General features: G+C 42.7%; 55 protein-coding genes, 3 pseudogenes and 1 riboswitch. Of the genes and pseudogenes, 23 read left to right on the top strand and 35 right to left on the bottom strand.

Annotated features, from left to right (window positions below; translation table 11 throughout):
• Positions 1–115 precede the first annotated feature (115 nt).
• The 3 genes from HWQ37_RS08540 to HWQ37_RS08530 all read right to left on the bottom strand — a co-directional run bounded on the left by HWQ37_RS08540 (position 116) and on the right by HWQ37_RS08530 (position 6230).
• Positions 116–922: a P63C domain-containing protein gene (locus HWQ37_RS08540; protein WP_292745823.1), complete on the bottom strand. Its 807-nt coding sequence runs from the start codon at positions 920–922 to the stop codon at positions 116–118.
• Positions 923–1216: 294 nt separating this feature from the next.
• Positions 1217–5485: a strawberry notch family protein gene (locus HWQ37_RS08535; protein WP_292745821.1), complete on the bottom strand. Its 4269-nt coding sequence runs from the start codon at positions 5483–5485 to the stop codon at positions 1217–1219.
• Between the two features lie 208 nt (positions 5486–5693).
• Entirely contained in the window at positions 5694–6230 is a 537-nt protein-coding gene (locus tag HWQ37_RS08530; RefSeq protein ID WP_292745819.1) for a hypothetical protein, read from the bottom strand.
• Between the two features lie 88 nt (positions 6231–6318).
• Here HWQ37_RS08530 and HWQ37_RS08525 point away from each other — a divergent pair, with 88 nt between their 5' ends.
• A complete protein-coding gene (locus tag HWQ37_RS08525; protein WP_194144364.1) occupies positions 6319–6570 on the top strand; it encodes a hypothetical protein in 252 nt (83 codons plus the stop codon).
• Positions 6571–6610: 40 nt separating this feature from the next.
• On the opposite strand, the gene HWQ37_RS08520 is transcribed toward HWQ37_RS08525, so the two are convergent.
• Positions 6611–6829: a hypothetical protein gene (locus HWQ37_RS08520; protein ID WP_292745816.1), complete on the bottom strand. Its 219-nt coding sequence runs from the start codon at positions 6827–6829 to the stop codon at positions 6611–6613.
• A gap of 109 nt (positions 6830–6938) precedes the next feature.
• On the opposite strand from HWQ37_RS08520, the gene tumA reads away from it, so the two are divergent.
• The 11 genes and pseudogenes from tumA to HWQ37_RS08465 form a co-directional block, all read left to right on the top strand.
• The gene (tumA, locus tag HWQ37_RS08515) at positions 6939–7169 is read left to right on the top strand and encodes an antitoxin TumA (RefSeq protein ID WP_292745814.1); all 231 of its coding nucleotides are present in this window, start codon (positions 6939–6941) and stop codon (positions 7167–7169) included.
• Complete coding sequence (gene tumE / locus HWQ37_RS08510; protein ID WP_194145053.1) at positions 7159–7542, top strand: toxin TumE; 384 nt, start codon at positions 7159–7161, stop codon at positions 7540–7542. Before tumA ends, tumE begins: the two co-directional genes overlap by 11 nt.
• Before the next feature lie 219 nt (positions 7543–7761).
• Complete coding sequence (locus HWQ37_RS08505; RefSeq protein ID WP_292745810.1) at positions 7762–8967, top strand: AIPR family protein; 1206 nt, start codon at positions 7762–7764, stop codon at positions 8965–8967.
• 165 nt (positions 8968–9132) lie between these two features.
• Positions 9133–9573: a cyanase gene (cynS, locus tag HWQ37_RS08500; RefSeq protein WP_292745808.1), complete on the top strand. Its 441-nt coding sequence runs from the start codon at positions 9133–9135 to the stop codon at positions 9571–9573.
• A 419-nt stretch (positions 9574–9992) separates the two neighbouring features.
• A riboswitch (cobalamin riboswitch) is annotated at positions 9993–10135 on the top strand.
• Positions 10136–10417: 282 nt separating this feature from the next.
• Positions 10418–10606, top strand: a complete 189-nt coding sequence (locus HWQ37_RS08495; RefSeq protein ID WP_292745806.1) for a hypothetical protein — start codon at positions 10418–10420, stop codon at positions 10604–10606.
• Between the two features lie 88 nt (positions 10607–10694).
• Complete coding sequence (locus HWQ37_RS08490; RefSeq protein WP_292745804.1) at positions 10695–11696, top strand: methyltransferase domain-containing protein; 1002 nt, start codon at positions 10695–10697, stop codon at positions 11694–11696.
• A 129-nt stretch (positions 11697–11825) separates the two neighbouring features.
• Positions 11826–12035 (top strand): annotated as a pseudogene (locus tag HWQ37_RS08485) (GTP-binding protein); the annotation flags it as partial.
• Positions 12019–12459 (top strand): hypothetical protein, encoded by a 441-nt coding sequence (locus HWQ37_RS08480; RefSeq protein ID WP_292745802.1) that lies wholly within the window; start codon positions 12019–12021, stop codon positions 12457–12459. The pseudogene HWQ37_RS08485 and the gene HWQ37_RS08480, both read left to right, overlap by 17 nt.
• Before the next feature lie 18 nt (positions 12460–12477).
• A complete protein-coding gene (locus HWQ37_RS08475; protein WP_292745800.1) occupies positions 12478–12669 on the top strand; it encodes a hypothetical protein in 192 nt (63 codons plus the stop codon).
• Between the two features lie 16 nt (positions 12670–12685).
• The gene (locus HWQ37_RS08470) at positions 12686–13807 is read left to right on the top strand and encodes a fatty acid desaturase (protein ID WP_292745798.1); all 1122 of its coding nucleotides are present in this window, start codon (positions 12686–12688) and stop codon (positions 13805–13807) included.
• Between the two features lie 4 nt (positions 13808–13811).
• Positions 13812–14156 (top strand): annotated as a pseudogene (locus tag HWQ37_RS08465) (serine hydrolase); the annotation flags it as partial.
• Here the strand turns inward: HWQ37_RS08465 and HWQ37_RS08460 are convergent.
• From HWQ37_RS08460 to HWQ37_RS08420, 9 genes are all read right to left on the bottom strand, one after another.
• A complete protein-coding gene (locus HWQ37_RS08460) occupies positions 14038–14487 on the bottom strand; it encodes a hypothetical protein (RefSeq protein ID WP_292745838.1) in 450 nt (149 codons plus the stop codon). The pseudogene HWQ37_RS08465 and the gene HWQ37_RS08460 overlap by 119 nt on opposite strands.
• A 63-nt stretch (positions 14488–14550) precedes the next feature.
• A complete protein-coding gene (locus tag HWQ37_RS08455; RefSeq protein WP_292745796.1) occupies positions 14551–14886 on the bottom strand; it encodes a hypothetical protein in 336 nt (111 codons plus the stop codon).
• A gap of 171 nt (positions 14887–15057) precedes the next feature.
• Positions 15058–16974, bottom strand: a complete 1917-nt coding sequence (locus tag HWQ37_RS08450; RefSeq protein WP_292745793.1) for a hypothetical protein — start codon at positions 16972–16974, stop codon at positions 15058–15060.
• 65 nt (positions 16975–17039) lie between these two features.
• Entirely contained in the window at positions 17040–17747 is a 708-nt protein-coding gene (locus tag HWQ37_RS08445) for a hypothetical protein (RefSeq protein ID WP_292745792.1), read from the bottom strand.
• 2 nt (positions 17748–17749) lie between these two features.
• Positions 17750–18157: a hypothetical protein gene (locus tag HWQ37_RS08440; RefSeq protein ID WP_292745790.1), complete on the bottom strand. Its 408-nt coding sequence runs from the start codon at positions 18155–18157 to the stop codon at positions 17750–17752.
• 440 nt (positions 18158–18597) lie between these two features.
• Positions 18598–18870, bottom strand: coding sequence for a hypothetical protein (locus tag HWQ37_RS08435; RefSeq protein WP_292698728.1), 273 nt, complete (start codon positions 18868–18870; stop codon positions 18598–18600).
• A 14-nt stretch (positions 18871–18884) separates the two neighbouring features.
• Positions 18885–19463 carry a hypothetical protein gene (locus tag HWQ37_RS08430; RefSeq protein WP_292745788.1) on the bottom strand — a complete coding sequence of 193 codons (579 nt, stop codon included), beginning with the start codon at positions 19461–19463 and terminating at the stop codon, positions 18885–18887.
• Positions 19464–19766, bottom strand: coding sequence for a hypothetical protein (locus HWQ37_RS08425; protein ID WP_292745786.1), 303 nt, complete (start codon positions 19764–19766; stop codon positions 19464–19466).
• A gap of 177 nt (positions 19767–19943) precedes the next feature.
• On the bottom strand, positions 19944–20201 hold the full coding sequence (locus tag HWQ37_RS08420; protein ID WP_292745784.1) for a hypothetical protein: 258 nt from the start codon (positions 20199–20201) through the stop codon (positions 19944–19946).
• Between the two features lie 82 nt (positions 20202–20283).
• Here HWQ37_RS08420 and HWQ37_RS08415 point away from each other — a divergent pair, with 82 nt between their 5' ends.
• From HWQ37_RS08415 to HWQ37_RS08400, 4 genes are read left to right on the top strand one after another with little or no spacing between them, the layout of a single operon-like run.
• Positions 20284–20553: a hypothetical protein gene (locus tag HWQ37_RS08415; RefSeq protein ID WP_194144853.1), complete on the top strand. Its 270-nt coding sequence runs from the start codon at positions 20284–20286 to the stop codon at positions 20551–20553.
• 39 nt (positions 20554–20592) lie between these two features.
• The gene (locus tag HWQ37_RS08410; RefSeq protein ID WP_292745781.1) at positions 20593–21147 is read left to right on the top strand and encodes a GNAT family N-acetyltransferase; all 555 of its coding nucleotides are present in this window, start codon (positions 20593–20595) and stop codon (positions 21145–21147) included.
• Positions 21148–21161: 14 nt separating this feature from the next.
• Entirely contained in the window at positions 21162–21635 is a 474-nt protein-coding gene (locus HWQ37_RS08405) for a hypothetical protein (RefSeq protein ID WP_292745780.1), read from the top strand.
• Positions 21636–21652: 17 nt separating this feature from the next.
• A complete protein-coding gene (locus HWQ37_RS08400; RefSeq protein WP_292745778.1) occupies positions 21653–22027 on the top strand; it encodes a hypothetical protein in 375 nt (124 codons plus the stop codon).
• Between the two features lie 3 nt (positions 22028–22030).
• Here HWQ37_RS08400 and HWQ37_RS08395 read toward each other — a convergent pair whose 3' ends face one another.
• The 11 genes from HWQ37_RS08395 to HWQ37_RS08345 all read right to left on the bottom strand — a co-directional run bounded on the left by HWQ37_RS08395 (position 22031) and on the right by HWQ37_RS08345 (position 26660).
• Positions 22031–22306, bottom strand: a complete 276-nt coding sequence (locus HWQ37_RS08395) for a hypothetical protein (RefSeq protein ID WP_292745776.1) — start codon at positions 22304–22306, stop codon at positions 22031–22033.
• Positions 22303–22668 carry a hypothetical protein gene (locus tag HWQ37_RS08390; protein WP_292745774.1) on the bottom strand — a complete coding sequence of 122 codons (366 nt, stop codon included), beginning with the start codon at positions 22666–22668 and terminating at the stop codon, positions 22303–22305. The genes HWQ37_RS08395 and HWQ37_RS08390 overlap by 4 nt, the downstream gene beginning before the upstream one ends.
• Positions 22669–22705: 37 nt before the next feature.
• A complete protein-coding gene (locus HWQ37_RS08385; RefSeq protein WP_292745772.1) occupies positions 22706–23050 on the bottom strand; it encodes a hypothetical protein in 345 nt (114 codons plus the stop codon).
• Positions 23051–23255: 205 nt separating this feature from the next.
• Positions 23256–23450 (bottom strand): hypothetical protein, encoded by a 195-nt coding sequence (locus HWQ37_RS08380; RefSeq protein WP_292745770.1) that lies wholly within the window; start codon positions 23448–23450, stop codon positions 23256–23258.
• A gap of 32 nt (positions 23451–23482) precedes the next feature.
• Positions 23483–23800 (bottom strand): hypothetical protein, encoded by a 318-nt coding sequence (locus tag HWQ37_RS08375; RefSeq protein WP_292745768.1) that lies wholly within the window; start codon positions 23798–23800, stop codon positions 23483–23485.
• Positions 23801–23839: 39 nt separating this feature from the next.
• Positions 23840–24601 carry an ERF family protein gene (locus tag HWQ37_RS08370; protein WP_292745766.1) on the bottom strand — a complete coding sequence of 254 codons (762 nt, stop codon included), beginning with the start codon at positions 24599–24601 and terminating at the stop codon, positions 23840–23842.
• Positions 24602–24619: 18 nt separating this feature from the next.
• A complete protein-coding gene (locus HWQ37_RS08365; protein ID WP_292745764.1) occupies positions 24620–24880 on the bottom strand; it encodes a hypothetical protein in 261 nt (86 codons plus the stop codon).
• A gap of 29 nt (positions 24881–24909) precedes the next feature.
• A complete protein-coding gene (locus HWQ37_RS08360; protein WP_292745762.1) occupies positions 24910–25128 on the bottom strand; it encodes a hypothetical protein in 219 nt (72 codons plus the stop codon).
• A 6-nt stretch (positions 25129–25134) separates the two neighbouring features.
• Complete coding sequence (locus tag HWQ37_RS08355; protein ID WP_292745760.1) at positions 25135–25350, bottom strand: hypothetical protein; 216 nt, start codon at positions 25348–25350, stop codon at positions 25135–25137.
• A gap of 98 nt (positions 25351–25448) precedes the next feature.
• Complete coding sequence (locus HWQ37_RS08350; RefSeq protein ID WP_292745758.1) at positions 25449–25868, bottom strand: hypothetical protein; 420 nt, start codon at positions 25866–25868, stop codon at positions 25449–25451.
• Between the two features lie 96 nt (positions 25869–25964).
• A complete protein-coding gene (locus tag HWQ37_RS08345) occupies positions 25965–26660 on the bottom strand; it encodes a hypothetical protein (protein WP_292745756.1) in 696 nt (231 codons plus the stop codon).
• Positions 26661–27172: 512 nt separating this feature from the next.
• On the opposite strand from HWQ37_RS08345, the gene HWQ37_RS08340 reads away from it, so the two are divergent.
• The 3 genes and pseudogenes from HWQ37_RS08340 to HWQ37_RS08330 all read left to right on the top strand — a co-directional run bounded on the left by HWQ37_RS08340 (position 27173) and on the right by HWQ37_RS08330 (position 30012).
• Positions 27173–27499, top strand: a complete 327-nt coding sequence (locus HWQ37_RS08340) for a helix-turn-helix domain-containing protein (protein WP_179064054.1) — start codon at positions 27173–27175, stop codon at positions 27497–27499.
• A 221-nt stretch (positions 27500–27720) separates the two neighbouring features.
• Positions 27721–28716: pseudogene (locus tag HWQ37_RS08335) on the top strand (hypothetical protein); the annotation flags it as partial.
• Between the two features lie 105 nt (positions 28717–28821).
• Entirely contained in the window at positions 28822–30012 is a 1191-nt protein-coding gene (locus tag HWQ37_RS08330) for a hypothetical protein (RefSeq protein ID WP_292745750.1), read from the top strand.
• Positions 30013–30067: 55 nt separating this feature from the next.
• Here HWQ37_RS08330 and HWQ37_RS08320 read toward each other — a convergent pair whose 3' ends face one another.
• The 8 genes from HWQ37_RS08320 to HWQ37_RS08285 all read right to left on the bottom strand — a co-directional run bounded on the left by HWQ37_RS08320 (position 30068) and on the right by HWQ37_RS08285 (position 35023).
• On the bottom strand, positions 30068–30937 hold the full coding sequence (locus tag HWQ37_RS08320; RefSeq protein ID WP_465249679.1) for a hypothetical protein: 870 nt from the start codon (positions 30935–30937) through the stop codon (positions 30068–30070).
• A 101-nt stretch (positions 30938–31038) separates the two neighbouring features.
• Positions 31039–32127, bottom strand: a complete 1089-nt coding sequence (locus HWQ37_RS08315; protein WP_292745749.1) for an RNA-guided endonuclease InsQ/TnpB family protein — start codon at positions 32125–32127, stop codon at positions 31039–31041.
• A 46-nt stretch (positions 32128–32173) separates the two neighbouring features.
• The gene (locus HWQ37_RS08310; RefSeq protein ID WP_292745747.1) at positions 32174–32563 is read right to left on the bottom strand and encodes a MerR family transcriptional regulator; all 390 of its coding nucleotides are present in this window, start codon (positions 32561–32563) and stop codon (positions 32174–32176) included.
• A gap of 90 nt (positions 32564–32653) precedes the next feature.
• The gene (locus HWQ37_RS08305) at positions 32654–33412 is read right to left on the bottom strand and encodes a hypothetical protein (protein WP_292745745.1); all 759 of its coding nucleotides are present in this window, start codon (positions 33410–33412) and stop codon (positions 32654–32656) included.
• A 44-nt stretch (positions 33413–33456) separates the two neighbouring features.
• Positions 33457–33672, bottom strand: a complete 216-nt coding sequence (locus tag HWQ37_RS08300) for a hypothetical protein (protein ID WP_292745743.1) — start codon at positions 33670–33672, stop codon at positions 33457–33459.
• Positions 33665–33991 (bottom strand): hypothetical protein, encoded by a 327-nt coding sequence (locus tag HWQ37_RS08295; protein WP_292745741.1) that lies wholly within the window; start codon positions 33989–33991, stop codon positions 33665–33667. The genes HWQ37_RS08300 and HWQ37_RS08295 overlap by 8 nt, the downstream gene beginning before the upstream one ends.
• A gap of 21 nt (positions 33992–34012) precedes the next feature.
• The gene (locus HWQ37_RS08290) at positions 34013–34345 is read right to left on the bottom strand and encodes a hypothetical protein (protein ID WP_292745739.1); all 333 of its coding nucleotides are present in this window, start codon (positions 34343–34345) and stop codon (positions 34013–34015) included.
• 78 nt (positions 34346–34423) lie between these two features.
• On the bottom strand, positions 34424–35023 hold the full coding sequence (locus HWQ37_RS08285) for a hypothetical protein (RefSeq protein ID WP_292745737.1): 600 nt from the start codon (positions 35021–35023) through the stop codon (positions 34424–34426).
• A gap of 252 nt (positions 35024–35275) precedes the next feature.
• Between HWQ37_RS08285 and HWQ37_RS08280 the strand changes: the two genes are divergently transcribed.
• The 4 genes from HWQ37_RS08280 to HWQ37_RS08265 all read left to right on the top strand — a co-directional run bounded on the left by HWQ37_RS08280 (position 35276) and on the right by HWQ37_RS08265 (position 39235).
• Positions 35276–35527 (top strand): hypothetical protein, encoded by a 252-nt coding sequence (locus tag HWQ37_RS08280; protein WP_193912988.1) that lies wholly within the window; start codon positions 35276–35278, stop codon positions 35525–35527.
• A 369-nt stretch (positions 35528–35896) separates the two neighbouring features.
• Positions 35897–36076 (top strand): hypothetical protein, encoded by a 180-nt coding sequence (locus HWQ37_RS08275; RefSeq protein ID WP_292745735.1) that lies wholly within the window; start codon positions 35897–35899, stop codon positions 36074–36076.
• Positions 36077–36123: 47 nt separating this feature from the next.
• Complete coding sequence (locus tag HWQ37_RS08270) at positions 36124–37728, top strand: hypothetical protein (RefSeq protein ID WP_292745733.1); 1605 nt, start codon at positions 36124–36126, stop codon at positions 37726–37728.
• 85 nt (positions 37729–37813) lie between these two features.
• On the top strand, positions 37814–39235 hold the full coding sequence (locus HWQ37_RS08265) for a hypothetical protein (protein WP_292745731.1): 1422 nt from the start codon (positions 37814–37816) through the stop codon (positions 39233–39235).
• A gap of 513 nt (positions 39236–39748) precedes the next feature.
• Here HWQ37_RS08265 and HWQ37_RS08260 read toward each other — a convergent pair.
• From HWQ37_RS08260 to HWQ37_RS08250, 3 genes are all read right to left on the bottom strand, one after another.
• Entirely contained in the window at positions 39749–40471 is a 723-nt protein-coding gene (locus tag HWQ37_RS08260; RefSeq protein WP_292745729.1) for a hypothetical protein, read from the bottom strand.
• Between the two features lie 73 nt (positions 40472–40544).
• Entirely contained in the window at positions 40545–41030 is a 486-nt protein-coding gene (locus HWQ37_RS08255; protein WP_292745727.1) for a hypothetical protein, read from the bottom strand.
• Positions 41031–41036: 6 nt separating this feature from the next.
• Positions 41037–57401 (bottom strand): putative Ig domain-containing protein, encoded by a 16365-nt coding sequence (locus HWQ37_RS08250; protein ID WP_292745725.1) that lies wholly within the window; start codon positions 57399–57401, stop codon positions 41037–41039.
• Positions 57402–57671: the final 270 nt, after the last annotated feature.

The following is a 57671-nucleotide window of genomic DNA, read 5'->3' as shown; positions in this document are numbered from 1 at the left end:
AGCAGAAGTAGCGATAGTAGCCTCTGAATACACCTGGATACAGATGCTTTAATCGCATCATCACGGAACTTGATCGCGGTAAACCGTTGTCAGCTTACCGCGCAACTTACGTCAATTATTCCACATTCCAACCATCAAACAGATTAGGCTGATCAATTCCGTACTGCCTCTGCACCAGCCGCCTCAGTTCTGCCACCGAGTTAGCCGACTTCATCAGAACCAGGACTGATATAACGTGAGGAGATAACCTCTCCTTTGTTTCTTTCGACAGCATTTGGTGTATTTTGTACTTTCTTCTCCCGTTAGGCAAAATTGGATTAACGATATCGAGCTTGGCTTTTTCTTCTGGAGTCATCCAGTTGTAGACAAACTCCCAATAGTATTTGCCGTTTTGTATGTGCTTTTTATGTAGCTTGCTTATCCGTGCTAGATTCTCCTCAAACTCAGTTTCAAAAAGTTTTGTCCAAGGACGCGGGGTATCAAGGATGCGAGAATCGTCTATGCGCCGTTGCTCAACTGTCCGCGACTCTCCCCAAACTTGCTCGAATCTGCTGATGAGTGAATCTTCAGATAAGGCATCAATTAACCTTCGAGCTTGTGCATTTCCTTTTGTGTCAAAGTAACGCCAAATTATTCTGGCATCTTTTAGTGACCAAGTTATAGCACGTGTTACTGTTGTTTTAACCGTATATTCCGCAGAAAGTGTAACCTGATTTAAGCCTTGTTCTACAAGGGTTTTATAGACACGGGGTAGGCTAAACTGTAACCTGGTTAGCCAGTTCTTATTTATACCTATTGCCTCAAGTATGTGATTTTGAGACATCCGGTACTCTTTCGTTTCAACAATCCTAATAGCATCAAACCGATAGTTGCCGATGTACAACTCAACGGCGTGGGCGGGTGTGAAGTCTTTCTTAGCCATGATTGCTTTCTCCACAAAAATTTCATCAAATTCTCGCGGAGCGTTTGCATGGTAGATTGCACTTCCCTTGGTGTTATCATCGCTGCCCAGTTTTTGAGAGTAAAAAAGACCCAGACATTTAATCTAGTAGTCTGCCAACCCAAAGATGCGCTTGTGAGGACTGGGGAAAGGGAAAAGGGGACTGGTTTTGGGATTTAAACCCTTTCCCCCTTATCCCCACTTCCCCTTATCCCCACTTCCCCTTTACCCCGCTTTCGTCACGAAAGCGAACTACTAGGTCTTTGAGGTTAGGAATTAACCCAAGATTTCAATCACAGCCGCTAGAATAGCTGGGGCTTTGTCTGAAACCGGAATGAATACCCGCTTTTGCCAGTTGATGATCTCGGTGAAGCAACCCACAGCTAAGAGTCGCTCTGCCAGTGAGATAGCATTAACCAGTTCTATGCGAGGTTCTGTGGCAATATAAGAACGCCGTAAAGTAACGCCACCCGGTAACTGCTGGGAATAGCCTTCGTTTAGCACTAAAGAGACTAACTCCTGTGGGCTTAACAGCTTGCTCTTAAGTCCGAGTTGTTCAGCCACAGATTGAATATCTACTGCACTGACCACCCGACCCAGAATTTTCTCGCCATCGCTGGTCTGCAACCGATATACTCGATTGTTCTTCTGGGGTAGCATTTTCCAGATTGGCAGCAATATCCCAGTCACAAGGTGAATATAATCAGTAGTGAATCTGGGCAATTGGTCAACTTCCTTCGACCAAGCTGCAACAAAGGCATCAGCCGAAACCTGCTTCCAAGTGGACGATTCCAACTTATCGACAGGGACACGCGTTTCTTTCTGTGGACGAACGAGTAGAACTCTTGGAATCACCCCGCCTTGGTCATCAAAGAAGCTGTGCGTAGGAATGCTCACAGCCGCATTACCGGATTTCTCATTGCTCATGAATTGCCCTTGATACTTAACAACAAACTCAAGCATTTCATCAGCCGTTTTGATGTTGTTCTTTTGGACACGCTCAATCTTTAAATAATTGGTCACGCTACCAGTTTGAGGATGAGTATAAACTGATTCACAGCTTTCGATACTAAATCTATCAGCCCGAAGTGTTTCTACTCCAACTTCAAACACACCATTAGCGATCGCAGTCTCGATTTGTTGACTTAATAGCAACTCGAAACGCTCGAAAATCGTATTTTGCATCCCGATTGTCAAAGCCAGCAGGCGATTGAGGAACTGTCGCAAGGGTGGGAGGTCTATCTTCATTCCACCTTCAGTGGAAGTGAGCGAGAGTCCTGTCATCTGTTCAAACTTCCCCAGAGGAACTTCATAAAATCGACCTTGAAAAATCTGCTTAAACAACTCGTATAAAGCATATTCAGCATAGTTCGACTCTAGATTGTCTTTGGCATCAAACATACCGTTACCGCCAGTTTGCCTCTGACCACGGGTGAGTGCGCCCAAGCTGTCCAGCCGTCTAGCAATCGTGCTGATGAATCGGCGTTCACCGCGCACGTTAGTAGTCACAGGACGGAAGACTGGTGCAGAAGCTTGGTTGGTACGGTGAGTGCGCCCAACGCCTTGAATTGCGTTGTCAGCACGCCAACCAGCTTCGAGTAAATAGTGCGATCGCCTTCTACGATTTACAGCATTTAAGTCAGCATGATAACTTCTGCCAGTACCACCTGCATCGCTGAAGATGAGTATTTGCTTATCTCCGGCCATGAATGCGTTAGTCTCAGCAATATTGGCACCACTACCCCGTGAATCCACAAACAAGCGTCCGGCTTCGTCTTTCAATACTCGTTTGCTACGACCTGTGACTTCAGCTACTTGCTTGTGACCAAAATGCCACAGCAATTGTTCTAATGCACCGGGGATTGGGTCAAGGCTTGCTAGTCGATCAATTAGAGTATCTCTCAAGGCTACAGCTTCTTGGGAGATAACCGGAGAGCCATCGGCATCAAAGACTGGTTCGGAGCGTTCGTCTCCATCAACGCCTGAGTGAATCTCATGCAGATGTACGGGAAAGGCACTTACTAAGTAGTCAAGAACATACTCCCGTGGTGTTAAATCAAGGTTCAAATCCTGCCATTCTTCGGGTGCAACTTCATTGAGTCGGCGTTTGAGTAATTCTTCATTGGTGGAAACTATTTGAATTACAACAGCATTGCCTTGGGCTAAATCATTCTCAATTGCTTTAATTAACTGTGGGCATTTCATGCTAGTTAATAAATGATTGAAGAATCTTTGCTTATACGATTCAAACTGAGACATGGCAGACATTTTAGCAGCACGGTTGTATGTTTTCGCACCAGTGATGTTGCAGGCTTCTAAAGCTTTATGCAAGTTATTATGGATAATTTGAAAAGCGTCTGCATAACTGTCATAGATACGTTCTTGAGTAGGAGTGAGTTCGATTTCTAACATCTCATACTCAACTCCCTCGAATGAAAGCGATCGCGCCAAATACAGTCCCAAAGCCTTGAGATCCCTGGCGACCACTTCCATCGCAGCGATACCACCGCCCTCAATGGATTCCACAAAATCCTCACGGGAGCTAAACGGAAAATCGCCGGTTTGCCAAAGCCCTAGACGATTTGTGTAAGATAGGTTGGAAACCTTCGTCGCTCCAGTCGCGGAGACATAGACAACCCGTGCCTGCGGTAATGCGTTTTGCAACCTCAGCCCAACAATGCCTTGCTGGGATGCTGCAACCATGCCCAGTTTGCCCTCTTGCGCCATTGCATTGCCCATACTGTGGCATTCGTCGAAAGCGATCGCTCCCTCAAATTCCTTGCCTGCCCATTCAACAATTTGCTTGAGCCGACTTTTATCGTTCTTTTGAGAGCGCAGAGTTGAGTAGGTACAGAATAAGATGCCTTGGGTGAAAGAGATGGGATCGCCTAGCTTGATGTTGCCCAGGTCGATAATATCTTTCTCACTACCTCCGAGCGCACACCAGTCCCTACGTGCGTCCTCAATAAGAGCAGAACTTTTAGATACCCAAATTGCTTTTCTTCGCCCCTGACACCAGTTGTCGAGGATGATTCCTGCACATTGTCTTCCTTTCCCTGCACCCGTCCCATCGCCTAAGAACCAGCCACGGCGAAATTTTACAGCATTTTCTGAGCTATTTGCTGCTACAGTCACATTATCCCATGAATCATCCACAATATAAGACCCAGATAAAAATTCTGAGTGCGCCTGACCTGCGTAAATAACGCTCTCAAGCTGTGCTGATGACAACAAGCCTTGTGCGATAATATTGCCAGGAAGATGCGGTTTGTAAGTTGGTGGTGGTGGCGAGACAAGTGCTAGGGCTGCACTCTCACAAAGCAGTGAGGGATGAGGTAAAGCATCTTTAATTCTGATTCGTTGTGGGCGATAGGTTTCATATAAAGTATCTTTGAGTCCTTCTGTAGCAGACCATTCGATAACCTCATACTCCAACACTACTACGTCGTCTGGAAGAAAGGAGACTGTTTCTGGTTGTGCAACTGTAGTACGCTTTGGCAATTGAACAACAATTGCCTTCACAGCAGCTTTGATATCTGAGCGTTCCCACGAAGACCTCTGTGGCAACTGCTCAATTAATGCCAGTATTTCAGGCAGATCCAAAGTTTCAGTAATACAAGGGATTTCGCTGGAGTCAGCCGGAACTTTGTCGATCACTGTAATCCGAGTGTCGATAGTTGTCCCATGTTTTGAGTAAACCTTGCCGTTAACCCCGACTGACATTAAAACTCGCGCTTCTGAGTGCCACCTAACAAAAGTCTCGCGCCAAGTGGGATTATTGGGAGAAAACCAGTTGGCTGTGATTGTTACCAGTCGTCCACCGTCGGCTAGTCTTTGCAATGCCGAGTTGATGTGGCGAGGAGTTGCGTCCGGGTTGCGACTGTTGATTTTGGGAGATGCAGAGAAAGGTGGATTCATCAGCACAACTGAGGGCTGAGTCTTGCCAACCAGATAGTCGTTAATTTGTTCCGCGTTTACTGAGAATAATGGTGTACCAGGGAATAATCGCCGCAGAATCTTCGTTCTATCGGGTGCAAGCTCGTTGAGCATCAGACTTGCACTGTGCAGTTTAGCCATTTGTGCTAACAAACCAGTTCCGGCACTTGGCTCCAAAATCAAATCAGTAGCTTGTATAAATCCTGCTTTGGCTACCAGATAAGCAAGCGGCAGAGGGGTGGAGAATTGCTGAAGCTGTACTGACTCTTCACTACGGCGAGTATGGGTCGGGCAGAGGGCTGTTAATTCTTCTAATTGTTGCACAACCACTTGAGGTTGTTGTGATAAAATCTTAATTCCCAGATGACGCAGATATAAGATTTGCGCCACTTCAATAGCTTCGTAAGCGTCTTTCCACTGCCATGCACCCTCTGCTGCCGTGCCTAGAAAATAGCGATTCATCTGGGCTTGGATTGTCCTGGTGGAGATAGTCCGTTGCTCAATCAGTGATTTGGTGAGTTCTTGAGCAACGTTGAGGATTGATTGCCCATAATCCAGAACTGTTTCTAGGTCAAACAGAGTTCCTTGCGTGGCTATAAGGCTGACCATATCTATTATATGAATACATCACTTTCGCTTTGGCGTAGCCGTTTGACCGAGAAGATTGGAGATTGGAGATTGAATGTTTTTGGTACAAGCCCAGCAGTCAAGTGGGTGGAATAAATCTAAAAGACGCTACGCACAGTCGCTTTCCGCGTCGCTATCGTCAATTCTCTTATCTTCTCGGCAATCTACAATTGTTTGAGCTAAGGACGGGTTAACTATAATTTTTTTGGTACTTTCCAGTTATCTTGCGTGGCTTGGTGGACTGGTGCTTAGTACTAGTTGAGGCGAATTTCTTAGACGTGGAGGATTTTGCTTTAGTCCGCTTGGGTTTGGTCGGTTGTACTTTGGCAGGTGGGAGTAGTCGGAGTCTGGGCAAAGGGATTATAGCTGCTGGCGTGGGAACAGAATGGTCAGGGGATTGTAGTTCTAAAGTCCAAGGGTCGGAAATATTCTCAAATGCGATCGCCCTTGGAGTAGGTTGTGATGCTGTTGCGGAAACTGTGGGCTGTTCAATAACTGGTAGTTGCCATCCGAATGGCGGTAAGGGTACAACCCACAAACTATTCATGAAATCGAAAACCATCAGCGCAACAAAGCTCATAACGACTACTTGGATCGTCAGGGTGAGAGTAGCTTGGATATCCATGATTAACTCCAAATGTTTGTGATTTTTCAATGTAGTGAGGCGTTGCAGTTGGGTTTGGTCGTTGCAACTCTCACTCTGGTTTTGGCGTAGCCATATTCCCATTCACAAAATGGGTGATTATGTTTACCCAGAGCATTGAAATCTTCTTAGCAAAGGCTAAGATCCAAAAAGTTACTAATTGCAATAAGCAATGGCAAGCAAAGAAATCCAAGTCCGAGAGTACACTGTCAGAGCGCACAAGCGGGAAATTCATACTCGCGTTTTTAACTTCGTATGTAAGCAGTGTGAACAACCCACACAACGAGAAACCTTTGGAGTTAGACCTCTATATTGCGAGAAATGCCGCCCTCCTCAACCTCCCAAGCAATCGAAAGTAGTCCCTATAGGCAAGAGGAAACCCAGAGCTATGAACTATGAGAGTGGCAAAGGTATTGGGGGGTGATTTTTTGTTTTGAGATAAGGGCAATACCTTCTCTTCTCTTTCAGAGACGCACTTGCGTTCGACGAATGCCAACGGAAAAAGCGGTTACGGCAGTTGCATCAAGTGACCAGCCTTGACTCTTCTGTGGATTGGCTGTTGCAGGGGTTGGGGATCTTGCTCCCACCGTATCTGTCATCCAAGCCATCGAAACTACTGGCGACTGTTGAAAGGGGGTACAACCTTGTGTGGAAGCAGTAGTGACGATACAGGAACGCCACAATAGCTACTATTTAATGAGAATTGGCCTAATTTTAATAGCGCTCGATGAGGAAATTTTGGAGTGGCGCTCACTTATAATCAAAATATGATGATTTTGAAGTAAAGATAAAATGCGTAAACAGACCATTCAATATACATCATCCTTAGATGCTTTGGTTGCCATTGCAAAGCGACTCAGTGTGTATGAAAACCACCAAAAAATGGACTCTGAAGATTTTTTTTATCAGTATAATCAGGGAACATTACCAGATGATGCTCTATTTATAGAATGGGCAAACGATTACCGCCATTATCTGGTTTTGCGTCAAGAAATAGAGCAAAGATTGAACTATGCTGCCTAACATTCTATCTGATTATTTAAATCAAGTAGAACAAGCAATTGTTCAATGTCCAAATCTTTACGTAGAACGTTATGAAGAAGAAATTTTAACATCCCTTCGGGCTAATTTAAGAATTAGATTGCGTTTAGCTCAAACACACTTATTAGAAATAAACGAAGCTATAGTAATTACAGATAATCAGTTGGAATTTCTTGATTATCGCTACCATTTTCAGGATGAGCGAAATAGCCTGGTTTTTCGTTATGATAGTACGCCGCATTTTCCTGATATCTCTACCTTTCCGCATCACAAGCATTTACCAAATAATGTGATTAGTTCTCAGAAACCGGAAATTATTCAAGTATTAAAAGAAGCAACCGAATTATTGAAATAGGTGGATAAGTTCCTGTCCTAAGAGCAAAAGAAGGTATATTATCTCTAAACGAAACAAAATTAAAGAAAATTTTCACCATGATAAATAACAGGTTTAATACAGCGAGATTGGTGATGTTTATCATTTGGCTAATTTGGTAGCTTATTCTAAGTGAAGAAAGAGAATAATTAAGGTTATAGCAGCGCTAACATAGAAATTCCCCTTCATTGTAAACAAACTATGCCCAAGACTTGGAACATCAAAATAGATAACTACTTTCAAGCTAACCCAAACTGCATCATCGCCACCGCCCATGTAGACTCATTCCCCACAGACCTACCCCTAGAACCGAACATCCGCGAACCGAACCGCAAAAGTGCGACCTACAGACAAGTCTTCGACTCACTGACAACCGAACCCGAAAAATTCTTCTCTCGTCATAGCGGAATCGTTCTGTCAGCCAATAAAGTTAAGCCTGTCAAGAACAAAACTGAACTAGAGCTAGAAGTCTTAGAAGCATCAGAGGGTGGTAGTGATGGCATTATCAACGGAGGGCATACAGTTTTAGCTTTTGAGCAAGCGAAAAATTACAACTACAATTTAACCGAAGCTAGGGTAAAAGTTACGATTCACATCGGACTGACTGAAGAATCAGCACTAGACATAGCCCTGGCAAGTAATACTACAACGCCAGTAGATTCTCGCTCCAAAGTCAACGCCAGAGGTGATTACAAATTCATCAAGCAGTACTTAGCTCAGTTAGAACAGAAGGAAGATAGAAAATTCCGCATTGCCTATTACCAAAACCAAAGCGGCGCTCCCAGAAATGCCCAGTGCAATGTCACCCATTTGCTCAAGCTCCTTTACTGCCTCGACAGAAATAAATACAACCCCGATGGCAATAAACGAACCAAGCACCCAGCAGGGATGAGTCTTCCCTCTAACATCACAGACGCAGAAAGGGAAAGATTAACTGCTTTACTGCCTCTCTTGACTCATGCTCTGTGGATAGAGCAAAGACTGTACGAAATAATCCAAGAACATATCAGCAACCCCAGAAGAAAGGGTGTGAACGATTTAGCATCAATTGATATACGTAAAACGACGTTATTGCCGGACAGCAAGTACTCTTTTGGGTTTGGTGCGCCAACCGACCTGGCACTACCGATAATCGCATCATATCGGGTATTTCTAGACAAGGACTATAAATGGATTCTGCCGTTTAACGAATTTGCTGAAGATTTTCTCCAACACCTGTGGAATAACTACTTCCGCAAATACTTAGTGTCGGAGAAAACAGCAGGAAATACAGTCGGTACTAAAATCAGCCGCAATCAAGAGATTTGGGAAAGTTTGTACATTTCGGCGCAAAGTTATCTAAATCAGCACTTGATGAAAATGGTCAACTCCAGTAAATCTAAAGAATTAAAGCTAACACCAGGCTAAAAGTTAATAGGAGCAAAGGAGCGGTAAATAATCGCTCTTACATTACTCTGGTCAAAAAAATCTTAGCCAAGTTTTAAAAAAGAGACAGAAACTGGGTTTTGAGCTTCATACGTTGAGTTAGTGTATGCTTGTTAATGTATAAATCCAATCTTGTTTTACGTTCAAATGTCTATTCCTGAAATTACCCAAAAACTTTTAACAGCCAAAGAAAACAAGGGGCTGACTTTTGCAGAATTAGCAGAAGTTCTGCAATGTAACGAAGTATGGATTGCCTCTGTAATTTATCGCCAAGCGAGTGCTTCACCTGAAGAAGCAAAGTTACTAGTTGATACATTAGGGCTTGATATAGACGATGCTAAAGAGCTGAGTAAATATCCGACAAAAGGTAGTGATGCTGTTGTTCCAACTGACCCTTTTATTTATCGGTTCTATGAAATTATGCAGGTGTATGGACTTCCACTAAAAGATGTAGTTCAAGAAAAGTTTGGTGATGGAATTATGAGTGCTATTGATTTTACCTTGAATGTAGACAAGGAAGAAGACCCAAAAGGCGAACGCGTGAAAATTGTTATGTCAGGTAAATTCCTCCCTTACAAAAAATGGTAATTTTCTTGGGCTTAGATACTTTTAATAACTAGCAAAGCGCCTGCAAGTGTTTGTTAATATACAGGTAGAATCGTTAGGATGTTAGCAGTCTAATCCTCTCTATTCCATCTCCCCGAAATACCTATTGAGCCAAAATGACTATTACCTGCAAACTTCTTTTAGAAAATCACGCTCAAGATTACTTATTGCAGAAGTAGGGTAAAGGGATGGAATTTCCCCAAACCCAGTAACCTTTACTATGCGCCCCAATAATTTGGCATTTGTTACTTTTGCAAGATGTTTACTAAGTAATAGGAAACGACCTCGCAACGCTGAGTAGAAAATAAACGCTTGGTAAAGAATAAGACTTGTCCCGATTAATAGCAAATGCAAGTATAGACTGACCATTGATTTTTATGCAAGCAAATCGCAGTTGTGTTAGTATTCAGATGAATCTCGGTTCTAGTGGGGAACAGCCGCTAGAGGAAACGGGGAAAGTCCGGTGTAAATCCGGCGCTGTCCCGCAGATGTAAACAAGGCTTGCCTTGTGAGTCAGAATGCCCGCCGAAGTTGACTTGTAATTTTTGTACATCTGCGAGGCACAGATAAGTATTTTTATGAAAATTTCTACAACTACTCAGCTTTACGTTCTCATAGCTCCACATATCAATCCGCTACAGATTACGACTTTCTATGAGAGGGTAAGCGATTAATTTCCGGTACAAGTTGTGTCTTGAGATGCAGCGATCGCGATCGCCACTCCAGGATGAGAGTATCACTTGGAATATAGTCACAGCAACAAAAAACTCTTCCCAATCACGCATAGGAATTGCTAAGTTACTAAATAATAGTTCAGTTAATTATCATGCCGAAATTCTATCTTCACCGAACTGGGAAGATTCCTACTGCTATTCATCCCTTTGTTAAACAAACGGCTCTTCCTCAAGGCAAACACAAGCCCAGTCTACTGCAAGGGAAAATTATTCAAGATGTTCAAAACATTGCAATATCGATGTATCGGATGATTTATATTGCGATTGCCGACCGTGGGTAGTTACGAAATCACTCCTCTGATTCAGGACGAGCAGCAATGAGTAAACCGTTGGATCGACTCAAATAGGTGTACAAGATCGTTCAAAAAAATGCCAAGTTTATTATATTCTGTAATTGTTTTTTTTCTGCTATTAGTAATTGGAATTGCGGCTTATTTCCTAACTGCCCGCAAGTATCAATCCTCATCCACAGTTGCCAATTCCTACGATCAATGGACTCTTGACGGGATCGTAGAGTTTTATTGGGGAGAACACATTCACCTTGGTCACTACGGTTCGCCGCCACGACGAAAGGATTTTCTGGCTGCTAAATCTGACTTTGTACATTCTATGGTTAAATGGGGTGGAATAGAAAAATTACCCCCTGGTAGTACCGTCTTAGATGTTGGCTGTGGTATTGGGGGCAGCAGTCGGATTTTAGCGCGAGATTATGGGTTTGCTGTCACAGGGATTACCATCAGTCCTATTCAGGTGAAACGCGCCCAGGAGTTAACACCCCTTGGGCTAAACGCCCAGTTTGCGGTTGATGATGCAATGGCATTGTCGTTTCCAGATGCCAGTTTTGATGTGGTCTGGTCAATCGAAGCAGGCCCCCACATGCCAGATAAAACCGTTTTTGCTAGAGAATTAATGCGGGTGCTAAAGCCTGGTGGACTGTTGGTTGTAGCTGACTGGAATCAGAAGGATGACCGCCAAAAGCCGCTAAATTTTTGGGAGAAACGAGTAATGCAGCAACTCCTCGATCAGTGGTCTCATCCAGCTTTTTCCAGTATTGAAGGCTTTTCCGAGCTTTTGGCAGGGACAGAATTAGTTGAAGGGGAGGTAATTACGGCAGACTGGACGCAAGAAACCCTTCCTTCTTGGTTCGATTCGATTTGGCAAGGAGTGGCTCGACCAGAGGGATTAGTGCGTTTTGGGCTGTCTGGTTTCATCAAGTCTGTGCGCGAGGTACCGACGCTTTTACTGATGCGTTTGGCGTTTGGTGCAGGATTGTGTCGATTTGGAATGTTCTGGGCTGTGCGGGCAAATGGAAGCACAGAATTCATGCACAGAAACTTTGCTAACCAAAATCCCTCAAGCTTGGTTAGGTAGCGATCGCAGCTATTTATGAATATTTGGATTTTAACTAAGTTTGGGGGTTTGATTCCCCTAGTTCTAAAGGCAGAACAAATTGAAGCCTAGCTAAATCCCCGTCACAAAACGTAATTATGAATTATGAATTATCGAATTAAGGGATTTGTACCAGTTCCAAACAAAGCTATCCGTCTGGTATTACAGGGTGTTGGTAATCGATTTGACTACTTTTATGACTATCTTTGGCAACCCCAGGAACCCCGTCAAACGCGATTAGTATTGATTGGACGAGAGCTTGAGCAGGTTCGCATTGAATCATTGGTGTTGGAGAAGGAAGTTAATGCGACCATCCAATAGTGTTTGGCAAGGAAATTTTGGCTACTGGCAAAATAGTTTTATTCATAATAATCTGCTGGTAATCGGTTACACAGGATGGAAGGGATTTCAGTCATTTGGGCGGGGAATTGTTATTTGTGATGTGGATACTAAACTTACTCACCCTACAAATACAAGTCTTGATACAGTTCCCTTTACTCTCCAATTTCTCCCCTGGGATCTGATTGGGTTTTACTTGCGATCACAATCACTTAACTCATCTATAATCTCATCAATTTTCTCAGCAGTCGCAACATACAATCCCCATCAAGATATTCTTCTGGTGCTAAAGGCGGAACCTCAGATTGAGGTTAATTTTTTACACCAACTAAAAATTACTCCACCCGATTGCTACGAACAAGTTTGCAAGCGATGGTCAGAATTTCAACCAAGCTTAATGCCCTAATACTTACTTTATTCCTCAATGCTCAAACCACAATTAAGCAAGATTCCGAAATCTACTCGCTACCAAAATGCGGCGATAGATTATTACATGGGACTCACAAATTCCGACTATCTCCGTTTGTACGAGGTGCGCTATCCTACATTAGGCGGCGCTGTCAAGTCAATGCTACCAGTTATTTCAACTTACCCCAAAAAGAACTTCAGCCGCTAGGAGAAAGTTTTATTTAATGGAAACCGCAGTGAAAAAGTCGGATTTTGTCCTGAGTCCTTACATGAACAGCAGAGACTTGCGGGCAACTTATCAAATTCTGAATACGGTTGTGCCTTATGTGGTTTTATGGTTTTTAGCACACAAAGCAGCTGCTATTTGTTTTTGGTTGCTTGCGCCTACTATAGTTTTGATGACGCTGTTTTCAGCGCGTTGTTTTTCTTTAATGCATGATTGCGGACACTATTCACTCTTTCGTTCAAAAAGGGTTAATCAAATTATCGGTTTTATTCTGGGGGTGATCAACGCGATCCCTCAATATCCGTGGTCAAGAGGACATGCCTATCACCACAAAACCAACGGTGATTGGCAACGCTATCGCGGTCCTAGTGCATTACTCTCTACAGAGGAGTTTGCTCGCCTCAGTCCATCTGCCCAAAGGCGTTATGAATTACTGAGGCACCCATTCATGATCTTTCCGGGAGGTTTTTTCTATGTCGCGATTAAGCCAAGACTCGCCCTGATTGCCGGAATATATGATTTTATCACTCATCTACTGACTTGCTTGCAGCAAGATCCTTTTATGGATTTACCTCGAATCATCTCCTCTCATAAGTCTAGAAATTGGTACACTGCGGCTGAATTTTGGCATCTGTTGTTCAATAACATTTGTGTAATCGGCATCTGGATTTTTCTGGGGTATTTACTTGGATTTGGTTTTTTCGTGAGCGTTTACTCAATCACGCTAACTTGTGCTGCGGCAATCCTCATCTGCGTCTTCTTTGTTCAGCACAACTTTGATGGCTCTTACGCCCACAAGACTGAAGGGTGGGACTATCTCGAAGGAGCAATTAAGGGCAGCAGTTATCTGGAGTTACCCACCGTTTTAAAGTGGTTTTCCGCCGATATCGGCTACCATAACATTCATCATCTTTGCGACAGAATCCCCAATTACAACCTCCAAGCTTGCCACAATCAAAATATTCACCTGCTTAGAAGTGCAAAAACGCTGCGAATGGTAGATATTCCTGATTGCTTCAAATACATTTTGTGGGATTGTCCCTCCAATCGCCTCACGTCGATAGCATCGTTTCGTCAAGCGGCACAATCCATCGACCTAGAGAGAGCCAACGAAGCGTAAAGCTTCTATGTTTGCTGGGGTAGTTCCTTTAGGTGAGGAAATACTACAACTAAAATCTCAAATTAATGCATTGATGGCTCGCTACAGTTTCCTCAAGCCAGGGATGTTTTTTGTGGATTTAGAAACGGGTAACTATTTGGATATTAGTGGCAGCAAAGTATTTCCCGCCGCGAGTACGATTAAGTTCCCAATTCTGATTGCTTTATTTGAGAGAATAGACGCTGGTACAGTCAAACTAAATGACACCTTGGTAATGCGGCGAGACTTGGTTGCAAGTGGCTCTGGATGCTTGCAGTATCAACGTGTGGGAACCAAGTTGACTGTGCTGCAAACCATAAACAAAAAGTTGGTCTGATTATGGTCTTATGTTCATGCTTGGTAAGACAACCATCTTCTAATTCATTCTGCTCAAAAGAAACCCCAATTACGTCAACGGATTGCAGATTGCCGATTGTAGATTTGAGATTGACTGCACCTACTTTTGGATGCAGCTTGAAGATTTGAGATTGACGTAAGCGGCGCGGAAAGCGATTCCACGAGCGTCTTTGAGATTTATTCCGTCCACTTTCCTGCTGGGCTTGTACCAAAACACTCAATCTGCAATCTGCGATCGATCTCCAATCTTCTAAGTCAAAAAGCTTGTTAGCAACATCTAAGGAAATTGATTTCGACCAAGACATATTTACTCCAAAGAATCTAAGAGTTCAGCTAAACAATTAAAAACCATCTTCACCTACTTTGATTTATTCCCCTTTTTGAACCAGCAATTTCCCAGACACCCCGGCAGTAAAACCCAACCCAATTGCCGCCACAGTCACACCGGGCTTAATAAACAACGTCGCAATTCCGATAACTGCACCCCAAAGACAGCCATAACAGCAAACGATAATCAACTGATTTTTGGGTTTAGCCCTTTCGTCCGATATGGATTGATGGACTATGGCATAATTTTCAAGCTCATTGGTAATTTCTAGTAAAGAAGCGCCGTACTGTTTTTCTAAGCGTTCGATAGCCAATCTGTCTTGCTTAACTGGACTTATGGCTAATTTTTGCAATGCTGTGGTTAATTTATCACTCATTTTTAAACTTCCTATGCTTCGACATTCCAGAAAATGTTTAGAAAAATTAAGTCTTGCTGGAGAAATAAAAAGACTCTATTTTTCAGCCGTATTTGAAGATGTAAGAATACCGGAACTCGACCGGAACTCGACCGGAACTCAACGGGAACTCAACGGGAACTGTGACGAATTTTACTGGTTAATATTAAAAACGCTGAAACCATCTTTCTCATTTCCGCATAATCGGTTACTGTCAATCAATTGTGACAAGGCATTTCTCAAGTAAAGAACACTCTTTTTCTCGTCGCCCCACTTGCGGCTGTTTCTGATAGCTGCAAAAGAAGTTGGAGGACTAGCAGTAGCCGCAACGATCGCCACAATCTGTTCTAAATCAGCCTCAGAAATACTACTCTCTTCTACTTCCAGAAATTCCACTTCTTGATAAGGCTTTGAAAAAATGGACTCCAGATGATTAACTGCGTCCGATGGTGCAATTTTCTCCCCTGTAGGTATGACTGCCTTTTCATGCTGTTGAACTAATTCTGGGAAGAATTGAAGTAATGTTCTAGCTGGATCTGGTTGCCCATTGCCTGGGTGCAAATGGGTCTTTAGCCATTCGGGAATCATGCCCAAGTTGCCACCACTAACAGGTTCTCCAAAGTTATTAGGGTTGGCTTTGAAATATTCTCCACTAGCGACATTCATTTTGCGTAGACCACCAGCGCTAACCGCAACAGCTACACAGCCAATAAAGTTAACCGATTGCTTAAAGGTATCTGCCAGTCCAGCCGTAGCTTTACCGACCACGCTTGTCAGGTTAGAACCATGCAATACGATAATTAATGTACCACCAGACTTAGCGAAGCGAGAAAGTAAATATTGAATCGCCCAGGTGCGATCGCTCTCCTCCAACAATGACAACAACCGCATCGCCTCATCAATTACTAGCAGTAAATTTTTATGGGAGTAAGGTTCGCTTCCATCTAAACCCTTAAGAAATTTCAATAAATCACGAGCGACGAGTTCATCAGCCCCATCCGCATCTTGATCCGGGTACTTAAGGGCAGAGGTCAAGTTGCAAGCAAAGGGGTAAACGTCCACCCCAGCTGTAAAGTATTGGGTATTCAATCCAGGGTCAAGTGCAGTTGATAATGTTGCTAAGATTGCTGCTAAGGTTCCCTTGCCACCTCGCTGAGTACCAGCGATCGCTATCACTTGAGAACTCATCATATCTTCTACTTGAAAACCACTTTTCGTTAAAGCAGCGATGACTGCGTTTGCTCTATTAGTCAAAGGGAGATTAATTATAGCGTCTGGTACAAGCCCATCAGAGGAAGATGGCTGTAACTCTGTGGGTCTAGAAAGCTCCGCAGCTTGGTTCATCTTCCCAATATCTACAGTCGGTGATTGAAACTGCTTAATATCTACGGTGGGTGGTAACTGGGTTTGAGCTTGTGCAATAGCACTTATCTCTGACAAATTCACCCGACTGTCAATCGTCACATCTTGTAAATGGAGAGCCATACTTTGATAAGTAGGTAGCTGACGACCCAAAAGCTTGCCAAACCAGCCAAACATCCAGCGATAAGCATAAAAACGTTTTCCTGGTTCAACTTGGGTTAAATATTGGACAATATTTTCAAACTCAGCATGAAGAAAGGTGTACTCTTCTGCTGATTGTCGTTCTAGGAATTTAACGGTATTAGCAAGATGATCCGCTTGATAATTGCTCCTAGCATCATAATCTCCAGCACGAGCTAGAGCGTCTACAAAATTACCACGCACAAAAGGCAAGGGGGCAATTTCTTTAGTGCGGTTGGAGTGTTCGACAACAAACCATAGCCACGCAGCACCGCCAATTAAACCACCAACTATAGCCAAAGGGTTGACCGCATAACAAACCACTCCTATCCCAGAAGCCAACAAACCAAGTACACGGGTCATGTCTGCTTCGTTCTCAGATGCCCGTGCCATTTCAAATAATCCATCTTTTCTCTCTTGCAGCCATTGGGCAATATTTCCAGCTTCCAAGTGAGACAAGCTAGGATATGATTCGCGTAAATGTTCAGTTTCTTTAGTTGTAATTTTTGGGATATTGTTACTTTGCATAAAACAAATGCCCTGTTAAGTAGTGAGTGCCGCTCAATGTAGAGAGTTGTTGAGCGGCACTGGTTTTAATCTTTGGTCAACCGCCAGATGGCAAACCCAATTTCACCTGCCATCATTGTGCCGATGTTAAATAAGATGCACCCCAAAATCATGAATGGGGCTGTAAATTCAAATGGGTTACGAGCGGCAAAGGTGGTGACAATATCGAATGCCCAAACCGCAATCACAACTAGCCCTGCACTAGAGCGATCGCGTATACCTGCGGTTTTGTAGTCCGCCCAGAGTTGACCTACCAAGTCAATCTTGCCACTAGGCTTGGTTTCAAGCTCATAAACCATGTGGTCTTGAAGTTCCCGTCGTGCGGAATCTGGGTTCTTACCGCGTAGGGCGTGGGCTTCGATTACCTGAACGCCTACAGAAATTATGAATGCAAGGTAAAAAAACGGGTTGAACAGTGCAAACGGCACATTTAGCCAATTCCAAGCCGGCTCAAACCAGGGTAAAACAGGCGGCCCAGTAAAGATTAATTGCCAAGTTGAATCAGCACTGATTATGGAACCGCCGATAAATAAAATCCCGCCAACTAATGCACGACCCGCACCACCGTTAGCAACAAACTGATTGACAATCGCGGCGGCAGCCCTAATGGGTAAACCGACAATCATCACTACAGCCTTGGCACAAAAATCGATGATTTCACCAAGCGATCGCTTCTTATCTTTGGGTTTACTATCGCTGTTGCTAGTACTACTACTTTCTGCACCTAATCCCATTACTAACTCCTACTTTGTTTGATATTTTGAACGCTTTTACAAATACCTTTAGCTTTGTGCTTCCACTTCCAAATTCCTTCTTCAATCCGCCCAATACACCTACCCGTTGCGTCAAAAACATCAATAATCTCATCATCTTGATAAAAGGTTGTGTCTGGTCTGGGATTGCGTTTAGCGCTATCAAAGTAATTGGTAATTCTCAACTTGCGACTTGTGGGCATCACTCCCGCCTCATACAAGGCATCACTGGTTTTTGCCCGTTCTTCTATGCGCGAACGTTCTAGTTCTTCTGAGGCTTTTAGCCGTTGAAGCTCTGCATAAGTCCCCAACTTGGGTACTAAGGGGATGATTACAGGCAATATGCAAATGCCAACACCAGCCAAAGCTAAGTACAGTTGTTTTTTATACATGAAACTGCTGTGCTATAGCGCGTTCTTAGTACAAATTTTTCCCATGTTTTACGATCCTGAAACACTTATGAAACCATTGAAACATTGCTGTGAAACAGTTTTATGAAACACTCCCACCCATAACGGTTTTCGAGCAAGGAATTAACTGGTGTTTCATGTTTCACGCTGGGGGAATGCTGTTTCACGCCCTGAAACATTGATGAAACCGTTGAAACAGTTTCGTGAAACAGTTTTGTGAAACGGTTGGATGAAACACTACCCTTCATAACGGCTTTCCAGCAAGAAATTAGCTGGTGTTTCATGTTTCACATTTGATGTTTCACGCGGGGGAATGCTGTTTCATGCTGTTTCACGAGCCTGAAACACTGATGAAACCGTTGAAACAGTTTCATGAAACAGTGCTGTGAAACAGTTGGATGAAACACTCTCACCCATCACTGTTACTTTGATGCCCGTCTCAGAAATGTCAATCCTGCACCAACAAGTAATGCCAAGGGAATGAATATCCCGCTACCAATTAATCCAGTAGCGACAACGCTACTAACGATATATGCACTACCACCTAAAGCGCCAATAACTGAAGTAGCAAACAATCCCGTACTGAGAATATCCATATCCTGATTTTTCTTTTGATGAGTTAATAGCTCTTGAAGTAATCGGATTTGGGCAACAGTGGCAACAGTTTCATTTTGGATCTGTAGCAATGCTGCCACTGTTTTATAAGCTTCTAAAATCGGATCTGTGTCCCCATCGAAGAAACTCTCTCCCGTAACGAATTGAGTCGTACTTTGAGTTGTTCCTTTTTTCTGATCGACTCCCCCAGTCTTGTTGAGGCTTCTTCTGCCAAATTAATCAAACTCTGATCTATCTCGGTAATCTGGTTATCAACTTCCAACATGGATTGTTCAGCAAAGGCATCCAACACCGTCCCTTTGGCTCCAATCAAGGATTCCATGAACAACAAAGCTCCTGTGACACCAGTTGATGCACCCAAAATCTTAGATTGCTCATTTTGAACAGCTATAGCACCAGAAATAGTCTCTTTATCAGCCGCAGTCAACTTGTATGAGGCTTGTTGAATTGCCTCATCAGCTTTGGTGATTGTGGCTTCGGGTATATCTGCTATAGGTGATTGTTGAGGTTGTAATTTCTCACTATTGGTAATGTCTCGAAATCTAGCTAAAATCTCCTCTGGAACTTGTGAATCGACCGTCCATTTTTGCTCTGGATATTGACGGCGCAGCTCATCAACTACCAATCCTTGTACTTTGTTGAGAGCTTGTGCAAATTCTTTAACAATCATCATTTAGGCTCCTGAAAACTTTTCGGGGTGATTTTTTAATTCAATTGCCACCTTCTTCAAAGAACCTTTGGTTAAAACGTAACTTCTAATTCTTTGAAGCACAGGTAAGTGCCAGTTTGTCAACTTCGCTCGTCCGTTTAGCCCTCCATTATCTTCGTCCCGAAAATCTTCAAATTCTGGCAAGTATAAAGAAGCTAAGTCTAGATACTTTTGGAACTGTCTAATTCCAACTGATGGCTCCAATTGTCTGGCTGCCTCCTCTCGTGTTAACAATTCTTCAACTACACAGCTTCCCTGAATTAGCAATGGTTTCGGCTCCTAGAGTTCCGACTGAGTTCCGGTTGAATTCCGATTGAGTTCCGACTGAGTTCCGGTTGAGTTCCGGTTGAGTTCCGATTGAATTCCGGTACTGCTAATACTAATAATAAAAAAACCACCGACTGGTGGGGAGGGTTTTTCTAATGGCTTAGTGTTTGGGAAACACTAACTTCTTAATAAGTAATTATGAATCGCTCCAAAATGGTTAAGTATATACGGCTTTGGTTCGACAAATCTGGAGCTACTTTCATCAGCTAACCAGTTTTTTAGTGCCTCGACTGAGTAACCTGACAAACGACTCATTTGGTAAGTCGAGAAATTATGAACTCTTTTAAATTCTTTAGGATGTATTGGCTTAATACCAATATTTTTCATACTACGATCGCTCCTACTATCTGTGAAGCTATTGTGGGAGTAGTCCATTGTTTAACGTACCATACCGTATAACAATTTGCAAACATAACGTAAACTGCCGTACTATCTTTATATTATTTCTCTGTTGTGTATGCCGAAATCAGGATTTAAAACAATCACAGTACCGGACTGGATTGTTGATGAAATTAAGAGACAGCCTGACTATAAAGGGAATCAAGCTGCCACTTTGGGGGCGCTCGTTAGGGATGGTGTTGCAGCTCGTGGCGGAGAATTAGAAAACCCAGCAATATTACTTGCACGCATACTGAATCACTTACCTAATTGGGAGCGGCGCGAATCCTGGGAATTAGCACTGAGTATTTTAAGTTGGTTGCAAGAAACAGAGCATGATGCTGATTGATCGGATTGATAAAATTGGTTCATGGGTAATTTTGGTGCTATGCGAACAAAAGTAGAACTAATTTGCGGTCAAGATAACACGATTGTGGAAGCAGATTTAGTGGAGCTATTGCAAAAGCACGTCGATGATTATGCCAACAAGTGGAAAGAACAATTGAACCTGCACGACCAATCAGACAAATTTTGGGACTGGGAGTTTAAACTGGAGTTTGTCATTAATAGACAAGCAAACCGCGAAGGCTATGCGATTGAATATGAAGACGAAACTCAAGGTTTGCTACTGATTGAAACCCAAATGCACGGTTCTCGTCTAGAAGAGGGAAAACGCTTGGTATATATTGACGGTATAGCTACTGCACCTTGGAATCGGACATATATCCAAAGTCCGCCAAAATTAAAAGGTGTTGGAACTGCATTTTTGGCGTTTGCCAGAACTCGCAGTTTAGAGCTAGGTTATGAGGGCAGAGTAGGGTTACATTCATTACCGGGAGTAGAAGAATTTTATGATAACCAAGGCATGATTGATGTGGGAGAAGATGAAGATTATGACGATCTAGTTTACTTTGAGTATGGAGTTTTTCGTTCTCCTGTATGAGGTAGTAAAGCTAAATGAGTCAATTATTTGATGAAGAATCTTTAAGAAAAAGTGTTGAAGCTGAGGATAAAGTTGGCGGCAACATTGGGGCTGGATTGGATTGGGGGTCAGCATTTGCGGGATTAATGGGCAATCTAGAACTTTTGGGACGTTTCACAACATTGCGTATTTCTCTAAATAGAGAAGTGCGGTTGCTACTGAATAATTGGAATTTAGGCACAGCTACGAAAATTGCAGTTATTGCTGCAAAAGAAAGGATACTTGAAAAGTTTAGATTACCGACACCAGAGGTAAGAGAATACATACTTGCTACTCTGGAAAATGATCAGCTTTATGGTGAAGAATTCATTTCTAATCGAGAAATACTGCGCGAACTGCTTGGGGTGTTGTTAAAACAAGAAGATTGGGAAACCATTGCAGCAGTTGCAGCAGATTCGTTAAAGAAAGAAATTATACATCAAGCTGTTAGTGAAAAGATTTCAGCATAAGTTATATTGTCAAAAAAATGAATGATTTTGTTTCTAAAGAGCAGAGTTTTGTACAAGATGATGTAACTATCCGTTTACATCATCTTGCTGCACACCTTGAGCAAATTCAATCCTTGTGGACTGGGGTATCATCGCAGGAATTGATGCTGACTCTGGTAAAAGAAAGTCGGTACTTTCTTGAGTGGACTGTACCCGACATGGTAAAAGCAGACGACATTGACCGAGCCTGTGAGTTAGTTGACTTAGGTCGGATGTTGACTCGATGGCTATTCCACTGGGACAATATTTGGTCGGATGCCGAACAAAAGCAATCTGCTTCTCTTGAAACTTCATATTGGTTACGTCGGGTTTTGGAAATATCACGTACAGAACCGGAATCACTCAGTGCCTGATCTCTATGAAGTCTGACGTTGTTTAACCAACAGCGAACGCAAGTACTGCCGACAAGCTGCCTCTCCCCGATAAATCAGAATCCGCAGCGCCTCTACTTCCTGCATCGGAGAAACACAAATCTCAGCGATGGCAGCAATCAAATTCTGTTGCAAACGCACGTAATCTTGATGCTGCTGCTCCAACACAGCAATTTTGGAGTTTAACTGCTGTATCTGCCGTAATGCTTGCGTCAGGGACGATTCTTTATTTTGAGAGCGATTATCTAGGGTTAACGTCATGTTATTGCTCCTTCTTTAGATAGTTGAAAGCCTTGCCAATCCGGGCATTTCGCGCCCTCAATGCCTTCGGGATGAACAGAACAAATTAAAGGGGAGCCGTTGTAAGAGATCCCGTGATAGTATTTGCAACCTATACAACTAGTGGGTCTATTTAAAGATCGAGGTCGGCGCAACATAACTTGGTCAATTTCATTTTGACCAGTAATTCGGTCAACCATGAATGCTGTGATCCCAGTCCCGGCTATTGCTCCACTAATAACGTACATGATATTTCTGCCGAGATATTGAGTGCCAAAATATCCACAAATAATTGTTGCTGCTGCTGCACTAATACAAGAGAGTCTCAATTTTGTAGCCGCCATGTTTGGTTTTGTACTCTTTCATTATCCGTTTCTCTCCCTAAAATTTATCTCGTTGAATACTGAAGCTTGCTCCGATTAGAGAAATGCCTAAGAAGGCAGAAAAACTGACCAACATTGCACCCAGGCAGATATTTTTCTGTTGCTCCCAACCAGAAATGATGATGTTGGGGTCAGCATTCGTTTCAATAATCTCCATTCCCCAGCAAGCCATTGCCCCTACTCCTGCAAATCCGGTAAAAAGTAGAGAGATAATTGCAGTTGTTTCTATGGTGCGGTCGATGAATACTTTGGGGTTAAATCTTCTCCTAGTCCGGCGGCGAAGAAGCAATTTACTCTTATGGTCTAATTGAGATTGGTAAACAACTTGTTTGTGATTAGTCATTTTACATCCTCCAATTGAACATAGAAACCTGCACCTGTATTCGTAATCTTTACTTTTTTTTGATTGACCAGTGTTTGAATCACTCCCAGGCTAAATTTAATACTGCACAACCGTGCGCTACCTCCACAGCGTCGGAGGTATTGTAGGCATAGTGATGACTGGTCAGTAGGGGTGGGGTAAGTGGATTTTCTCGGCATAATCTTGACTATGACCCTATGATTTGTAAATGATGTGGATTGAAAAAAATTCCTTGACCAGGCGGCATATCTGGGAAATGAACGCAAACCATCCCGTGTCCTGAATACTGGATTACTGTACCTGTTTGCCCTAATCTTGGGTCTTTTTCTGTCAGTGCTTTAATGACTTTGACAACTGAATTAATTGGTGGAAGATTAGCCATTTTTAATCCTTTGCTGAACAGCCTATTATTGATTAGTAATTGGAGTTATCGCCGATACCATATTGCCATCTTAGAAAACTGACGGGAGTACAAATTTCTTGCCAATCACAAGATCCTATTGGGGCATTCCAGTCATCTCGGTATTCCTCTCCAAAGTACCCCAGTCCCCAATGCCAACCATCATATTCCGGCTGTGACTCCCATCCAAACCAGAGAGCAACATTTACTTTAATCAGATAGAAGAACTTAATCATCCATCCGCCATCGTAATCAAAAATAAAATCATAATACTCTCCTAGAAAGCGTTCATTTGTTAATGCAATTAAATCCATTCTTGAACAAAGATTCATCTTTTTTTCTACCCCTAGTTTGAAGTATAATTTCTCTTTTCAATTAAGTTCTGGCAATTGTGCAAGCGCTCCCTCCATCCATGCTTGAATCGCTTCCATCTCAGAAACACCTCGCAATACAGCATCGATTACGTGTTTCTGATAAGAATTAACAGCATGATTCGGGTGTCCAAACTTATTCCCAGCCCAAGCCAAACACATAGTTTTTACTAGCTCATCAATTTGAAGAGAATCAAGCTCACTCGGACTCGTAACATTTCGAGAATGCAACCACTCTTTGACTAAATCCAACGGGTAATTTAAAAGTGTACGAACTTCTTTGACTCGCAAATCTTTTGGGCTGATTGATGGTACAGTTACAGCTTGTTTTGGTTGCTGGACTCTATACTGTTGATTGTCTTTGCGGGGTCTAATATTATTCTGTGGTTGTTCAGGCTTTTGAGGAGTAGTTGCACCTTCAGCATCATTATCTTCATCTGCCGTCACCGATAAAATTGCACAAACCGCATATCGTCGTGCATAAGTTAATGCTGCACCAAACTTCTGAGAATCACTAATTTCGGGTAGAGGATAAGTGCTGGTAATGCGCTCTCCAGATTCATGAAACAAATGAGTTTGCAGTGTTGTTTTACTTTCAAAGATTTCGGTAGTTTGAATTATCACTAATCCATGTTTACCAAGCGCAGGAGTGACAGCATCTAAGGTTGCATATTTGCGCTTGTAGTGAGGATTAGTACCGTCCTTTTGAATCGGATTAAACTCTGCCTTTGCTTTGATTAAAGCTTTGATTAGTTCTTGCATTGTCCGGCTCCTCGCATTTTACCAATCGCTTTCATTGATATCACCAGACACTTTTTTGCTAGATTTAGCTTTATTTATCTGAAACTCTGAGGCTTTTAACACAGGCATTGCCGCAAGTTTGACTGAAGCTTTGGCCTGGTGATAGAGAAATTGGGTTATTCCATCCGCGTCTTCCCCATCCTCGACTTGCGCCCACAGAGAGCAGCCTATTTCCAGCGATTCATAGTCGCCAAGATTGAATTTTCTGGAGTAGCTAACAGATACAGTTGTGAATTTCATAAGATGTCGATTTTTGGAAATATGGGTTGTCAATTCTCTTCATTAGTATCAACCATCCCGATGCTGAACATTAAACACAAATCGCTAGCTTTTACACCAACAATTCCTGGCTCAATTTCAATAGTTAATTCCTCAATGATTGAGTGAAAGTCAGGGTCTTCATCATTAATTTCTACCTCAATCAAACCTGCATTATTCGATACAACAGTTGCCCAACTTGGGCTTTGCTTGAGGAATACTTGTTGCATAAAGTTTCATGATTTTGATTCCTGATTAAACTTGATTTCAACGATTTCTTCGACACACCCCATAACCTCACCCAAGTAATGCAATGTATCGCCTACGTGAGTTGCTGCTTCTGGGTCAATCTTCTTGTCTGCAAGCAACTTGAGCCAATTTTCATCTTGAGCGATCGCCTGAATCTTTAAGTAGCACGAGTTAAATTCTTGTAGGATTTCTATCAGTTCCATTGGTATATTCGATGAATTGTGTTGTTGCATTCGGATAAACTAATAATTTAGTTTTGCTCCTCGCCACACAGGTGGGTTTGCCCGACCCACCCGTTTCCTTACGCTGCAACCAAATCCCTAGTTTCTGGAACGTATCTCTTTAACCGTTCCCACTCCTCAAAAGTTAGCGAATCGAATTGTTTATCCAACAACTCTTCTTTTGTGGGTGGTTGTTCTGTAGCCGTCGTTGATACCCTTGCCACCTTCATAAATTTATCAAGCCCAATTGCTGCATCAACCGACTCGGCATATCGAAGAGAATCCACTCCGTTAGACCAGTGTGTAATATGCTGAAATATCACCCCAATCATGGAATGTGCCTTGTATACCCGATAATTTCTGGGGCAAGCTCCGTTAACATACACGAGTTTGTACCCAGTGATTTCCATGACCTCTGCCTTGGGGTCGGTTGGAGGTAGCAATATCTTGTCAAAAGACTCTTCCAATTCCGTTTGTTGAAGAGAAAGTGTGGTAATCATAGTCTGTGTGCCATGATGATTTGGATTGTCTAAATTTCGTTGTCGAGGCGATTGCTTTTCTCTTGGACTGCAATCGCCTTTCTCACTTTCAGCAACTTACGCTGCTACTGCCACTCGGACTCCCAACAATGCAATCACATCTTTGGCACTGCCAGCAACCCGATTTACCCCGTACTGTCTTGGTCGAGTGTACCAACCTTGTTGATTGCACCCGACGAAGCCGACAAAATGCCCGTCTCGGTAGAGTTTGGTGCTGAACGAGAGCCAGTCAATCTCCCCGTGGTATAGACCGAAAGCAGTGCAGGCTGTTTCCAATTCATCGCTTAATCGTTCGTTACGTTCCCTCGGTGTTTCTGGTAGAGTCGCTTTTACTTCTGCAACTCTTGTAGCAAACCAATCTCTATCGAAGGGAAGCCGTCCGCCTTCCACGAACTGCACCCATACAGTGATTCCGCCTTCGATCCAGATTGTACGCACTGTTTCGGGTTCAACTTGAATAATCTCGCCAATAATGCGGCGATCTCTGCTGGTGAGAGGGTCTTGGATGGGGGCTACAGCTTCGGCTTGGGATTCGAGGTGGGTGTACAGTTCTGCTTGGGCTAGAGCTTGCTCATCAACAGAAGAACTAGGAATTGCTTGCTGTGTATGTGTTGCATAGTTCATAATGGAAATCTCCTTAATCGGGGAAAAGGCGATCGCTGAGTTTTGCAGACAGTAGCGGTCGTCTTTGTTATGTGTGCAAACGACGTTGTGGTTTAGCACAACGCTCTCAAAGAGATTTGGCGTAGCCATCAAAGTTAGTTGCTAAGAGCATTATCAAGACAGCAGACAGCAGCATCAGGGGATGTGTAAGGAAGTGCTGTGTTAGGAACAAGGCACTCTATGAATTCAGCTTTGCTGTAAAATCTTTGATTTCTAGACGAATGGCACTAAATAACCAGTTTTTTAAGACTTGGTAGGTCATCGAGATCATCTTCGCTGGCTTGAGCATTACAAGTTTGGCTGACGGCTGCTAGTCCCGGTGGCACTTGGTTTTGTGGTTAGTTGAATGAGTGAATGTTTGGTAATTTGGCTTGCGAACCCTTGATTGCATTCGGGTGTAGACGGTTCGTTTTTCTTACCCTCATACATAAAATATTAGTACACCTATTAGTAGTAGTCAATAGGGTAGTAGTTACTTTTAGATAGAGATTTGTAATACTACTATTGGTTGCACATAAGCAACTCTAATACCAATAGATGTAAGTCCTATATGTTTACATCCAATAGTAGTACCACTATAATAGGAGTATTATTTGGAGAGGATGATTGTGTTTATCGCATTAAAAAAATTGAGAGAGGCTGCGGGTCTTTCTCAGAATGACCTAGCTAGAAAGACTGGTTATAGTCCTCAGTTCATCCAAAAAATTGAACAAAATAAGGTTAAATCACTCACATTAGATGCAGCAGCAAGATTCTGTGAAGCCCTTAATTGTAAGCCTGGAGACTTGCTTGAGGAAGGTGAGCCACCCAAAAGATTAAGGATAGAAAAAAGTGTCACTCTCAATTCTCAAGCAGAAACAGAGACTTTAGCGAATAGAAGGAAAATTCTGGGCGAAAGTGCAGAAGTTGATCTACTAAAAGCAGCGTAAAAGCTAAAAGCGACCGCCCGCCGACCAAAGCAATGCGATCGCCTGCTCAATCCGTTGATCACAAAGTGAGCTTATTATAATGCTGACACATTTTTGTGCAAATACCCTTCAGTATCTTCTCAGTTCACTTTGGTTAAACTGCAACACCCCAACTTTCAAGCATTTACCATATATAGTGGGCAAGAGATATGCTGACACTAGACACAGAAGAGACAACAGCACTCGTCGATAATGCTGATTTGACTGGTTTAAATGACGCAATTGTGTCCGAATCGAGTGGGCGCACTTACCCCGCAGAATATACCGAAGCGATCGCAGCACTCAAAGAGCAACACCAGCAAGAGTTAGAGCGACTTTCCCAGGAATTGAGGATTGGTTTGCAAACAGAGTCCACAGCCAAAGCAGAAGAACAAGTGCAAGAGCAAATCCAATCTCTGCAACAACTCTTTAAACAACAGAAAGAAGAAAATATCCAATTACAGCAACGGCTCTTGGAGATGGAGGGGCTAAGGAAATTGGAGGCTGAGAATCAGCAACTTCAGCAACGTATCCAAGAATTGGAAAACGCGGTTGAACAACGTCCTTCTCAACAATGGGGAAATACCATGAGCCACCAAGCGACCAAAGTTTTGAACAAGCAAGTCAAGCTTGCCTTGGAGAAAACTATTGATTTGCGATCGCTAGCCCAAGAGCCGCCCAAGGAGAATGCACAAGAATGTTTGCGGCTCATGGGCATGGCGTTGAAGAATCTCGCTAGTGCGATGAACAATACTCAAGCGCTCGAAGCTGCGGCAATTATTCTAGGGAGTGAACCTACACAATCCGCGATCGCTTACCGAGCAGAGCAATTGGAAATGCTACCCCAGGCAGTTAGTGATATTAGGGCAGTGCTAGCTAAACCTGGATGTACGTGGCAGGAGTTTTGTAGTGTTGCTCAAGAGTATGAGGTGATAAAAACAGACTATCTCGCAGAATTGACCACCCAAGAGACTGATTTAATTACCGCACTCCAAAACACATCCTCTGAACCGGACACAATTGGGCTTGGTTCTATCGTTGCCCACGCTGATCCTTACCGCACTTTGTATGTGGAGAGGGGCAAGGTGGTGCAAGATTTGGGCGAGGAAGTGGTGGTTGCCTGGGATTGTTGGAAAGAGCAATCAAAAAAGACTGACAGGTATTTCCGAGATGAGTTGCGATTCTGGCAACCTGAATAGGCTTTCAGTGTACTGATGACTTTTTAGACAACCAAATGCGAAGTACTAAGCCCCGCTTTCCAGTGGGGGAAATTTCTGTGCGTCAACATAACAGGAGATTGTAAAATGACCGCAACTATTACTCGTCCTAAGCTCAAAAAGTCTGCTGCTAGCAAGAAGGAATCCCCGTATAAGCGGCTTCATGTGATTATCCCCATCGAAGATATGCTCTGGGCATCGCAGCAAAAGCCTTCAGTTAATCAGCTATGGCAGGAATGCTGGACGGCTGACCCTTATGGTTCTAGGTGGATGTCTCTTTCTACTGGGATGGGTTACAGTACTTTTATCTCTGCGAAGAAAATTCTCTCCGAAAGCGGGTTGTTCATTTTCAAGCCGGACAAGTCGATTCAGGATGGCCGGGAGACAGTGAAGTGGATGGTGAAGAATTTACATGGCAGCCGAATGAAGGAATTTTGGGAGAAAGCTAATTCTGCGTCACCAAAACCAGATGCTGAAAAACAAGAATCAAATGCTGAGATTTCAGAGATAGATGCTGGCTCTGAAGAAATGAGTGCTTTGAATCAAGCATCTACTTTAGGTCAAAGTGAGTCAGCACAAGGATTCCAGGAAACCTCACGAATTACTCAAGAACATCTCACAATCTCTTCAAAAGAGATTGTGAGATGTATCTCTGACACGCCTACACAAAATCTGCATGAGGAGGAGACGGCTCACGCGCCCTTGGGGGGCGCTTCGCCTCAGTCTGTTCAAAGCGTGTCAGAGAAGGAGGAAGAATTGCCTGTGGCAATGGACTGTACATCGCTGGCGCTTGTGGATGCTGTACAAGGTGAATCTGCTTCGTTGTTGGCTGAAAACCAGAATTGTGGTGTTGAGGCGGCAGTCTCTCATGAAGGTACTTATTCCGCCGCGTCCGTCGCTCAAAATGAAAAATTTCTAAATTCAGCGATCGCAAATCAAACTCAGGGGCAAGCAGAACAAAGTAATTTCGCTTCGTTGTTAATTGAAAATTCGGTTTCGGGTGTAGAAATCAAAACAGTTGATGAGGGTGAAAGTTCCGCCGCATCTGTCCCCAGCGCTGAAAAGTGGTCACATGAGGCGATTGTTGCAAGGGCAAATGCGCGACCGGGGCGTATGCAGAAACTGAAAGTAGCAGATAATTCGGGGGAGAATCCGGGTTTTGACTTTTTGCAGGAGTGTTGGAGTGATGACCCGGCACTTATGATCGTGATCAAGAAATTGCTGGCGAAGTTTCCGCAGTGGGGTTTTGTGGCGGTGGATGGAGTGCTGGTAAGGTAGAATGAGTAGTATCGCCCTTGTAAACTACTAAAACAAAATGTTAAGTTCGATTTTTTTAACCAAGCTCAAGTTTTATGGAAGTTATTTTAGGTAATATTACAAAGCTAGAAGTTGATGCAATTGTAAATGCTGCAAATACAAGTCTGCTTGGAGGTAGTGGAGTAGATGGAGCAATACACAGAGCAGCTGGGGCAGAGCTTGTTGACGAATGTAGATCACTTATGACCTTAACCACACTGCCGCGACTGTTGTAAGTAAATTCAGTACGTTGGTTGAGCGCATCAATCATGGCTGAGACTTTGCCATAGGCATCATACTCATAGGTTGTAGCTTGTCCCAGTTGATTTGTTTCCGACTTGATATGTCCTAAAGCGTCATATACAACTTTGGATGTAGTACCGTCAAAGTATGTATTCACACTTGAGCGACCTTGAGCATCAAGCCCGATCTGAGTTGTGCGATTTCGGGCATCAGTGACAGAAGTAACCTGACCACCTGTGTTGTAGGTGTAAGTCGTGTCATTACCAATCGGATTACCAAAGAAATCGCGCTCTCGACTGATTCTTCCTAAATTATCGTAAGTGTATTCTGTACGAGTGCCAAAAATATCAATTTTGGCTTGAATGCGATCGCCTGCGGTGTATTCTATCTTCTCTCTAGGATTGTCATCTGGATTGTCAGGAGTGAGATCGGGCAAGATAGTATCAGTCAATCTGCCTAATTCGTCATAAACATAGCGAGTTTTCAGTTTTGTGGCAGATGTTTGGGAAATAACTCTTCCAGCAGCATCGTATTCAGTTAAAACTACAGGGTTATCATCTGGGTTATTAGGGGTATTGTCGGGCAGAATAACTTTAATTTGTTGCCCTTTGTCGTCATAAAAATACTGAGTCCGATTATGTTTAATATCTGTAGTGGCAATCACATTCCGTTATATAAAACCTACTCAAATCTACTTTGAGCTTCGTTTACTTCCTGCTTCACCCTAGTAATGTCGGCATTATCCAGTCCACAGGCTAACACTGCCTAACTGACAGCTTTACGCAAATTAATTGCAGCGTTCAAATCACGGTCAATTGTGACTCTGCAATGTTCACAATGAAACTTGCGTTCACTTAACAAGAGAGTTTCTTTTTTAGTTCCGCACCCAGAGCAAGTTTTACTGCTGGGGTAAAATCTATCAACTACTACAAGTTTTGAGCCATACAGTTCACACTTGTAAGTTAGTTGACGGCGGAACTCATAAAAGCCCATATCCGCGATCGCCTTAGCTAAATTTCCGTTTGCTAACATCCCGCGCACATTCAAATCCTCAATCCCGATAACAGCGTGGTTTTTACTGATGTAGGTCGTGATTTTGTGCAATGTGTCTTTGCGAATGTTGGCTATTTTACGATGTAATCTAGCTACTTTTAATTGAGCTTTTCTATACTTATTCGAGCCTACTTGCTTACGACGATTAAGCCATTGCATACGAGACAACTTTTGCTCATATTTCTTGTAACTTTTTGCGCCGTCAAATACTTCACCAGTTGATAATGTAGCTAAATGGTTAACACCAAGGTCTACGCCTACAAACTCCACAGCTTTAGGAGTAGGAGTTGATTCTACCTCAAATCTGAATGAAATAAACCATCTGTCTGCTTGTCTGCTAATTGTGACTGACTTAGGTTGAACTTGAGGTAATCGCTCATAGGTTTTTAAAACTCCGATTTTAGGAACTTGAATTTTGTTATTACCTAAAATCTTGACTGTTCCCTCTAAAGTAAAACTATCTCGTTTACCTTTTTTCTTAAACTTAGGAACTCCAGCTACCTTCTTAAAACATCTATCCCAAGCGATTCTTAATGCTGTCAGTGCTTGTTGTGGAGCAGATTTGGAACATTCGTAATACCAAGGACATTCAGGTTTTACTAATGCTACTAACCATTTATGCAAATCAAAAGCAGTAGGAAACTTAATTTTTTCTGTAGGATTAGCTTTATTATAGTCTAATATTTGCTTGGTCAAAGCTAACCCCCAATTCCAAGCGTGTCTTGCCACGCCACAATGCTTTAAAAACGCTGTACGCTGTTCTTTGTTTAATTTCAATTCAGTTTTAAAGCCTAGCAGCATTTATCCAACCTCTGTAACTACTGAGTTATGCTATTTGCGAAGTTGATTAACCAACCAAATACCTAACAACTTGCGGATCTATCGCTGCAATCCGCTTTTTTATTGATTGCGGAGGATTCTTAAAAAACTGTTTCAAATCTCGGCTTTTCACCTGATAACAAGTCAAAGAACGCTTTTTCGCTTTTAACCAACCTTGTCTTACCCAATTAGTAACAGTAGTTGAATGCAAACAAAGAGCCTTAGCAATTTCACTGCAACTGTAATTATCGAGAAGAGGACGGTTGGAGTAACCTAAATCATACAATTTACTAGAAATTGCAGATATTGTCCGATAATACCCTCGTCTTTTGAGCCGAAAAGCTATTTGTTCTAAACTGTACATTTCTGCCATTTCATGAAGAGTTTCTATCTCTTGTTCAGCCCATCTAGCACACATCAATAAACCTCCTCTCCTCTCATCTGAATCAAAGTAGAATTAATATTTTGTAATGGCGACTCAAAGGTGAATCGCCTTTATAGTGCCTAATTACCGCTTTTTACCTTGCGGCATTGCTGTTTGATTTTGCCCTTGCAATGATGCCCGTGCCTCTGACTCCGAAACCGGGGGTAATGCTGGTGCTGTAACAGCATTACTAGCCCAGCGTTCATACGTTTCATTTGTTACCCAATGCAAAGTTGCGCCAGACTCAGCACCAGTACGAATCATTTCGGCAGCCTCCAATGCATCTTTCTCAAAGTCAGACTGAGGATTGCGATAGCTCCACTGAATAAACCAATACGTTCCAAGCGCTCCTTCTACCTTTTGAAATTCAGCACAGAAGATGTAGTTTTTCAGTACACTAGCGATCGCCTGATAACAAAACTCTTTCGGATCTCCCGGCATCCCTTCTTCACACCATTGCTGAAATGCGCGATGGGCAAAGTGATTGTACAGTCCGGCGAATGAATCTTTACTCCGGCGGTGCATCAAGAAGCAAAACAACATCGAAGCTGGCCCTTTAAACTGGTCTTTGAGTCCACCAGCAACCGGAATCACCCAGAGTTCGGTAAATGGTTCGTTGGTAAAGTTCTCGTTGATGGTCAAGGCACGGTCAGGGCGAGAGATTGCGATCGCAAAATCAGCCTTGTTACCTTTGAGGTATCCGCCAGCTTGTGCTTCTAGAATCGTCAGTTTCGGAGGGCAATCGAGTAAGAATTGACCATATTCCTTAGCGCAGTTAGCTTGCAGTTTAGGTTGACTGGGTGGGATGAGAAAAACGCTGTTGTTGATTTTGATGGTTTCCATGATGGTGTTGTATTTGATGTGTTTGTTTTAGTGAGTTAATGGGCTTAGTTAGTCGGCAATTTGTCAGAATCTTGTGTAATTGTCAGCAAAAAACCGTGTTTGGTATTCTGCACTTGTACTAGTTCTCTATCGAGTAATGATTGGATTACTGTTCGTGAGAAATTAATGCTGTGTAAAGGAGCAGAACCACCATAGCGACGCAAGAAAAGCAGCAAGCTAGCAGCCGTGAGTTCAGAGCAGTTTTTGGGCAGTTTAGCCATTAGCTATGCCTCCAGGAATTGCTTTTAATTCGTACTTAAGCAGTTCAAGTTGGCGTAGACATTGTTCTATTTCAGCCTGAATTTCTGCTCTCAATTCCTGTGGTGTCAGTAATTTAATTTCGTTCTCTAAGTGATTTCCTTCATCAATAGAATTGATATCAGGCATGGCGATGTACCGCCAACCTTCACCATATTCGTATGCTAAAAGACTATCGCTTGGGTAATACTTGATGCCGATAATCAGTCCTTGTTCTGCACGTTGCCCTAAAGTAAAACGAGGGTATTTCCAACCGTGTGGAATGGTGATTGTTGGTTGCATGGTTGTAATTGGTGAAGTTAATTATGCTGCTATGGCTTGATCTGTAACTCTGGATTTCTTTGCTACTTTCATGAAGTCATCCAACCCAACTGCTGCTTCTACTGCTTGAGCGTACCGAATCTGATCCATAGCGTTAGACCAGTGGGTGATGTGCTGAAATATCACCCCAATCATTGAATGAGCCTTGTACACTCGATAATTTTTGGGGCAGGCTCCATTGACGTAAACGAGCGTGTAACCAGGGATTTCGATAATCTCTGCATTCGGGTCTGTTGGCGGTAGAAAAATTTTCTCTGGTGAATCATCCAACTCGGCTACTTGAAGAGAGGGCGTAGTTTCTGTGGTGTATGCCATTGTAATGTTTGTTACCTATTACGCTGTAGAGGCGATTACAATTGTCTTGATGTGCAATCGCCCTTTTAATGTCAGTGGTTACGCTGCTACAGATGATCGGACTCGCAAAAACGTAATCGCTTCTTCTGCACTCGATGCGAATCTGTTCATGCCGTATGTGCGGGGTCTAGAATACCAGCCCTCAAGATTGCAACCGATGTAGCCTACTAGCTGATTATTTCGGTAAAGTTTAGTACTGAAGGATAACCAATCAATCTGGGGATGCCACAGGTTGAAATTGACACAAGCTTCTTCTAATTCATCGCTGAGGCGTTCATTGCGCTCCAATGGAGTTTCTAGAAGTGTCGCTTTAACCTCTGCAACTCTTTTTGCGAACCAGTCCCGATCAAATGGTAGTCGTCCACCTTCCACGAACTGCACCCATACGGTAATCCCGCCTTCTATCCAGATGGTACGGACGGATTCGGGTTCCACTTCGATAATCTCGCCAATAATCCGACGATCACGAGCAGTCAGGGGGTCTTGGGTTGGGGCTACAACTTCGGCTTGGGTTTCGATGTAGTTGTTCAGTTCTGCTTGAGCTAGGGCTTGCTCATCTCTGCGAGGGGCATCGGCAACTAGTGTTTGATTTAGCTTGAAGCTTGAGGGTGCTTGCTGTATATAGGTTGAATGCGCCATAATGAGGATCTCCTGCCTCTACATGGGGTTAGGTTTTTCACAAAGGGCGATCGCGTAAGTTTCTCAGGCTAGAGCGGTCGTCTTTTGTTTTGCTATCTTTAGTATAGGCTAAAAGATTTCCTTTGTCAAGTTTAAGTATAGGCTAAAGTATAGACAAAATGAGTAGAAGTCCTATTTTATAGGCAAGGACTAGGCTTGTGAGTAGAATTAGGTATAGGCTAAAAGCTATGATTGAGCAGAAAAGGACATACTATGCCAAGAAATCTTGCGGAAGGGGAAACCCAAATGAACTTTCGCATCCCAGAAGAAAAGAAAATTGCTTTCTTAAAAAAGGCCAAAGCGAGTGGGACTTCTGCTAGCAGGCTTCTACTAGAGTTCATCGACAGTTATTTAGGAATATCGCCAAGAAGTGACGACGAAATTGACAACATCAAGAAGAAAGTTGCAGAGCTTGAGGAGTTTAAGGAACGTGCTGAGAAAATCCTGGGGGAATTAGCAGCCTGAGAAGCGCCTCGGAGCAACTCAGGCTATCACGTGAACGGATTCGCCAGTTTTTAGAAATTGAAGATGAAGAAAAACCCCCTGAAACATAGCTTCGGGGGTTTTGCAGTTAATGAGATCCCTGCCAAATAAAGGCAGGATTTATCACTATAGGCTAGCCTAGCATCTAGCCTATAAAAATTATATACCAATTATTGTTTTAATGATTTCCTTTGTATAGGCTAAAATGAAACTATCTTTAAAAGCTAGGCAAAAAATGAAATGAGAAACTTAAAAACGGATGTTACTCGATTACAAAATTTCAATGAACAAGTAGTGCTGCGCTTGACCGTATTAGTCCAGTCTTGGATTGCCTTGTGAGACAGTCTGATCATGGAGCAGGAAATGATCAACCTGAATAATTATTACCCTTGCTGCTTAGTAAAAGCGATCGCCGCCGACCAAAGCAATGCGATCGCCCGTTCAAATCATTCACCACAAAGTGAACTAACTATAATGCTGACACATTTTTGGAAAAATCCATCTTACAGCTACCCTGTTCATTTTGGTTAAACTGCAACACCTCAACTTTCAAGCATTTACCATAGTGAGCAAGAAATATGCTGACACTAGAAAAAGAACAAACAACAGCACTCGATTACAGCAACCTCAACACCAGCATCCAGGAAACCTTCACCGCCATCGACCGATTCGAGTGGCAAGCGGTAGATGAAATCCTCCAGATGCGGGAACAGCAGCTTTACCTGCAAGCTGGCTATAAAAACTTTGAAGAATACTGCCAGCGTGAATTATGCGTCTGGGGTGGATATCGGCGAATCAACCAACTGCTAGGAGCTAAAAAGGTCATAGACGCAGTTGGCGAGTTGGGGGGACACATCAAGAATGAGCGTCAGGCTCGTCCACTACAACGGTTAGTCAAGGAACCAGAGAAACTAAAACAAGCTGTAGCGATCGCTCTGAAAGATAACCCCTCTCCTGGTGAATCAGACTTTGCGGCTGCTGCAAATATTGTGGTTCCTCAACTTCCACGCAAAAAGCAGTCTATTCAGGAACCAATGGTTCCCAAAATTCAAGAACCAGTGGTTCCTCAAAAAGCTATTGTCACAGTTTCACAACAGTCCCATCCAAGATATGGAGAAGAGGGAACCATTGAGGCAGATGCACCGAATCGCTGGCAACAGATTGTCACCTTTGCTGATGGCGAGAGGTTGTTGATCAACAATGCTGATTTAGATGCCCACAGTGTCCCATTCTCCACAGAGCCAAGTTATCCATCACAATACTCTGAGGCGATCGCAGCACTCAAGGAGCAACACCAGCAGGAGCTAGAGCGTTTACAGCAGGAATTAAGAATTGGGCTACAGTCAGAAGCCACAGCCAGAGCCGAAGAACAAGTAAGTGAGCAAATCCAATCCTTGCAAAATCTGTACAAGCAGCAGAGGGAGCAAAATATCCAGTTACAGCAACGGCTGGATGAAATGGAAGGGTTACGGAAACTGGAGATTGAGAATCAACAACTCCAACAACGTATTCAGGAATTAGAACACGCCGTACAACAGCATCCGGTTCAACAGTGGGGGAATACGATGACCCAGCAGGCAACCAAAGCGTTGAATAAGCAGGTAAAGCAAGCACTGGAGAAGACAATTGATCTGCGATCGCTAGCTGTTGAACCACCCAAGGAAAATCCCCAGGAATGTCTGCGGCTCATGGGTATGGCGCTCAAAAACTTAGCCAGCGCTATGAACAATACTCAGGCATTGGAGGCAGCAGCGCTAATTTTAGGTAGTGAACCGACACCTTCTGCGATCGCCTACCGAGCCGAACAATTGGAAATGTTGCCCCAAGCGATTAGTGATATTCGGCGGGTGCTGTCACAGCCTGGGTGTACTTGGCAGGACTATTGGGCAGTGGCGCAAGAGTACGAAGTGATAAAAGCAGACTATTGGGCGGAGTTGACCCGTGAAGAAACAAATTTAATTACGGCTCTACAGAACGCATCCTCTCAACCCGACACTATTGGCATCGGCTCTATTGTTTCCCATGCTGATCCTTACCGCACTTTGTATGTCGAGAGGGGTGAAGTTGTAGAGGATTTAGGCGAAGAGTTGATAGTAGCTTGGGATTGTTGGAGGGAGCAATCGAAAAAGACTGATAGGTATTCACGAGATGAGTTGCGATTCTGGCAGGGTGAGAAAAAGTAGATAAAACTCACCTCTAGCTAAAAAACTTAAACGCGGCATGGGTGCAATGTCGCTCACATTGTCATGGAAAAATTTAGGAGGAAATATGGCTACAGCATTAAAAGCAATCAATGGTGGTAGCAAACAGCGAAGCGATCGCAAACAAGCTTCAGAAGATAAATCGATTAGACCACATTGCAAGGTATCAATTGAGGATATCAACTGGGTTCGTCAACAGCCTCCATCTGTGCAGCAGCTTTGGTTAGATAGCGTGGCGGCTGAACAGTTCGGGGGTTCTGCCCATAAACTCGATACTAACCTCACCTATAAATCATTACAAAAAGCAGGGGCGGCGTTGACTGCCCAAGGATTATTTCAGTTTGAGGAAGTGTTTGGCCGCTTACCCTCTGGTAGACCTGGGTTGATTAGTTACCGTGTTCGTAACTTGCACGGTTATTACAATCGCTTTTATTGGGAATCGTCCACGTCTGAAGAAAGCAATTCTTGTGACGAGAAAGCCGTCCACGCCGGGGAGAAAGTAAAGCAATCCAGACGGAATGAAAATTACCCCAAAGTGGAAGAAATCCACGCTGATTTGGAATCATTCCAAAAGAATGGTCAAAAAAGTGAGGATTTGCAAGGGTTTCAAAATCCTAACAACGTTTCTAACAACCCGTTAACTACCTACCAACAACCAACTAAGGTTGTTGGTATGGTAGTTGGTTCTGACGCGCCAACAGAAAATCTGCGTGTTGAGGAAACGGCTCACGCGCCCTTGGGGGGCGCGCCGCCTTCACGTATCGAAAGCGCGTCAGAACTTGAAGAATTACCTACGGCAATGGACTGTACATCGCTGACGCTTGTGGAAACTGCACCAAGTCAACCTGCTCCGTTGCTGACTGAAAACCAGGACTGTGGCGTTGAAGCGATATTCCCTCATGAAGATACTTGTTCCGCTGCGCCCGTCGCACAAAATGAATTTTCTTCAAGTTTAGCGATCGCACATCAAAAAATAGAACTGAGTCGTCCCTCTGCTTCTTTATTGGCTGAAAACTTGGTTTCTGGTGATGAGGATAAAGTAAATCATGAAGGCACTTGTTCCGCCGCGCCCGTGTCATTAAATCAAAGTGAGATATTTGAATGGTTGGATAGAGCAAACGTTGGAGAATGCCCTCCATTGTGGGTAATTCAATATTTGCTAGACAGCAAGTATTACGCCAGTATGAGGGCAAGCATCAGCAAGTTTGAGAAGCAGTGGAATATATCTGTAGCCAATTATCAGGTGCAAAAATCTAGTGAGGCGTTGTTTACCTCTGAAGACATCGCCATTAGATCCAAGGCTAGACTATTGCGAATGGAGAAACTGAAGATGGTTTCTCTGGTTGGGGAAAATCCTGGTTTTGACTTCCTCCAACAATGCTGTCATGATGACCCTGCCTTACAGATCGTGATCAAGAAGCTGCTGGTGAAGTTTCCGCAATGGGGGATTGCGATTGTGAATGGGGTGTTGGTGAAGTGGAATGAATAACGATGACCATTTCAATTACTGACATATTCCAGCACTCGTTACGCCGTGATTGATTGCGTTAAAGCTAGGGGAGAAAAAGCCAATTACAGTACACAACGTATTAAATTTAATTCTAATGGCTCTGGTTAAGTTTTCGTTACATAGTTATAAATTTTCCTGCCCACCTACTTATCCCTCTCCTAAGAAAACAGAATGGTTTCTTTCATCCATAGTGGGCGATCGCTCATGAACAGCTTTTGTCACTCTCGAAAAACAATAATCTCAGCCAAATTCTGAGACTTGGATTTAGTCTAGGTTTGAGGCTTTATTTTCTAATAGAAACTAAAATTTATAGACAAAAAGTAGAAATTAAAGCCTCGTAACCGTTTGAGCGATTGGATTCTCCCAAAGTGACAAAAGAGGGTTATATGTGTTAGAGAAAACGGCTATTTGGGGTGAAATATTTACCTCTGGTTTTTAACGAACGCATAAAAATGGAATACTAAAATTCCCGATTTTAACAACATCTGAAATTTAAGGTTGGTGCAAAAAGTTATTTAATACTTTTAAGTAAACATTTAAATCTTTTTCCCATGAATCAATAAAATGTAATAGCTGTAACTTTTCTGGAGTAGAATTTAGTTCTATTTTGTGAGGAATAATACCAGTGAATAGAAGACTTGGAAAAACTTGATTATTAGACAAATTAAGTTCAACTTCCTTAATTTTGAAATAAAGTTGAACCTGCTCGAAGATATAAACTAAATCAATGACGACTGTAATAGGTTTTAGTTCGGAAGTGAAACATTTTTCATGAGAAAGTAATGTAACAATATATTGATGTACTAATTCTTTATTACTTGTAACACTACTCTCAAATCCAATAAAGCTTCTGATATTAGTATTCACTGCCTCGTATTTAATATGAGAAAATACATTCACATATTTGTGAGCAATACTTGCAATTCTCATCCCTGCGGATTTCTGGCTAATGAATGGTTCTATGAAAGTTAATGAATTACCCTGATTGATAATCCTTATACCATTTGTAAAAATAAATTGGATAAGCTCATTTGTAGCAGATGACGAATGAGATACTTCCCAATCACTTGGAATAATATTATTTTGCTTAAGAGCATCAAAGCTAAAACTAATGCTACTAGGCTCCTTTATACAAAGATTTATTGATAACTCTTGGAGTGTTGTTACTGGCTTGACTATCAAAAAGTTATCTGTCTCATTCTTCCACTGATTCATAAATTTATGTTTGTTTATGTAACAATAAAAATTGTAATGTTTTCTCTTTCTAAGCTAGTATTTACACGGAAAATTATAGATTAGAATGTCTACTGCAATGTTCAACATAGGCTTTTCGCACTGCTTCTGCTTCTTTATAAGGTAGTTCACCTCGAAAACTATAAAGGAAACTTAACTCAAAACCTAATGTTTCAATATTAGATTGTTTGTTTGTTTTGTTGAATTGCTCAATACTCTCAAATACCTGACTAAATTCAGTATAATCATACTCTTCAGGTAAAGGTGTTGTATCAGAACGAAATGCTGGTGTTGTAACAACCCAAGAAGGCATTCCAATTTCTCCATTTGTACTAAGGATCTGAGACTGGTTTATTTGCGGCGTACCACCATATCTCTCATGAGCAAATAACCATCTTACTAAGACTGCATCAATCTCTGGTAATTTTACAAGGCTTTTAAAGTCAATGTTCATAAATAGAACTTCTGAAATTCCTTGGAAAACTTCAGACCAAGTAGACAGTAATTTAAGATTTGAGTCCGCAACAATTAATTTCAGCATAAGAGTTTATTTTCTAAGTTGGGTAATTGGCATAGAATCCCAAACACTTGGAGGATTTAGGTATGGAAAGAGTTCTTCCGGTATAACTACTGCGTCAACATTTCCGTCTACACGCACTTTCATGTCCGGTGTAATAAAATCTTTCGGGATGTTAGTTTCCAATATAGTGTATGGGCCTTCATGTTCCCATGCTTGATATGCCTGTTTAGCATAGCTTGCCGCAGCTTCTGGTGTTTCAGAGAAGTATTTTACTTCTCCCCATCCAGGATGTGAAGAACGGAATATACCTTGAGTGGTGATGTCTCCAAGCTCAGGATCTTTAACTGCACGCCATAATGTAAATTTCTCTACGTTATCTCCCCATTCGTTACATATATTATGAACAAGAATTGCAATGCTAGAGACAAAATAAGTATGTAGTTCCTCAACTTCAATATTATAGACAGTAAATTTCCCTACTCTAGAATTAATAGCGTTGATAGAAACAATCTTTCCATCTTTAGTTAAAAGTTGACTTCCAGCCTGTAATGCTCCTGCTTCTACCCATCCTTGTCTAAGAACCCAGAAAGGATGCTCAGGTGTACAAGTAACTATCTCACCAGCAACTTGAATATCCAGAACAACAGAAGATTCTCTCTCAAATTGCTGCAAAATTCGCCGATTTTCAATCACTCCTGACTCTGGGTTACAAGCGACTACCCACTCCCCGACTTGCAGTTCTTCGATAGGCTTTTCGCCTTCTGGGGTCAAGACTGCGGTACCAGCAACAAAACATGTATCATAACCACTAACTTCATCTTTACGGAAAGAGATGCTAACTGACTCTGGAGATTCTTGATTGATGCTAACTTTTACATTATTTTGATTCAGAATTCCTTCAATTTGCTTAAGAATTGGCTCTCTGCCTTGTTTAGTCAAGAAAGGTGCTATTGAAGCAACAATATCAAAAATACCAGTCAATACACGCGGATGATCCTTATCATGAATTTCCTCAAAACCAGTCTTAATCCCCATCACAGCAAATGGTATAGCAGCAGCAGGAAATGCAGTAAACAAAGGGCCTAAAATAGCGCCTTGATAAGTACTTTGTAAAACTTCATAAAATGAGAGTTCATCTCTAGCACCATCAATAATTTCTAGGTCTTGGTGAACCACACTAAAAGCGGCTCCAAACAAAGCGCCTGTTATTACTGTCTGACTAATGCTGCTGAGGAAACTATTAATCGATTCAGCAGCAGAGAGTTCTCCCAAGGATTCGTAGCCAGAGGGGTCAGTAAAATTAACAGGATTAGCATTGGCATAGACATAAGCATTTTCACTAATCGGACTAGCCAAATGGCCAGCAAACGCATCCTTTGAGATAAACCTGCCTAGATCCGAGTTATAATATCTAGCTCTGAGATAATCCAACCCAGTGTTATCTCTCTGCTCACCCGCAAACTGATAAGCATTACCCGAACCCCCAGCATGAGCAATTAACCGCCCAAAAGCATCATAGACATACCTATCTGTAACCTGACCAGTAACATCAGTCAACAAGCGAGTGGAACCCAAACCATCAGAATGATAGAATTTCTCATCACTACCACTCTCAGACTTAATTAAACCCAACCCGTAAAAATACTTCGTCAAAATTTGACTATTGGCATCATACTCTTGCAGAACCTTAGAATAACCTCTAGGATCGAGGAGATAATTCTTCCTGACACCATCGGTAATACTTGCTACTCTATTACCGCTAGAATCGTAAATATATTTACTTTGAGAAGAACCACTAGCATTAGTAGTAGTTACCCCAATTAATCGATTTTCACCATCATTAATCCATTGATAAACAACAGAGTTAGTCCCATCATCATTCGTCAACATGGAACCATTATTGTCATAGGTATATTGAGTGACCTTAGTTCCAGATGTCTGCGAAATTAGTCGATTATTCTTGTCATAAACATACGTCGTTAATCCACTGCTGGGATCAGAATCATTACGCTTTAAGCGATTTCCGACCAGATCGTAATCATAGCTAATAGTTCGATTTCCCAGAGTTGGATCGGTAATCGACTCAAATTTTAATTGATTGACTTCATCGTAAGTGTAGTTAACAGTTCTACCAGTATCCTCTATTACTTGAGTGCGATTGCCCACCCCATCAAGGGTATAAGCATAACTAGATAAGACCCCGCCGAAAGCGTCACGAGTTTCGATTGACTTGAGTCTATTACTCGCGTCATACTGCTGGGTTTGGGTTGTACCATCAGCCAAAGTCGTACTAATTAGATTCCCTACCGCATCATAGCCGTACTTCGCCAACTGCCCACCCGATGTAACCGTATCTAACCTATTCAGCAGATCGTAAGAATAATTGACCGTACTAGCACTGGTTGTTAAAGTCTGAAGATTACCTAATACATCATAGGTATAACCAACCGTTCGACCATCTGGATTAGAAATCAAATTCACCCTGTCATAACTATCAAATCCATAACTAGTAACTCCTCGACCATCAGTTACAGTTTTCACTTGAGAAGTAACGGGGTCATAAGTATAACTAACTGTAGCAACCAGAGGATTAGAGAATGACTTGTTTGCTAGCCGTCCGTACTGGTCATAAGCATAAGTAATAACATCGTCATTGAAATCTTCAGTGTTGGCTACTTGTGCAAAATTATTGAAAGTAGTGGTAGAACGTTGTCCTAAAGGTAAATTTGTCGCAACTTGACGATTGAAAGCATCATATTCATAAGTAGTTTTATTATGATTAGCATCTTCAAACTGCGTTAATCTACCTAAATTGTCATAAGTGTAATTGGTAGTGGCTTGATTAGCTAATTTAACTGAAGTCAGTTCGCCCAGATTATCATAGAAGTACTGGGTGATATGTTGATTGCCATCTTTTACCGCCGCAACTTGACCGAACTGGTCGTAAGTAGTTTCAGCGCGATCGCCATTGGCATTAATGACTGCGGTTTTACGATTGTATTGGTCGTACTCGTACTGAGTAGAATGGTTTAATGCATCAGTAACTTTAACCAGACTGCCGCGACTGTTGTAGGTAAATTGAGTTTGCTGATTGAGTGGATTGGTTATTGCTGCGACTTTGCCAAAAACGTCATAATCGTAGTTGGTGGTCTGTCCAAGCTGATTAGTTTCCGACTTGGTGCGTCCTAAAGCATCATAGGTAACTTTGGATGTCGTGCCGTCAAAGTAAGTAGTTACGCTCGGTCTGCCTTTATCATCAATAGCAATCAAAGTTGTGCGATTTCTGGCATCGGTGACTGAAGTTACTTGACCGTCAGTATTATAAGTATAGGTAGTGTCATTACCAGTACTGTTACCAAAGAAATCTCTTTCTCGACTGACTCGACCCAAATTATCATAGGTGTATTCTGTACGAGTGCCGAAAATATCAATCTTTGCCTGAACGCGATTTGCCGCAGTGTATTCTATCTTCTCTTTCGGATTGTCATCTGGATTGTCAGGAGTGAGATCGGGCAAGATAGTATCAGTCAATCTGCCTAATTCGTCATAAACATAGCGAGTTTTCAGTTTTGTGGCAGATGTTTGGGAAATAACTCTTCCAGCAGCATCGTATTCAGTTAAAACTACAGGGTTATCATCTGGGTTATTAGGGGTATTGTCGGGCAGAATAACTTTAATTTGTTGCCCTTTGTCGTCATAAAAATACTGAGTCCGATTATGTTTAATATCTGTAGTGGCAATGACATTACCTTTAGCGTCATATTCGGTTGTGGTAACATTTCCTTGAGGATCTGTTACAGAGGTAGTACGTCCTTGGTTATCGTAGGTGTAGCTGGTATTTAAAGTTTGGTTCTCTTGGGGGAAAACCATTGACAGAGTTTTGACTTTACCATTGAGGTCATAAGTAGCAATAGCTTGGTTGCCGCGACTATCGGTAAAGACTGTGGGATTCCCGAAATCATCATAAGTATATGTTGATACTTCATTGTCCGGTGCTGTTTGTTTTATTAATCTACCAAAACCGTCATAGCTAAAGGTTGTAGTTTGTCCGTCTGTGTTGGTTCTAGATAATAAATTACCATGTTTGTCATAAGTTGATGAAACTATCAATCCTGTAGGCGAGATGATGTTAAGGGTTTCGCCATACTGGTTATATGTAATATGGGTAACATTTCCATCTTTATCTGTCAGAGTTAAAGGATTGCCTTTGCTATCATAGGTATAAGTTGTGGAAACACCGTCTGGGTCTACTTTTTTGAGCAAATTATTGTCTTGGTCATAAGAGCGAGTGATGATGCCAGCAAGAGCGTCAATCTCAGTGACTACATTCCCGCGCTCGTCATATTCATAAGTGGTAGGATGGCCCAGTGCGTCAGTTATCGTTTCAGTGGAGTGACTGGGATCATAAGCTAACTGCACTGATGCACCTGCGGCATCAACCATCTTCTTCAAGCGTCCATCATCACCGTACTCGTTTCTGACACCAGTTTTGCCCAAGGGATCGATGATTTTGTCGAGGTAGTGCTTACGCTCTTGGTCATACTCCATGCGTGTAGTATTGTTCTCGCGGTCAGTGACGGACACCAAATCGCCCTGAGCATTATACTGGTAATGAATTTGCTTACCTGCGGGATCGGTAACAGTCGCAATCCGTCCCTGCGCGTCCCGCTCAAAGGTAATCTTTTGCCCAGTCGAGCTAGTGATATCCGCATCCGTATAGGTTAACGTGTTACCATTCGTATCCGTGACAGTCAACAAATCGCCCGTTGCGGCATCAATCTGGTAAATAATGCCCTCTTTCGTAGTCAGCGTATAAACACCACCATAATAAACATCAGCAGGATTATAGGCACTGCCAGCTAGCCCGTAGTACTGATTAGTGCCAGCGCCATGAATGATGCGGGTATTTTGAACGGTAAGCGTATCGGTTATGCCAGCATCAGCCACAAACGAGGGGTGATATATATTAGGGTCAGAATCAACACCGCCAGCACCTCTTAAAAACTGAGAAAGTGAGTCAATTGTCGGCTTAAAAGTAAACCCTTCCCGTTTTCCGCCAGGCAAAGTAATGTATACTTTCGTGCCATCCTTGAACGGATTCTGACCCCCCAGTTCCGCAACTTCTCCACTGGGTTTACCAACAGAAGTCCGCAAGTCAGTATCTCTGAATTCCATCCGCCACCCATAGCCGAAATCATCAGTAGTACCCGATGTCAAAGAATCATACGTGCGAGTTAGGGTAATTGGGATACCAGTAACAGGAATCGACAAATCCGTGAACGACAGCCGGAAATTGCCGAGCTTCAATTCGCCAGAAACATTAACCGTGTCTTCTACAAAGCTGACATTCCCGCCTTTATCATGAGCTTCCAGCCGCAAAGTGTACGAATCATTTTCCAGCAGCGAGGGGTCAAATTTACCCAGCACACCATTATTAACAGTGCTTGTGCCTCGGAAAATCTCTCTGAAATCGCTACTGCCAATGGGCGCAACCAGCAACGTGTAGTAATCCAGGTTATCATCGCTGACAGTACCTTTAATATCAACTGGCGCGGTAACTGTACCTTGCGCGATCGCACCCAAATCAAGACTGACATCGGGAGCGCTGACATCACTAGTATCGATTACTGCCACATCGAATGTTGCTTGCCCAACATTACCAGCCGTATCTGTGGCGATCGCTTTTGCGGTAATCGTCCCAGCTTGGGTAGGCGTAAACCTTGCCATCCCGTTTGCATCCAGCACCACAGAAGTACCGTTGATCAACAATTGCAAACCTGCAACCTTTGTATTATCCGTAGCCCGTGCTTGGAACGTTATCGATTCTCCGAGGTTAATCAGATCATAACTAGCAATAAGTTTCACCTTGGGAGCAACAGTATCAGGAGTGACATTTAAGTTAAAAGTTTGTTGAGTATTAAAACCAGCCGAGTCAGAAACAGTGAGAGTGATAGCATGGTCGCCAACTTGGGCATTATTTGGTGTCCAACTTAAACGTCCCTGGCTATCAAGAATCATCCCTAAATTTTGGGAAGCGGCATCTATTGAGTAAGTCAGGCGATCGCCCTGGGGGTCAAATGCAATAATATCGTAGCGATATAAAGTATTAGGAATTGCATTATTTGGTGGAGTAGTAGATTGAATAATCGGTGGAGTAATGGTTTTGGCAGTGAGCATAAAACCTTGGGCTGCACCAGAATTACCATCATCAGCACCAACAACCACTTGATAACTGCCAATCACAGGGTTAGCCCAAGTTAATAAACCCGTATTGGCATCAATAGTCATGCCATCTGGAGCCGAAAGCAGCTGATAAGTAATAGTATTATTGTCCGCATCAGTGGCAGCAACTTGGTAATTATACGTGTGACCAACAGCAGCCAAGAATACAGGAGTTGAACTAATGACCGGAGGATGATTAACAGGAGTAGTACCAGCAATTAAAGTGTAGGTTTGATTAGTGCTAGCACCTTGATCATCAGTGGCAATAACTTGGATATCGTATTTTCCAACTTGGTTTGCGGTAGGTGTCCATTGAATTAAACCATCTTTGGTAATAGTCATCCCTGATGGTTTACTACCTAAAGTGAATATTAGGGCATCATTTTCTGGGTCAGTTGCCAAAGCCTGATAACTGTAACCTTGTCCAACCCCAGCAATGGTAATCGGTGTAGAGACAAATTTCGGCGGACTATTAATGCCGTTAACATGGATTGTAAATTCTTGGACGTTGTAAGCACCGTAGATATCTGTTACTTGAACGCTAACTGTGGTATCGCCAATTTGATTAGCCGTTGGTTGCCAAACAATTGTCCCAGTTTGCTCATCAATCACCATACCTTGTGGTGGTGGCACAGTGTCAGAAACGAGACTCCATGTTAAGCGATCGCCATCTGAGTCAATTGCTGTAGGCTTGTAAATGTAGGTTCGACCAAGTGAGGTAACGGTACTTGGTGTAGAAGTAATTGTGGGAGGTAAGTTTGAGAGTTGATTGCTGACTTGAATTGTCCAGTTTTGGGTAGTAGTACCACCTTGTCCATCACTGACTTGCACGCTAACTGAATTGTTACCGAATTGACTAGCCGTTGGTTGCCAAACAATAACTCCTTGATTTAAGGTCATACCCACAGGTGCATTTACTAAACTGAAGGTAAGGGGGTCGTTATCTGGGTCAGTTGCTTGTAAATTGTAGATATAGGGATTTTGGGTTCTTGTACTTGTGCGAGGTGTAGAGGTAAATACTGGTGAATGATTAACATGAGCATTCACAACAGTCAAGTTGACTGATTGCAAATTAGAATTGCCAAAACTGTCTTGAACTTGAATGGAGAATTGTTGATTGCCCAATTGGTTAGCAGTGGGTGTCCAAGTCAACAGTCCAGTACTGCCATTAATTACTGCCCCGCTTGGTGGATTTACCAAGGAAAAGGTTACGGAGTCATTGTCGGGGTCGGTGGCAGTAGTTTGATATTGGAATGGTTTACCTACTTGCGGCTGGAGATTATTTGGAGATGTCGAAGTGAAGACAGGGGGATGATTATTTGGTACTAATTGGACTTTAAGATACTGAAGTGCTTGTCCTCCTTGACCATCTGTTGCACGTAGCAGGACGTTGAATTCTACGTGAGTAGGAGCATAAGCACCTCTACCAATAGCTGTGAGGCGGGCTTGTTCAGCGTATAAATCTTGGTAATATTTTTCAACTTGGGTAGAAGTGGGAGACCAAACGACCATGCCATCATGAGCATCTACAGCCATACCTTCGGGAGCAGTTATTAAGTCGTAGGTAACAATATTTGCATCTGGGTCACGAGCGAAGGCATTGTAACGCAATTGTTGATCGGCTTTTAGTAGAGTAATAGCAGGTGGCGTAGTGACGAAAACAGGATTTTGATTGGGAGGAACAATGGTGGCTTGGGTAATGCCAAATAAGTTGTTATTCGTTTCTCCTGCGGCTGTAATTGTATCAGTCCACACATTTGTTGTGGGTGAGGTCATAGTGTAGCCGCTAGGTAGCAGTGTGCGGACTGTATACGTACCAGGTAGCAAATTCTTGAAGCTAAAGTAGTATTTGCTGTTGATATCTAAGCTATTGGGGGTGTTATCTTGTTGGGTAATTTGATAAGACTCACCTGGCTCTAGCTGACCGTTGTTATTTTGGTCGAGGTAGACGGTAACGCCATTCATGAATGGTTCTTTGGCGTAGCGGTCATCAAAACCAGAGAAAATGTCTGTCAATTCGTTGATATCGACAACTTGAATAGCATTGGGGTCAAGTTCTTGTAAAGTTGAATAGGTAGATGCAGAACCAATGGCAAAAGCATTCAGATTTCCGCCTTTACTCTTAACGTCATTGGCTAGGGTTTTTGCCACTGTTGGGTCTAGATAGCCGTAGCCATCCGACATATATATAACATTTGGCGTTCCTGGTAGTACGTTGATTAAGGTGTCAATTTTCTGGGCGACTTGAGTAAATTTGCTGCTACCACCTGATGTGTAACTGTTGAGTATTTGTAAATAGTCGGGGATGGAGTTGTTATCGAGGTCAGCAAAAGCAGTAGTGTAGGTAACTAGTCCGGTATGAGCAGCCGGATTCATGTCTTGAATAGTACCATCATTGGTGAAGGGGATGAAGCTAATTTTTACCTTGTCCCCGCCACCCATTGCAATGATGGCATCAATTGTGGCTTGAATTGCTGCTTTTTCGGCATCTAAAACGGTTTTGACATCTTTGTATTTGCCATTCCCGTGGAATGGGGCGATGGTACTACCGGAAACGTCAATGGCAAATACAATTGAAGGATTATCACCAGTAATTAGTTTGGAGTCGAGAAGTCCATTGGCGTTGAGGTCGTTGAAGACTGCACCTTGGATAGTGCCTAAGCTTTGGTAAATATCGACGCTGAAGGATTGAGAGTCTTTTCCACCCCGCTCATCTGATACTTCAACTGTAAAATTGGCTTTGCCGCCTACAGCCACATTACTGTCAGGGAACCAAAGTAACTCGCCTGTATCTTTGTTAATTAACGCACCGATAGGAGAGTTAACCAAACGATAAGATAGTTTGTCACCGTCAGCATCAATTGCTTTTACTGAATAACGGTATGCATCATCAGTTAAAGCAAAGCGTGTTTCAGGGTTACTGCTGATAACTGGGTTATGATCTTCTGGGTCTGCACCAACACGAATCTTGTAATTTTGGACATCAGTGCCACCCTTACCGTCCTTAACACCAAGCTGGACTGAGAATACACCCAAAGCATCGGGGTCACTGCTGCTTGTACCCCCTGTACCTGGAGTAATGATCGTATTAGTGGTGGGAGTATAAGAGAAGACACGGAACTGGTAATTAATCTGGTTGGTATCGGGGCCACCTTCCATTTCTAGATAGTAATCTCCAGTTTGAGCGATCGTCACCGAAGCATCAGTGCGAATGTCGTTGTTAAAAAGTAATTGATTACCTGGATCGTAGAGTTTCCATCGGTAGTTTCCATTCGGGGCATTGGTGGCAATACTGTCGAAGAAGAGGTTGTCTCCAAGATTCGCTTTAATTTTATAGATTGAGTCTAAACGTCCATCTGTGAGTGAATCGGCGATCGGTATGCCATAGTTAACAGATTGAACGTTAGCAGTTTCTAATACCTCAAAACTGTAAGGATTATTATCAGCGCCTGATATATTGCTAACAACTAAATGATACAAGTCATTTTGCGTCAAGGTGTAAAGGCTAGTATCAGCCCAAACAGGTAGCTGCCAATAGTAACCCCCTGGATTATATTGCGTAAAGACTTGCCTACCACTGGAATCATACAAAGTATAATTAGTAGCTCCAGCCATGCCGTTGAGTAGAATCTTTAATCCGTTGACCCCTTGGAAGGTGTAAACTTTAGCCTCAGCATGATTAAGGGTACCAGTAACGGGGCTATCCATTTGTAGGTAGTTGGTTCCAGGTCCCAAAGTCTTCGGCAGTTGCAACAACTGGAAGGTGGCTATAGTGGTACCACTAAAGCCACCGTACACTTGCAGTTTGTAATCACCACTTTGAGTCAATACTATTGGTGCAGTACCATACCTTGGATCTTGTCCATTGAAAACATAAGTACCATCTGGATTCAGCAACCGCACCCCGAGATAGTAATTACCACTATTTCGATTTTGCTCATCTGTGCCATTGTACAGCAAAATCGTGCCCGCAGAGGCAGTGAAGTTATAATCTTGATTAGCATTAACAGACAGAGTCTGCAATGTACCAAAACCAGAATTGGTTGTTGCAGCAGCAGAATTATCTGTCACGGTGAAGCTGTAATTGACAGGATTGCTACTGCTACCTACAATCGCCAAAGTGTACACACTGTTAGCAGCCAAAGTCACCTGGAAATTAGGACTACTAGCATTGGGGGCTGCCAAAACTGCACCACTAGCATCGTAAAGTACCCAGTTAGCACCATTCCAAGTTGTACTACCCAGATTAAAGTTAAGTGCTTGTCCGGCTTTGCCACTGTAAGAGTAAAAGTTAACGCTATTTCCCATCAGGCTACCGTTGGTAGTCGTGCCCACACTCAAAGCTGTGGCTGCCGCCATGTCAGAAAAACGGAAACTGTAATTACCTGTGGTTGCCCTATCGCCATCAATTGCCAAGCGATAAGTCCCCGAATCAGTAAGTATGATTGGTGTCCCATCCCGATCAAGAGTGTTGTCGAATAATTGAACTCCGTTAGGCGCAATTAACTTAGCATGGATGCTACTGCTACCAACCAAGGCATCTAAGAACAAGTGTTGACCAACTGTACCTATAAAGGTATAATCATCCCTTTCACCCGGCTTACTCAGGGCAGATGTTACTGTGGCGCCCAAAGCTAAACTTGTGGTAGAAATCGGATCTGTATAAGCCGTGAAGCTGTAGCCCAGAGACGCAGCCCCATAACCACGTACTCCCAAAACATAAGTGCCAGCAGTTGGCAGGATAATACTGAAATCGGGGCTAGAATAATTGGGTGCAGCGATCGCTTGATTATCCGCTCCATACAGTACCCAGTCAGCTAGACCATAAGGCCAATTTGTCGCTCCTAAGTGGAAGTAAAGACGTTCTCCTGAGGTACCAGTGAATTGATAAAAGTCAGTTTCCGTACCAGGATCGAGAATAGCAGAAACAGAGGTATCTAAAGTGAGAGTTGGTCCAGCATCAATATCTACTAAGCGGAAACTATAATCGCCAGTGGTTTCACCAGTACCATCAATGACCAAACGGTAATTGCCGGATTCACGCAAGAAGAAAGGAGCAATATCGTTAGCCAAGTTACCATCGGCAACTACTACGCCACTGGGACTGTAGAGTTTGGCTGTAATTTGAGCCACACCTGCTAATCGATCCCAGTATAGACGTTGACCAGAGCGAGCAGTGAAGGTATACGTGTCGGATTCACCCTTCTCAATCAGGTTACTACTGACAGTGCTTCCCAAAGTATAAGCAGTGGTCGGCAGAGATGGCGTGGCAATGCGGAATTTATAATTGGGATTGCCAGCACTGTTACCTGACTCTACCAGAAAATAGTCGCCTGTAGATGGGAGCGCTAGTTCTTGGTCAGCGAGAATATAATTGCTAGTAATATACTGACCACCTGGGCCATAGAGATTCCAGTAATTATAGTAATCCCCTGCTTGCTGATCGATGTAAATATACTGCCCTTGAGTCCCGCTAAAGTGATAGGTATAACTTTCTCTACCTGTAAAGGTTCCACTGACAGTAGTATCTAAGGTATAAGAAATAGCATCAGCTTTATCTAAAAGACGGAAGCTGTAATCGCCTGTATTGACTCCATCACCATCAATTATTAACTTGTAAGTACCCGACTCTTTGAGAGTGTAGGCACTATCAGGGCCAAAATCCTGATAAAGACGACCATCCTTAACATCAATACCACTGGGAGAAATTAGACGGACAATAAAGCCTGGGTCATTGTAATTAAGTCCGTCAAAGAATAATTGCTGACCGAATGTACCAGTGAAAGTGTAAGTATCATTTTCTCCAGGCTTGCTAATTGTACCGTTAACAGTGCTACCCAAGGTGTAAGCAGTTATTGGCAGAGATGGGGTGGCAATACGGAATTTGTAATTGGGATTGCCAGCGCCGTTACCTGACTCTACCAGAAAATAATCGCCTGTAGATGGCAGCGCTAGTTCTTGGTCAGCGAGAATATAATTGCTAGTAATATACTGACCACCTGGTCCATAGAGATTCCAGTAATTATAGTAATCTCCCGCCTGCTGGTCGATGTAAAGATACTGTCCTTGAGTCCCACTAAAGCGATAGGTATAGCTTTCTCTACCTGTAAATGTACCACTGACCGTGGTATCTAAGGTATAAGGAGTAGCATCGGCTTTATCTAAAAGACGGAAGCTGTAATCGCCTGTATTGGCTCCATCACCATCAATTATTAACTTGTAAGTACCCGACTCTTTGAGAGTGTAGGCACTATCAGGGCCAAAATCCTGATAAAGACGACCATCCTTAACATCAATACCACTGGGAGAAATCAGCCGGATAGTGAAACCTGGGTCATTGTAATTAAGTCCGTCAAAGAATAATTGTTGACCAAATGTACCAGTGAAAGTGTAAGTATCATTTTCTCCAGGTTTGCTAATTGTACCGTTAACCGTGTTGCCCAAGGTGTAAGCAGTTATTGGCAGAGATGGTGCAGAGATACGGAATGTATAATTAGGATTACTAATCCCATTACTTGATTCCACTAAAAAATAGTCACCTGTTGATGGTAACGCTAGTTCTTGATCTTTATAATAAGAGTAGATATTAGGACCAGTAATGTATTGACCACCTGGTCCATAAAGTCCCCAATTATAATTGTTATAGTCGTCTATCTGATCGATGTAAATATACTGCCCTTGAGTCCCGCTAAAGTGATAGGTATAACTTTCTCTACCTGTAAAGGTTCCACTGACAGTAGTATCTAAGGTATAAGAAATAGCATCAGCTTTATCTAAAAGACGGAAGCTGTAATCACCTGTATTGGCTCCATCACCATCAATGACTAACTTGTAAGTACCCGATTCTTTAAGGGTATAGCCAATATCAGGTCCAGAATCCTGATAGAGGCGGAGGTCTCTAACATGAATACCACTGGGAGAAATCAAGCGGGCAGTGAAGCCTGGATCATAGTTACTTAGTCCGTCAAAGAATAATTGTTGACCAACTGTGCCAGTAAAAGTGTAAGTATCATTTTCTCCCGACTGGCTAATTGTACCGTTGACCGTACTGCTCACTGTGTAAGCAGTGGTCGTGAAAGTCGGCAAACTAATACGGAATTTGTAGTTAGGATTGCTGCTCCCGTTACCCGACTCCACTAGCAAATAGTCACCTGTAAATGGTAATACTAGTTCTCGATCGTTGTAGTAAAAGTAAGGATTGAGAGTGCTGATGGGCTTACCTTCTGGGCTGTAAAGAGTCCAGTTGTAGTTCTGGTTTTCTAACTGGTACAGGTAAAGAAGCTGCCCTTGAGTAGCACTGAAGCGATAGGCGTAACTTTCTACGCCTGTAAAAGTGCCGTTTACTAGAGTATTTGGAGTATAAGGTGTAGCATCGGCTTTGTTTAAAAGACGGAAGCTGTAATCACCAGTATTGCCTCCATCACCATCAATGACTAACTTGTAAGTACCCGATTCTTTAAGGGTATAGCCACTATCAGGGCCAATATCTTGATAAAGACGACTATCCCTAACATCGATACCACTAGGAGAAATTAACCGAACAGTGAAACCTGGGTCATTGGTATTGAGTGCGTCGAAGAATAATTGCTGACCAAATGTACCAGTGAAAGTGTAAGTATCATTTTCTCCAGGTTTAGTAATTGTACCATTGACTGTGGTGCCCAAGGTGTAGGCAGTCATCGGCAAGCTGGGTGCGGAGATACGGAATTTGTAGTTAGGGTCATAGCTTCCGTTGCCAGACTCTATTAGGAAGTAGTCACCTGTGGCTGGTAGTACTACGTCTTTGTCGTTGTATATCTCACTACTAGTAATGTATTGCCCCTCTGGTCCGTAAAGATTCCAGTAGTTGTTTCCGTAATAAGTGTAACTGCCTGCCTGCTGGTCAATATAGATATACTGCCCTTGAGTAGCACTGAAGCGATACGAGTAGCTTTCTTTACCTGTAAAATTGCCACTGACTGTATCATCAAAAGTATAAGGCGTAGCTCCAGCTCGATCTAAAATGCGGAAAGAAGCACTAGTCGCCCCTGCTGAACCATTAGAGAAAAGTAAATAGTAAGTACCAACTTCTTGGAAGGTTAATTTTCCAGGGACAGTACCCCAATCGCCACCAGCATCATTCCAGTCAACAACAGTTTGCCCACTAGGAGAAATCAGTTTCCAAGAAACACCAGAATTAGCAGTCAAGCCGTCGTAGAATAGTTGTTGAGCGATCGCACCCGTAAATTTGTAGGCAGTTGTTTGATATGCACCCAAGTTGACGGTAGTGTTTGTATTCAGTGTCAGATTGGTGGCTGTTCCCAAATCAAGTAGCTGATATTTGTAACTGTCGTTAGTCGTATTCTGAAGCGTGTAGCTACCAGTTATCGGTAGCATGAAAATACCGTTGTCATAAGTACTATTAACGTAAAAGACTTGACTTCCAGTCGGATCTAATAACTGAGTAGCAATTCCACTGTAGTAAATATTGGCTACTAGAGTATCAAAATAAACAAGCGTACCTGCATTGGCTGTAAGGGTTTGTTTACTAGGGGTTGTTGTACTCGTCCCTGTGTAAATTGTACCAAAACCCTCATTGGTGACTGAAGTAGAGCTAATATCGTTTACCTGGACATTGAAATTGACCGCGCTACTAGCAAAATTCCGCACTGCCAATACGTAAGCCCCTGTCGTCGGTAAGGCTGTCTCAAAACCAACTCCTACATTATTCAAACTGGCAGAAGCAAAGATTTTCCCAGCAGGGCTGTACAACACCCAATCAGCATTCGACACAGAAGTTAAATTATTGAACTGGAGGCGCTGTCCGGCGCTGCCCTCAATTCGATATAACTGTACCTGATTTGCTGGTAAACTATTTGTGAAAGGTGTTGAGAAAGTTAAAGATGTAGTAGTATTTCCATCTGCTATACGGAAGCTATAAGGATCGGTAGATGCGTTTACCCCATCAATAACAAGCTTGTAATTTCCGCTTTCAACTAATGTGAAAGTTCCATAGTCTCCATCGGAGAGTTGACGGTCAAACAATTTAAAGCCACTGGGACTGTAGAGACTAGCTTCTGTAGTGTTGGCTACGCTGCTGATAGTATCAAAGTACAACTGTTCTCCTGCTGTACCTGTGAATGTGTATGTGTTTAAATCACCTTTTTTAACAATCGAATCACTGACAACATTCGGTGTGATGTTACTACCCAGACTCAACGGTATCATCGGCGTGTTATCGGCGAAAATATGGAAACTGTAGTTAATTGAGGCGTTAGTATCTGTCCCTTGGCTACCTGCACCTTGAACTAGTAAAGTGTAGGTGTCTGTCCTAGATAAGGTCAACTCAAAGTCATTACTTAAGGGGCTAGCAGTAACGCGATTATTAGCAGGGTCATAAATGTAGAAATTCCCAGATGCAGCCAACAGCGAATTTATGTAGAGGTGCTGTCCGGCACTGCCATTAAACTGATAAAGTTGTGTTGATGAACTAGGAGTCAGCGTGCCAGTGACATCACTATCTAGGGAAATAGTCGTTGCTTGACCGACATCTAGCATACTGAAGCTATAAGCATTCGTATTTCCACCCACAGCATCAATTACTAACTTGTATGTGCCGTTTTCATTTAAAGTGAAGGGGAAGGCATCGCCGTCGGTTAAATACCTATTGAAATATGTGATGCCGCTAGGACTATAGAGTGTGGCTATATCTGTGTAATATCCACCATCTTTGAGTACATCAAAGTCTAACCGTTGCCCTGCTGTACCCGTAAATGTATAAGTGTTGACATCACCTTTCTTAATAATTGAGTCATTAACAACATTCGGTGTGGTATTCGTACCAAAACTTACGGTTGTGGTAGGTGTGTTAGAGTTAATAATGTGGAATTTATAATTAATCGGAGTGCTGCTATCGGTTCCTTGACTACCTCCACCTTGTACAACCAGAGTGTAAGTATCTGTTTTGGATAAGGTTAGTTCAAAGTCATTTGCCAGCGCAGTCGCAGCAACACGATTATTTCCAGAGTCATAAATATACCAATAACCTGCTGCACCTAAGAGCGAGTTCATGTAAAGATGCTGTCCGACAGTGCCATTAAACTGGTATAATTGCGTTGAGGAGCCGGGAGTGAGCGTGCCATTGATATCAGTATCTAAGTTAATTGGCGTTGCTTGAGCGACATCCAGCATACTAAAGCTGTAAGCTCCTGTATTTCCCCCTATAGCATCAATTACCAGCTTGTAAGTGCCATTTTCGTTTAAGGTAAAGGGGAAAACATCACCATAGTTGAGGTAGTAGTTATCTAGGTACTTGATACCACTAGGACTGTAGAGAGTAGCTGTATCTGTGGAATATCCACCATCTTTGAGTACATCAAAGTCTAATCGTTGCCCTGCTGTCCCAGTGAATGTATAAGTGTTAACATCACCTTTTTTTACAATCGAATCGCTGACAACATT

Origin of the sequence: Nostoc sp. NMS4, from assembly GCF_017115095.1 — a bacterium.
Classification (GTDB): Bacteria; Cyanobacteriota; Cyanobacteriia; order Cyanobacteriales; family Nostocaceae; genus Nostoc.
Note: the sequence above shows the minus strand (reverse complement) of the source record. Positions and strands in the feature narration are given on the sequence as shown.

Excerpts from the sequence above, each read along its gene's own strand:
- HWQ37_RS08540 (WP_292745823.1), bottom strand. The coding sequence starts at position 922 with ATGGCTAAGAAAGACTTCACACCCGCCCACGCCGTTGAGTTGTACATC.
- HWQ37_RS08535 (WP_292745821.1), bottom strand. The coding sequence starts at position 5,485 with ATGGTCAGCCTTATAGCCACGCAAGGAACTCTGTTTGACCTAGAAACA.
- HWQ37_RS08530 (WP_292745819.1), bottom strand. The coding sequence starts at position 6,230 with ATGGGAATATGGCTACGCCAAAACCAGAGTGAGAGTTGCAACGACCAA.
- HWQ37_RS08525 (WP_194144364.1), top strand. The coding sequence starts at position 6,319 with ATGGCAAGCAAAGAAATCCAAGTCCGAGAGTACACTGTCAGAGCGCAC.
- tumA (WP_292745814.1), top strand. The coding sequence starts at position 6,939 with ATGCGTAAACAGACCATTCAATATACATCATCCTTAGATGCTTTGGTT.
- tumE (WP_194145053.1), top strand. The coding sequence starts at position 7,159 with ATGCTGCCTAACATTCTATCTGATTATTTAAATCAAGTAGAACAAGCA.
- HWQ37_RS08505 (WP_292745810.1), top strand. The coding sequence starts at position 7,762 with ATGCCCAAGACTTGGAACATCAAAATAGATAACTACTTTCAAGCTAAC.
- cynS (WP_292745808.1), top strand. The coding sequence starts at position 9,133 with ATGTCTATTCCTGAAATTACCCAAAAACTTTTAACAGCCAAAGAAAAC.
- HWQ37_RS08495 (WP_292745806.1), top strand. The coding sequence starts at position 10,418 with ATGCCGAAATTCTATCTTCACCGAACTGGGAAGATTCCTACTGCTATT.
- HWQ37_RS08490 (WP_292745804.1), top strand. The coding sequence starts at position 10,695 with ATGCCAAGTTTATTATATTCTGTAATTGTTTTTTTTCTGCTATTAGTA.
- HWQ37_RS08480 (WP_292745802.1), top strand. The coding sequence starts at position 12,019 with ATGCGACCATCCAATAGTGTTTGGCAAGGAAATTTTGGCTACTGGCAA.
- HWQ37_RS08475 (WP_292745800.1), top strand. The coding sequence starts at position 12,478 with ATGCTCAAACCACAATTAAGCAAGATTCCGAAATCTACTCGCTACCAA.
- HWQ37_RS08470 (WP_292745798.1), top strand. The coding sequence starts at position 12,686 with ATGGAAACCGCAGTGAAAAAGTCGGATTTTGTCCTGAGTCCTTACATG.
- HWQ37_RS08460 (WP_292745838.1), bottom strand. The coding sequence starts at position 14,487 with ATGTCTTGGTCGAAATCAATTTCCTTAGATGTTGCTAACAAGCTTTTT.
- HWQ37_RS08455 (WP_292745796.1), bottom strand. The coding sequence starts at position 14,886 with ATGAGTGATAAATTAACCACAGCATTGCAAAAATTAGCCATAAGTCCA.
- HWQ37_RS08450 (WP_292745793.1), bottom strand. The coding sequence starts at position 16,974 with ATGCAAAGTAACAATATCCCAAAAATTACAACTAAAGAAACTGAACAT.
- HWQ37_RS08445 (WP_292745792.1), bottom strand. The coding sequence starts at position 17,747 with ATGGGATTAGGTGCAGAAAGTAGTAGTACTAGCAACAGCGATAGTAAA.
- HWQ37_RS08440 (WP_292745790.1), bottom strand. The coding sequence starts at position 18,157 with ATGTATAAAAAACAACTGTACTTAGCTTTGGCTGGTGTTGGCATTTGC.
- HWQ37_RS08430 (WP_292745788.1), bottom strand. The coding sequence starts at position 19,463 with ATGATGATTGTTAAAGAATTTGCACAAGCTCTCAACAAAGTACAAGGA.
- HWQ37_RS08420 (WP_292745784.1), bottom strand. The coding sequence starts at position 20,201 with ATGGACTACTCCCACAATAGCTTCACAGATAGTAGGAGCGATCGTAGT.
- HWQ37_RS08415 (WP_194144853.1), top strand. The coding sequence starts at position 20,284 with ATGCCGAAATCAGGATTTAAAACAATCACAGTACCGGACTGGATTGTT.
- HWQ37_RS08410 (WP_292745781.1), top strand. The coding sequence starts at position 20,593 with ATGCGAACAAAAGTAGAACTAATTTGCGGTCAAGATAACACGATTGTG.
- HWQ37_RS08405 (WP_292745780.1), top strand. The coding sequence starts at position 21,162 with ATGAGTCAATTATTTGATGAAGAATCTTTAAGAAAAAGTGTTGAAGCT.
- HWQ37_RS08400 (WP_292745778.1), top strand. The coding sequence starts at position 21,653 with ATGAATGATTTTGTTTCTAAAGAGCAGAGTTTTGTACAAGATGATGTA.
- HWQ37_RS08395 (WP_292745776.1), bottom strand. The coding sequence starts at position 22,306 with ATGACGTTAACCCTAGATAATCGCTCTCAAAATAAAGAATCGTCCCTG.
- HWQ37_RS08390 (WP_292745774.1), bottom strand. The coding sequence starts at position 22,668 with ATGGCGGCTACAAAATTGAGACTCTCTTGTATTAGTGCAGCAGCAGCA.
- HWQ37_RS08385 (WP_292745772.1), bottom strand. The coding sequence starts at position 23,050 with ATGACTAATCACAAACAAGTTGTTTACCAATCTCAATTAGACCATAAG.
- HWQ37_RS08380 (WP_292745770.1), bottom strand. The coding sequence starts at position 23,450 with ATGGCTAATCTTCCACCAATTAATTCAGTTGTCAAAGTCATTAAAGCA.
- HWQ37_RS08375 (WP_292745768.1), bottom strand. The coding sequence starts at position 23,800 with ATGAATCTTTGTTCAAGAATGGATTTAATTGCATTAACAAATGAACGC.
- HWQ37_RS08370 (WP_292745766.1), bottom strand. The coding sequence starts at position 24,601 with ATGCAAGAACTAATCAAAGCTTTAATCAAAGCAAAGGCAGAGTTTAAT.
- HWQ37_RS08365 (WP_292745764.1), bottom strand. The coding sequence starts at position 24,880 with ATGAAATTCACAACTGTATCTGTTAGCTACTCCAGAAAATTCAATCTT.
- HWQ37_RS08360 (WP_292745762.1), bottom strand. The coding sequence starts at position 25,128 with ATGCAACAAGTATTCCTCAAGCAAAGCCCAAGTTGGGCAACTGTTGTA.
- HWQ37_RS08355 (WP_292745760.1), bottom strand. The coding sequence starts at position 25,350 with ATGGAACTGATAGAAATCCTACAAGAATTTAACTCGTGCTACTTAAAG.
- HWQ37_RS08350 (WP_292745758.1), bottom strand. The coding sequence starts at position 25,868 with ATGATTACCACACTTTCTCTTCAACAAACGGAATTGGAAGAGTCTTTT.
- HWQ37_RS08345 (WP_292745756.1), bottom strand. The coding sequence starts at position 26,660 with ATGGCTACGCCAAATCTCTTTGAGAGCGTTGTGCTAAACCACAACGTC.
- HWQ37_RS08340 (WP_179064054.1), top strand. The coding sequence starts at position 27,173 with ATGATTGTGTTTATCGCATTAAAAAAATTGAGAGAGGCTGCGGGTCTT.
- HWQ37_RS08330 (WP_292745750.1), top strand. The coding sequence starts at position 28,822 with ATGACCGCAACTATTACTCGTCCTAAGCTCAAAAAGTCTGCTGCTAGC.
- HWQ37_RS08315 (WP_292745749.1), bottom strand. The coding sequence starts at position 32,127 with ATGCTGCTAGGCTTTAAAACTGAATTGAAATTAAACAAAGAACAGCGT.
- HWQ37_RS08310 (WP_292745747.1), bottom strand. The coding sequence starts at position 32,563 with ATGTGTGCTAGATGGGCTGAACAAGAGATAGAAACTCTTCATGAAATG.
- HWQ37_RS08305 (WP_292745745.1), bottom strand. The coding sequence starts at position 33,412 with ATGGAAACCATCAAAATCAACAACAGCGTTTTTCTCATCCCACCCAGT.
- HWQ37_RS08300 (WP_292745743.1), bottom strand. The coding sequence starts at position 33,672 with ATGGCTAAACTGCCCAAAAACTGCTCTGAACTCACGGCTGCTAGCTTG.
- HWQ37_RS08295 (WP_292745741.1), bottom strand. The coding sequence starts at position 33,991 with ATGCAACCAACAATCACCATTCCACACGGTTGGAAATACCCTCGTTTT.
- HWQ37_RS08290 (WP_292745739.1), bottom strand. The coding sequence starts at position 34,345 with ATGGCATACACCACAGAAACTACGCCCTCTCTTCAAGTAGCCGAGTTG.
- HWQ37_RS08285 (WP_292745737.1), bottom strand. The coding sequence starts at position 35,023 with ATGGCGCATTCAACCTATATACAGCAAGCACCCTCAAGCTTCAAGCTA.
- HWQ37_RS08280 (WP_193912988.1), top strand. The coding sequence starts at position 35,276 with ATGCCAAGAAATCTTGCGGAAGGGGAAACCCAAATGAACTTTCGCATC.
- HWQ37_RS08275 (WP_292745735.1), top strand. The coding sequence starts at position 35,897 with ATGGAGCAGGAAATGATCAACCTGAATAATTATTACCCTTGCTGCTTA.
- HWQ37_RS08270 (WP_292745733.1), top strand. The coding sequence starts at position 36,124 with ATGCTGACACTAGAAAAAGAACAAACAACAGCACTCGATTACAGCAAC.
- HWQ37_RS08265 (WP_292745731.1), top strand. The coding sequence starts at position 37,814 with ATGGCTACAGCATTAAAAGCAATCAATGGTGGTAGCAAACAGCGAAGC.
- HWQ37_RS08260 (WP_292745729.1), bottom strand. The coding sequence starts at position 40,471 with ATGAATCAGTGGAAGAATGAGACAGATAACTTTTTGATAGTCAAGCCA.
- HWQ37_RS08255 (WP_292745727.1), bottom strand. The coding sequence starts at position 41,030 with ATGCTGAAATTAATTGTTGCGGACTCAAATCTTAAATTACTGTCTACT.
- HWQ37_RS08250 (WP_292745725.1), bottom strand. The coding sequence starts at position 57,401 with ATGCTGGATGTCGCTCAAGCAACGCCAATTAACTTAGATACTGATATC.